The 51,329-nt window shown below is 71.5% G+C and carries 73 protein-coding genes and 1 tRNA gene (2 of these 74 cut by a window edge); 6 read left to right on the top strand and 68 right to left on the bottom strand.

Going from position 1 to position 51,329, the window contains the following annotated elements:
- The 14 genes from LMH63_RS13590 to LMH63_RS13655 form a co-directional block, all read right to left on the bottom strand.
- On the bottom strand, positions 1 to 550 hold the 5' portion of the coding sequence (locus tag LMH63_RS13590) for an N-acetylmuramoyl-L-alanine amidase (protein ID WP_109678856.1). The gene continues 716 nt to the left of window position 1, outside the view; 550 of the gene's 1,266 nt are visible here — the first part of the coding sequence; it begins with the start codon at positions 548 to 550; its stop codon lies off the left edge, out of view.
- Between the two features lie 475 nt (positions 551 to 1,025).
- On the bottom strand, positions 1,026 to 1,481 hold the full coding sequence (gene tsaE / locus LMH63_RS13595; protein WP_109678855.1) for a tRNA (adenosine(37)-N6)-threonylcarbamoyltransferase complex ATPase subunit type 1 TsaE: 456 nt from the start codon (positions 1,479 to 1,481) through the stop codon (positions 1,026 to 1,028).
- Entirely contained in the window at positions 1,478 to 2,959 is a 1,482-nt protein-coding gene (locus LMH63_RS13600; protein WP_109678854.1) for an NAD(P)H-hydrate dehydratase, read from the bottom strand. Before LMH63_RS13600 ends, tsaE begins: the two co-directional genes overlap by 4 nt.
- A gap of 84 nt (positions 2,960 to 3,043) precedes the next feature.
- The gene (locus LMH63_RS13605; protein WP_109678853.1) at positions 3,044 to 4,177 is read right to left on the bottom strand and encodes an RNA-directed DNA polymerase; all 1,134 of its coding nucleotides are present in this window, start codon (positions 4,175 to 4,177) and stop codon (positions 3,044 to 3,046) included.
- A 326-nt stretch (positions 4,178 to 4,503) separates the two neighbouring features.
- Complete coding sequence (avd, locus tag LMH63_RS13610) at positions 4,504 to 4,821, bottom strand: diversity-generating retroelement protein Avd (RefSeq protein ID WP_229332600.1); 318 nt, start codon at positions 4,819 to 4,821, stop codon at positions 4,504 to 4,506.
- A gap of 38 nt (positions 4,822 to 4,859) precedes the next feature.
- Entirely contained in the window at positions 4,860 to 5,903 is a 1,044-nt protein-coding gene (locus LMH63_RS13615) for a phage major tropism determinant (protein ID WP_109678851.1), read from the bottom strand.
- Positions 5,903 to 6,235: a hypothetical protein gene (locus tag LMH63_RS13620; protein ID WP_109678850.1), complete on the bottom strand. Its 333-nt coding sequence runs from the start codon at positions 6,233 to 6,235 to the stop codon at positions 5,903 to 5,905. Before LMH63_RS13620 ends, LMH63_RS13615 begins: the two co-directional genes overlap by 1 nt.
- On the bottom strand, positions 6,235 to 6,543 hold the full coding sequence (locus tag LMH63_RS13625) for a hypothetical protein (RefSeq protein ID WP_146205216.1): 309 nt from the start codon (positions 6,541 to 6,543) through the stop codon (positions 6,235 to 6,237). The genes LMH63_RS13620 and LMH63_RS13625 overlap by 1 nt, the downstream gene beginning before the upstream one ends.
- A gap of 18 nt (positions 6,544 to 6,561) precedes the next feature.
- Complete coding sequence (locus tag LMH63_RS13630) at positions 6,562 to 7,143, bottom strand: YmfQ family protein (RefSeq protein WP_109678849.1); 582 nt, start codon at positions 7,141 to 7,143, stop codon at positions 6,562 to 6,564.
- Positions 7,134 to 8,192, bottom strand: a complete 1,059-nt coding sequence (locus LMH63_RS13635) for a baseplate J/gp47 family protein (protein ID WP_109678848.1) — start codon at positions 8,190 to 8,192, stop codon at positions 7,134 to 7,136. The genes LMH63_RS13630 and LMH63_RS13635 overlap by 10 nt, the downstream gene beginning before the upstream one ends.
- Positions 8,192 to 8,641, bottom strand: a complete 450-nt coding sequence (locus LMH63_RS13640; protein WP_109678847.1) for a phage GP46 family protein — start codon at positions 8,639 to 8,641, stop codon at positions 8,192 to 8,194. Before LMH63_RS13640 ends, LMH63_RS13635 begins: the two co-directional genes overlap by 1 nt.
- On the bottom strand, positions 8,638 to 9,234 hold the full coding sequence (locus LMH63_RS13645) for a phage baseplate assembly protein V (protein ID WP_109678846.1): 597 nt from the start codon (positions 9,232 to 9,234) through the stop codon (positions 8,638 to 8,640). Before LMH63_RS13645 ends, LMH63_RS13640 begins: the two co-directional genes overlap by 4 nt.
- On the bottom strand, positions 9,231 to 10,271 hold the full coding sequence (locus LMH63_RS13650; protein WP_109678845.1) for a phage baseplate assembly protein: 1,041 nt from the start codon (positions 10,269 to 10,271) through the stop codon (positions 9,231 to 9,233). Before LMH63_RS13650 ends, LMH63_RS13645 begins: the two co-directional genes overlap by 4 nt.
- Positions 10,264 to 11,421: a DNA circularization protein gene (locus LMH63_RS13655; RefSeq protein ID WP_109678844.1), complete on the bottom strand. Its 1,158-nt coding sequence runs from the start codon at positions 11,419 to 11,421 to the stop codon at positions 10,264 to 10,266. Before LMH63_RS13655 ends, LMH63_RS13650 begins: the two co-directional genes overlap by 8 nt.
- A gap of 44 nt (positions 11,422 to 11,465) precedes the next feature.
- On the opposite strand from LMH63_RS13655, the gene LMH63_RS13660 reads away from it, so the two are divergent.
- Positions 11,466 to 12,005, top strand: coding sequence for a hypothetical protein (locus LMH63_RS13660; RefSeq protein ID WP_109678843.1), 540 nt, complete (start codon positions 11,466 to 11,468; stop codon positions 12,003 to 12,005).
- Between the two features lie 11 nt (positions 12,006 to 12,016).
- On the opposite strand, the gene LMH63_RS13665 is transcribed toward LMH63_RS13660, so the two are convergent.
- The 46 genes from LMH63_RS13665 to LMH63_RS13890 all read right to left on the bottom strand — a co-directional run bounded on the left by LMH63_RS13665 (position 12,017) and on the right by LMH63_RS13890 (position 39,999).
- The gene (locus tag LMH63_RS13665) at positions 12,017 to 13,570 is read right to left on the bottom strand and encodes a phage tail tape measure protein (protein WP_109678842.1); all 1,554 of its coding nucleotides are present in this window, start codon (positions 13,568 to 13,570) and stop codon (positions 12,017 to 12,019) included.
- Positions 13,563 to 13,676 (bottom strand): GpE family phage tail protein, encoded by a 114-nt coding sequence (locus LMH63_RS13670; protein WP_109678841.1) that lies wholly within the window; start codon positions 13,674 to 13,676, stop codon positions 13,563 to 13,565. Before LMH63_RS13670 ends, LMH63_RS13665 begins: the two co-directional genes overlap by 8 nt.
- Positions 13,673 to 13,978: a phage tail assembly protein gene (locus tag LMH63_RS13675; protein ID WP_158280381.1), complete on the bottom strand. Its 306-nt coding sequence runs from the start codon at positions 13,976 to 13,978 to the stop codon at positions 13,673 to 13,675. Before LMH63_RS13675 ends, LMH63_RS13670 begins: the two co-directional genes overlap by 4 nt.
- 4 nt (positions 13,979 to 13,982) lie before the next feature.
- On the bottom strand, positions 13,983 to 14,339 hold the full coding sequence (locus LMH63_RS13680) for a phage tail tube protein (RefSeq protein ID WP_109678839.1): 357 nt from the start codon (positions 14,337 to 14,339) through the stop codon (positions 13,983 to 13,985).
- A 29-nt stretch (positions 14,340 to 14,368) separates the two neighbouring features.
- On the bottom strand, positions 14,369 to 15,850 hold the full coding sequence (locus LMH63_RS13685; protein ID WP_109678838.1) for a phage tail sheath subtilisin-like domain-containing protein: 1,482 nt from the start codon (positions 15,848 to 15,850) through the stop codon (positions 14,369 to 14,371).
- 3 nt (positions 15,851 to 15,853) lie between these two features.
- Positions 15,854 to 16,036 (bottom strand): DUF2635 domain-containing protein, encoded by a 183-nt coding sequence (locus LMH63_RS13690; RefSeq protein WP_199225669.1) that lies wholly within the window; start codon positions 16,034 to 16,036, stop codon positions 15,854 to 15,856.
- A 14-nt stretch (positions 16,037 to 16,050) separates the two neighbouring features.
- The gene (locus LMH63_RS13695; protein ID WP_109678836.1) at positions 16,051 to 16,602 is read right to left on the bottom strand and encodes a phage protein Gp37; all 552 of its coding nucleotides are present in this window, start codon (positions 16,600 to 16,602) and stop codon (positions 16,051 to 16,053) included.
- Between the two features lies 1 nt (position 16,603).
- A complete protein-coding gene (locus tag LMH63_RS13700; protein WP_109678835.1) occupies positions 16,604 to 17,017 on the bottom strand; it encodes a gp436 family protein in 414 nt (137 codons plus the stop codon).
- On the bottom strand, positions 17,014 to 17,394 hold the full coding sequence (locus LMH63_RS13705) for a hypothetical protein (RefSeq protein ID WP_158280380.1): 381 nt from the start codon (positions 17,392 to 17,394) through the stop codon (positions 17,014 to 17,016). Before LMH63_RS13705 ends, LMH63_RS13700 begins: the two co-directional genes overlap by 4 nt.
- A gap of 128 nt (positions 17,395 to 17,522) precedes the next feature.
- Positions 17,523 to 18,455, bottom strand: coding sequence for a major capsid protein (locus LMH63_RS13710; protein ID WP_109678834.1), 933 nt, complete (start codon positions 18,453 to 18,455; stop codon positions 17,523 to 17,525).
- 29 nt (positions 18,456 to 18,484) lie between these two features.
- The gene (locus LMH63_RS13715; protein ID WP_109678833.1) at positions 18,485 to 18,895 is read right to left on the bottom strand and encodes a DUF2190 family protein; all 411 of its coding nucleotides are present in this window, start codon (positions 18,893 to 18,895) and stop codon (positions 18,485 to 18,487) included.
- Positions 18,896 to 18,898: 3 nt separating this feature from the next.
- On the bottom strand, positions 18,899 to 20,026 hold the full coding sequence (locus tag LMH63_RS13720; protein ID WP_109678832.1) for a peptidase: 1,128 nt from the start codon (positions 20,024 to 20,026) through the stop codon (positions 18,899 to 18,901).
- Positions 20,027 to 20,111: 85 nt separating this feature from the next.
- Positions 20,112 to 21,041, bottom strand: a complete 930-nt coding sequence (locus LMH63_RS13725) for an LAPAL motif-containing putative phage structural protein (protein WP_109678831.1) — start codon at positions 21,039 to 21,041, stop codon at positions 20,112 to 20,114.
- The gene (locus LMH63_RS13730; protein ID WP_109678830.1) at positions 21,038 to 21,232 is read right to left on the bottom strand and encodes a hypothetical protein; all 195 of its coding nucleotides are present in this window, start codon (positions 21,230 to 21,232) and stop codon (positions 21,038 to 21,040) included. The genes LMH63_RS13725 and LMH63_RS13730 overlap by 4 nt, the downstream gene beginning before the upstream one ends.
- 255 nt (positions 21,233 to 21,487) lie before the next feature.
- Complete coding sequence (locus LMH63_RS13735; RefSeq protein WP_109678829.1) at positions 21,488 to 21,931, bottom strand: phage virion morphogenesis protein; 444 nt, start codon at positions 21,929 to 21,931, stop codon at positions 21,488 to 21,490.
- Between the two features lie 104 nt (positions 21,932 to 22,035).
- Positions 22,036 to 23,286, bottom strand: a complete 1,251-nt coding sequence (locus LMH63_RS13740) for a PBECR2 nuclease fold domain-containing protein (RefSeq protein ID WP_109678828.1) — start codon at positions 23,284 to 23,286, stop codon at positions 22,036 to 22,038.
- Position 23,287: 1 nt separating this feature from the next.
- Positions 23,288 to 24,742, bottom strand: coding sequence for a DUF935 domain-containing protein (locus tag LMH63_RS13745; protein WP_109678827.1), 1,455 nt, complete (start codon positions 24,740 to 24,742; stop codon positions 23,288 to 23,290).
- Positions 24,743 to 24,745: 3 nt separating this feature from the next.
- The gene (locus tag LMH63_RS13750; protein ID WP_109678826.1) at positions 24,746 to 26,275 is read right to left on the bottom strand and encodes a terminase large subunit domain-containing protein; all 1,530 of its coding nucleotides are present in this window, start codon (positions 26,273 to 26,275) and stop codon (positions 24,746 to 24,748) included.
- Positions 26,275 to 26,853: a DUF3486 family protein gene (locus tag LMH63_RS13755; protein ID WP_109678825.1), complete on the bottom strand. Its 579-nt coding sequence runs from the start codon at positions 26,851 to 26,853 to the stop codon at positions 26,275 to 26,277. Before LMH63_RS13755 ends, LMH63_RS13750 begins: the two co-directional genes overlap by 1 nt.
- Positions 26,853 to 26,999, bottom strand: a complete 147-nt coding sequence (locus tag LMH63_RS13760) for a hypothetical protein (RefSeq protein ID WP_158280379.1) — start codon at positions 26,997 to 26,999, stop codon at positions 26,853 to 26,855. The genes LMH63_RS13755 and LMH63_RS13760 overlap by 1 nt, the downstream gene beginning before the upstream one ends.
- A 3-nt stretch (positions 27,000 to 27,002) precedes the next feature.
- On the bottom strand, positions 27,003 to 27,299 hold the full coding sequence (locus tag LMH63_RS13765) for a VpaChn25_0724 family phage protein (RefSeq protein WP_109678824.1): 297 nt from the start codon (positions 27,297 to 27,299) through the stop codon (positions 27,003 to 27,005).
- Positions 27,296 to 27,679 carry a DUF2730 family protein gene (locus tag LMH63_RS13770; protein WP_109678823.1) on the bottom strand — a complete coding sequence of 128 codons (384 nt, stop codon included), beginning with the start codon at positions 27,677 to 27,679 and terminating at the stop codon, positions 27,296 to 27,298. Before LMH63_RS13770 ends, LMH63_RS13765 begins: the two co-directional genes overlap by 4 nt.
- Entirely contained in the window at positions 27,667 to 27,912 is a 246-nt protein-coding gene (locus tag LMH63_RS13775) for a TraR/DksA C4-type zinc finger protein (protein WP_109678822.1), read from the bottom strand. The genes LMH63_RS13770 and LMH63_RS13775 overlap by 13 nt, the downstream gene beginning before the upstream one ends.
- The gene (locus LMH63_RS13780; protein WP_109678821.1) at positions 27,912 to 28,148 is read right to left on the bottom strand and encodes a hypothetical protein; all 237 of its coding nucleotides are present in this window, start codon (positions 28,146 to 28,148) and stop codon (positions 27,912 to 27,914) included. The genes LMH63_RS13775 and LMH63_RS13780 overlap by 1 nt, the downstream gene beginning before the upstream one ends.
- Positions 28,145 to 28,717 carry a 3TM-type holin gene (locus LMH63_RS13785; RefSeq protein WP_109678820.1) on the bottom strand — a complete coding sequence of 191 codons (573 nt, stop codon included), beginning with the start codon at positions 28,715 to 28,717 and terminating at the stop codon, positions 28,145 to 28,147. The genes LMH63_RS13780 and LMH63_RS13785 overlap by 4 nt, the downstream gene beginning before the upstream one ends.
- On the bottom strand, positions 28,714 to 29,022 hold the full coding sequence (locus tag LMH63_RS13790; RefSeq protein WP_109678819.1) for a hypothetical protein: 309 nt from the start codon (positions 29,020 to 29,022) through the stop codon (positions 28,714 to 28,716). The genes LMH63_RS13785 and LMH63_RS13790 overlap by 4 nt, the downstream gene beginning before the upstream one ends.
- Complete coding sequence (locus tag LMH63_RS13795; protein WP_109678818.1) at positions 29,019 to 29,525, bottom strand: glycoside hydrolase family 108 protein; 507 nt, start codon at positions 29,523 to 29,525, stop codon at positions 29,019 to 29,021. The genes LMH63_RS13790 and LMH63_RS13795 overlap by 4 nt, the downstream gene beginning before the upstream one ends.
- A 113-nt stretch (positions 29,526 to 29,638) precedes the next feature.
- Entirely contained in the window at positions 29,639 to 30,055 is a 417-nt protein-coding gene (locus tag LMH63_RS13800; protein WP_109678817.1) for a hypothetical protein, read from the bottom strand.
- Positions 30,048 to 30,437: a hypothetical protein gene (locus LMH63_RS13805; RefSeq protein WP_109678816.1), complete on the bottom strand. Its 390-nt coding sequence runs from the start codon at positions 30,435 to 30,437 to the stop codon at positions 30,048 to 30,050. Before LMH63_RS13805 ends, LMH63_RS13800 begins: the two co-directional genes overlap by 8 nt.
- Positions 30,427 to 30,894 carry an HI_1489 N-terminal domain-containing protein gene (locus tag LMH63_RS13810; protein WP_109678815.1) on the bottom strand — a complete coding sequence of 156 codons (468 nt, stop codon included), beginning with the start codon at positions 30,892 to 30,894 and terminating at the stop codon, positions 30,427 to 30,429. Before LMH63_RS13810 ends, LMH63_RS13805 begins: the two co-directional genes overlap by 11 nt.
- On the bottom strand, positions 30,894 to 31,088 hold the full coding sequence (locus LMH63_RS13815; protein WP_109678814.1) for a hypothetical protein: 195 nt from the start codon (positions 31,086 to 31,088) through the stop codon (positions 30,894 to 30,896). Before LMH63_RS13815 ends, LMH63_RS13810 begins: the two co-directional genes overlap by 1 nt.
- Positions 31,085 to 31,285: a hypothetical protein gene (locus LMH63_RS13820; RefSeq protein WP_199225667.1), complete on the bottom strand. Its 201-nt coding sequence runs from the start codon at positions 31,283 to 31,285 to the stop codon at positions 31,085 to 31,087. Before LMH63_RS13820 ends, LMH63_RS13815 begins: the two co-directional genes overlap by 4 nt.
- Positions 31,286 to 31,610: 325 nt before the next feature.
- Positions 31,611 to 32,186 (bottom strand): gp16 family protein, encoded by a 576-nt coding sequence (locus LMH63_RS13825; protein WP_109678812.1) that lies wholly within the window; start codon positions 32,184 to 32,186, stop codon positions 31,611 to 31,613.
- Positions 32,183 to 33,079 (bottom strand): recombination-associated protein RdgC, encoded by an 897-nt coding sequence (locus tag LMH63_RS13830; protein ID WP_109678811.1) that lies wholly within the window; start codon positions 33,077 to 33,079, stop codon positions 32,183 to 32,185. The genes LMH63_RS13825 and LMH63_RS13830 overlap by 4 nt, the downstream gene beginning before the upstream one ends.
- Positions 33,079 to 33,621, bottom strand: coding sequence for a host-nuclease inhibitor Gam family protein (locus LMH63_RS13835; protein WP_109678810.1), 543 nt, complete (start codon positions 33,619 to 33,621; stop codon positions 33,079 to 33,081). Before LMH63_RS13835 ends, LMH63_RS13830 begins: the two co-directional genes overlap by 1 nt.
- The gene (locus LMH63_RS13840) at positions 33,614 to 33,826 is read right to left on the bottom strand and encodes a hypothetical protein (RefSeq protein ID WP_109678809.1); all 213 of its coding nucleotides are present in this window, start codon (positions 33,824 to 33,826) and stop codon (positions 33,614 to 33,616) included. Before LMH63_RS13840 ends, LMH63_RS13835 begins: the two co-directional genes overlap by 8 nt.
- A gap of 3 nt (positions 33,827 to 33,829) precedes the next feature.
- Positions 33,830 to 34,093 carry a hypothetical protein gene (locus LMH63_RS13845; protein ID WP_109678808.1) on the bottom strand — a complete coding sequence of 88 codons (264 nt, stop codon included), beginning with the start codon at positions 34,091 to 34,093 and terminating at the stop codon, positions 33,830 to 33,832.
- Positions 34,094 to 34,104: 11 nt separating this feature from the next.
- Positions 34,105 to 34,446: a hypothetical protein gene (locus LMH63_RS13850; protein WP_109678807.1), complete on the bottom strand. Its 342-nt coding sequence runs from the start codon at positions 34,444 to 34,446 to the stop codon at positions 34,105 to 34,107.
- Positions 34,446 to 34,688, bottom strand: coding sequence for a hypothetical protein (locus LMH63_RS13855; RefSeq protein WP_199225666.1), 243 nt, complete (start codon positions 34,686 to 34,688; stop codon positions 34,446 to 34,448). Before LMH63_RS13855 ends, LMH63_RS13850 begins: the two co-directional genes overlap by 1 nt.
- Complete coding sequence (locus LMH63_RS13860) at positions 34,681 to 35,082, bottom strand: hypothetical protein (protein ID WP_109678806.1); 402 nt, start codon at positions 35,080 to 35,082, stop codon at positions 34,681 to 34,683. The genes LMH63_RS13855 and LMH63_RS13860 overlap by 8 nt, the downstream gene beginning before the upstream one ends.
- Positions 35,079 to 35,960, bottom strand: coding sequence for a hypothetical protein (locus LMH63_RS13865; RefSeq protein WP_109678805.1), 882 nt, complete (start codon positions 35,958 to 35,960; stop codon positions 35,079 to 35,081). Before LMH63_RS13865 ends, LMH63_RS13860 begins: the two co-directional genes overlap by 4 nt.
- Positions 35,957 to 36,280, bottom strand: a complete 324-nt coding sequence (locus LMH63_RS13870) for a hypothetical protein (RefSeq protein ID WP_109678804.1) — start codon at positions 36,278 to 36,280, stop codon at positions 35,957 to 35,959. Before LMH63_RS13870 ends, LMH63_RS13865 begins: the two co-directional genes overlap by 4 nt.
- Positions 36,277 to 36,606: a hypothetical protein gene (locus tag LMH63_RS13875; RefSeq protein WP_109678803.1), complete on the bottom strand. Its 330-nt coding sequence runs from the start codon at positions 36,604 to 36,606 to the stop codon at positions 36,277 to 36,279. The genes LMH63_RS13870 and LMH63_RS13875 overlap by 4 nt, the downstream gene beginning before the upstream one ends.
- A gap of 3 nt (positions 36,607 to 36,609) precedes the next feature.
- On the bottom strand, positions 36,610 to 37,533 hold the full coding sequence (locus LMH63_RS13880; protein WP_158280378.1) for an AAA family ATPase: 924 nt from the start codon (positions 37,531 to 37,533) through the stop codon (positions 36,610 to 36,612).
- A gap of 85 nt (positions 37,534 to 37,618) precedes the next feature.
- Positions 37,619 to 39,613 (bottom strand): transposase domain-containing protein, encoded by a 1,995-nt coding sequence (locus LMH63_RS13885; protein ID WP_109678801.1) that lies wholly within the window; start codon positions 39,611 to 39,613, stop codon positions 37,619 to 37,621.
- Positions 39,610 to 39,999, bottom strand: coding sequence for a hypothetical protein (locus tag LMH63_RS13890; protein ID WP_229332601.1), 390 nt, complete (start codon positions 39,997 to 39,999; stop codon positions 39,610 to 39,612). Before LMH63_RS13890 ends, LMH63_RS13885 begins: the two co-directional genes overlap by 4 nt.
- A 292-nt stretch (positions 40,000 to 40,291) precedes the next feature.
- Here LMH63_RS13890 and LMH63_RS13895 point away from each other — a divergent pair, with 292 nt between their 5' ends.
- The gene (locus LMH63_RS13895) at positions 40,292 to 40,711 is read left to right on the top strand and encodes a hypothetical protein (protein WP_109678799.1); all 420 of its coding nucleotides are present in this window, start codon (positions 40,292 to 40,294) and stop codon (positions 40,709 to 40,711) included.
- Positions 40,712 to 40,713: 2 nt separating this feature from the next.
- On the opposite strand, the gene LMH63_RS13900 is transcribed toward LMH63_RS13895, so the two are convergent.
- The gene (locus tag LMH63_RS13900; protein WP_109678798.1) at positions 40,714 to 41,007 is read right to left on the bottom strand and encodes a helix-turn-helix domain-containing protein; all 294 of its coding nucleotides are present in this window, start codon (positions 41,005 to 41,007) and stop codon (positions 40,714 to 40,716) included.
- Positions 41,008 to 41,186: 179 nt separating this feature from the next.
- On the opposite strand from LMH63_RS13900, the gene LMH63_RS13905 reads away from it, so the two are divergent.
- Positions 41,187 to 41,672, top strand: a complete 486-nt coding sequence (locus tag LMH63_RS13905) for a helix-turn-helix domain-containing protein (RefSeq protein WP_158280377.1) — start codon at positions 41,187 to 41,189, stop codon at positions 41,670 to 41,672.
- Between the two features lie 518 nt (positions 41,673 to 42,190).
- Entirely contained in the window at positions 42,191 to 43,297 is a 1,107-nt protein-coding gene (gene queG, locus LMH63_RS13910) for a tRNA epoxyqueuosine(34) reductase QueG (RefSeq protein WP_229332797.1), read from the top strand.
- 107 nt (positions 43,298 to 43,404) lie between these two features.
- Here queG and pgi read toward each other — a convergent pair whose 3' ends face one another.
- The 5 genes from pgi to pcnB form a co-directional block, all read right to left on the bottom strand.
- The gene (gene pgi, locus LMH63_RS13915; protein WP_109678795.1) at positions 43,405 to 45,051 is read right to left on the bottom strand and encodes a glucose-6-phosphate isomerase; all 1,647 of its coding nucleotides are present in this window, start codon (positions 45,049 to 45,051) and stop codon (positions 43,405 to 43,407) included.
- 63 nt (positions 45,052 to 45,114) lie between these two features.
- Entirely contained in the window at positions 45,115 to 45,975 is an 861-nt protein-coding gene (gene panC, locus LMH63_RS13920) for a pantoate--beta-alanine ligase (protein WP_109678794.1), read from the bottom strand.
- A gap of 10 nt (positions 45,976 to 45,985) precedes the next feature.
- Positions 45,986 to 46,810 (bottom strand): 3-methyl-2-oxobutanoate hydroxymethyltransferase, encoded by an 825-nt coding sequence (panB, locus tag LMH63_RS13925; protein WP_109678793.1) that lies wholly within the window; start codon positions 46,808 to 46,810, stop codon positions 45,986 to 45,988.
- A gap of 212 nt (positions 46,811 to 47,022) precedes the next feature.
- Entirely contained in the window at positions 47,023 to 47,526 is a 504-nt protein-coding gene (folK, locus tag LMH63_RS13930; RefSeq protein WP_109678792.1) for a 2-amino-4-hydroxy-6-hydroxymethyldihydropteridine diphosphokinase, read from the bottom strand.
- Positions 47,523 to 48,881: a polynucleotide adenylyltransferase PcnB gene (gene pcnB, locus LMH63_RS13935; protein ID WP_199225665.1), complete on the bottom strand. Its 1,359-nt coding sequence runs from the start codon at positions 48,879 to 48,881 to the stop codon at positions 47,523 to 47,525. The genes folK and pcnB overlap by 4 nt, the downstream gene beginning before the upstream one ends.
- A gap of 114 nt (positions 48,882 to 48,995) precedes the next feature.
- On the opposite strand from pcnB, the gene LMH63_RS13940 reads away from it, so the two are divergent.
- Both LMH63_RS13940 and LMH63_RS13945 read left to right on the top strand, forming a co-directional pair.
- Positions 48,996 to 49,071 (top strand) — tRNA-Glu (locus tag LMH63_RS13940).
- 264 nt (positions 49,072 to 49,335) lie between these two features.
- Positions 49,336 to 49,779, top strand: coding sequence for an RDD family protein (locus LMH63_RS13945; protein ID WP_229332602.1), 444 nt, complete (start codon positions 49,336 to 49,338; stop codon positions 49,777 to 49,779).
- Positions 49,780 to 49,784: 5 nt separating this feature from the next.
- On the opposite strand, the gene lptG is transcribed toward LMH63_RS13945, so the two are convergent.
- Both lptG and lptF read right to left on the bottom strand, forming a co-directional pair.
- The gene (lptG, locus tag LMH63_RS13950) at positions 49,785 to 50,843 is read right to left on the bottom strand and encodes an LPS export ABC transporter permease LptG (protein WP_109678791.1); all 1,059 of its coding nucleotides are present in this window, start codon (positions 50,841 to 50,843) and stop codon (positions 49,785 to 49,787) included.
- On the bottom strand, positions 50,840 to 51,329 hold the end of the coding sequence (lptF, locus tag LMH63_RS13955; protein WP_158280376.1) for an LPS export ABC transporter permease LptF. Its footprint extends 584 nt past the window's final position; only the last 490 of its 1,074 coding nucleotides appear in the window; the start codon falls outside the window, past its right edge — the gene reads right to left on this strand; its stop codon occupies positions 50,840 to 50,842. The genes lptG and lptF overlap by 4 nt, the downstream gene beginning before the upstream one ends.

Consider the following 51,329-nt stretch of genomic DNA (forward strand, 5'->3'; position numbering starts at 1 on the left):
CCACCAGCGCCGCGAGGCGTCGCGCCACGCTCAGCACGACGGTCTTCTCCAGCGTCCCCGCGGCACCGATGGCGCCCGGATCCTCGCCGCCGTGGCCGGCATCGATGGCGACGACGAAGGCGTCCCGGCTGTCGGCGGCGGTCTTCACCGGCGCCTCGCTGCCTCGGGGGCGCTCCAGATCCACCACCAGACGATGGCCGTAGGTCTCGTTCGGGCGTACCAGGAAGGTCTTGGGATCGCTCTCCTGGTTGAGATCGAGCACCACCCGCACGCCATCGCCGCGGCGTCCGGTGCGGATGCGCTGCAGCGGGCCCTCGTCGCGGATGCCGTCCACCAGGGCCGAATCGAGCCGCGTGTCGGCAAGGTCGAGCACCACCCGCTGTGGATCTTTCAGGGTGAACACACGGTGCTCCGGCGGCGCCGTGAGATCGAGCACGATGCGGGTGCCGTCCGGGCCGGTCCAGGTGCGGACGTCCCTCACGACGACCTCCGCAGCCGCCAGCCCGGGCAGAACGAGCAGCAACAGCAGCACGAGCCGGATTCTGTTCATGGACGTTCCCCCACGCGGCGCCTCTCCTGGGCGTGGCATAAGGCCCGCCGTTCCCCGCCCAGCCAGCCCGGATGTCTCACCGCCGGGCGGCGGCGGGCCCGTCGGGGACCAGTACACAGCCCCGGCTCTGAACCGCGGCTGAATGCGCCGGTGCCCGCCAGGCCGTCTTTCCTGACTCTCCGCGGTTGCGGGGGCGCATCGGTAAGAAAGACGGCCCGGTAGTATACCGTCAGTAAGACACACTGCGCGCGGATTTTCAACAATAATCCAAGCACAAATAGCGGGATAAGTGGATAACTTGGCAAACCGCGTGAGCCGAGGGCACAGGTGGTGGAGGCCCGCGCCGGCCAAGGGTTGCCGATCCTGTCCATCGCACTGTCCGGTCTCGGAGCCGCGGAGCAGGGACCCGCACCCATGCAGGCCCACGCCCACACGGGCCCGCTGAGACCTCACACCAGTTTCAATTCGGTTGGCGTCAGCCGGCCAGCGCCCGCCACGGGCCCGGGGCACCGCCGGCGGCGGTCAGCATGGCGCGGCGCCCGCCGGCCATCGGCTCGAGCCGCACGCTGAGCAGCGGCGCCGGCAGCACGCCCTCCCCCCGCTCCGGCCATTCCACCAGCAGCAGCCCCTCCGCGGTAAGCTCGCGGAGGCCGATGTACTCGAGCTCCTCCGGGTCGCCCAGGCGGTAGAGGTCGAGGTGGAAGACGCGCGCGCCCGAGCCGATCGCATAGGGCTCCACCAGGGTGTAGGTGGGGCTGCGTACCGGGCCGTCGTGCCCGGCCGCCCGCAGCAGCCCCCGGACCAGGGTGGTCTTGCCGGCGCCCAGATCCCCCACCAGGTGCACGCTGCCGCGCGCCGGCAGGCTCTCCGCCAGCCGCGCGCCCAGCGCCTCGGTGGCGGCCGCGTCCGCCAGCTCCACGACCCGGCTCAAGCGGGATTCACCACGGTGCGCAGCGCGGCAAACAGATCGCCGGCGAGCAGGCCGCGCTCGCCCCCCGCCGCCGCGGCGCGGTCGGCGGCGGTGGCATGCACCAGCGCGCCGGCGGCCGCCGCCTCGAACGCCGTCAGCCCCTGTGCCAGCAGCGCGGCGACAACCCCGGTGAGCACGTCACCCATGCCGCCGCTCGCCATGCCCGGGTTGCCGGCGGCGCAGACCGCACAGCGCTCGACGTCCGCCACCACGGTGCCGGCGCCCTTCAGCACCACCGCAGCGCGGTAGCGGCGGGCGATCTCCTGCGTCGCGGCGAATCGGTCCTGCTGGATGCTCGTCGTGTCCGTATCGAGCAGGCGGGCTGCCTCGCCGGGGTGCGGCGTCAGCACCCGCGGGCCGTCGGGCAGTGCCATCCCGGCCGACAGCAGACTGAGGGCGTCAGCGTCCAGAACCAGCGGCAGCCCCGCAGCCAGGGCCTCCGCGAGCAGCGCCCGCCCCCATGGGCCGGTGCCGAGCCCGGGGCCGCAGGCGAGCACCGTGGCCCGCTCCAGCAGGGGGGCGAGGGACTCGCCCTCCTCCACGCCCCGCACCATGAGCTCCGGACGCGCGGCGAGCACGGCCGGGACATGCGCCGGCCGTGTCGCGACGCTCACCAGCCCCGCCCCGGTACGGCCCGCCGCCTCGGCGGCGAGGCGCGCGGCACCGCCCATGCCGTGGTCGCCCCCCACCACCAGCACATGCCCGAACCGGCCCTTGTGCGCGGTCCGCTCCCGCGGCGGCAGCCGATCCCGCAGCCAGCCGTCACCGAGCAGCCGCGCCACGGGTGCCGGCGCATCGTAGACGCCCGGCGGCACCTGCAGGTCGTCGAACACCACCTCGCCGGTGTATGCCGGCGCGTCGCCCGTGAACAGCCCCTGCTTCAGACCGATGAAGGTCGGCGTCAGCGCGGCGCGAACGGCCACGCCCAGGACCGCGCCGGTCCGTGCGCTCAGCCCCGAAGGTACGTCCACCGCCAGCACCGGTCGGCCGGCAGCGTTGACGGCCGCAATGACCTCCCCAAGCTCTCCCGCCACAGGCCGGTCGAGGCCGGTGCCGAGCAGGGCGTCCACGACGAGGTCCGCACCGGCGAGATGTTCCGCATCGAAGGCCGTCGGCTCGAGCTGCTCACCGGCGCCACGGGCGGCCGCGGCGGCGCTGCCCTTCAGTCGCTCGATGGGCACCAGCGGGCAGAGGGTCACTTCCAGCCCGTCCTGGTGCGCGCGCCGGGCGATGACGTAGCCGTCGCCGCCATTGTTGCCGCCGCCACAGAGCACCAGCAGCCGCCGTGCGTCCGGGAAGCGCCGCCGCAGCAGGCGGTAGGCGCTGGCCCCTGCCCGCTCCATCAGCTGCTCGCCGGGCAGCCCATAGTCCTCTATGGCACGGCGGTCGAGCTCGCGCACCTGCTCGGGGGTGTAGAGGGCGTCAGGCAGCTCGCTCATGGCATTACGCACCGTCGCGTCTGCAGGGCAGCGTGGGACACTTGCCGGCGAATCACGCTGAGTTTCGAGTTTCGGGATTCAAGTTTACAGTGCCTGCATACCGATGGGCTCGGCGCACTGCCCGCTGTAACGCGCCACGTTGATTGCGACAGCGCGCCACGTTGATTGCGACACCGTAGCAGTGCCCTGTAAAGGCCGCTGAAAGACGGCTGCACCGAGGAGCTGGCGGCGGAGGTTCTCGGTGTCGGCGTGCTCGGCGTGAGCCACCCACGAGGCGATGCGCTGGCGGACCTCGGGGAGGGTGATCTCGCCACAGGCATAGCGCCACTGTAGCTCGCGCAGGCGGGCCTTCATGCGGCGGATGGAGTCGCGGCGCAGGAGGCGCTTGTGGGCCCAGATGCGGTAGCCGAGGAAGTTCACGCCGCGGGTGGCGGGCAGGACGCTCGTCTTGCTGAAGCGCAGCCCCAGGCTCGCGAGATTGGTTTCGAACGCGGCGCGCACCTGGAGCGCCTCGGTACGGCTCCTCACCAGCACCACCATGTCGTCCATGTAGCGCGCGTAGCGACGCAGGCGCAGATCCCGCTTCGCCCACTGGTCGATGCGGTTGCCGACGAGATTGGCGATCCACTGGCTGGTGAGGTTGCCCACCGGAATACCGCAAGGGTCGAGCTCGTCCGTGCCCGCGGTGCTCTGGATGATGCGGTCCAGGAGCAGGAGCGTGTCGGGGCAGCGGATCTTGTCGCGCACCACGGCCCGCGCGAGGCTGTGGCGGATCGAGGGGAAGTACTTGCTCACGTCCATCTTAAGCACCCACACCGGGCCGGTCGCCTGCATGCCGCGCAGCCACGACTGCACCCGGTTCGCGCCCGCGTGCGTGCCCTTGCCGACGCGGCAGGCGAAGCTGTCGGCGATCATCGCGCGGTCCCAGATCGGCCCGCAGACGCTGCAGATGGCGTGCTGCGCCACGCGATCGCGGTAGGGCGCGGCGAGGATCTCCCGGCGCTTCGGCTCGTACACCTCGAACGCGCGATAGCGGCCCGGCTGATAGGTGCCCCAGAGCATCTCCATTTGCAGCCGGCCGAGCTCCTCCCACAGCTGTGCTTCAAAGGCGAGTATCTCGTCGCGATTGCGCTTGCCGAGGCGCGCCTTTCGGTGGGCCGATATGAGGTTGCCCCAGTCGACGATCTGCCCAATTAGCCGCTTGTGTTTCGCACCCATTCTCGCTCCTTGAAAAGGGCGCCCGGCCAGGGTTTTCGCGCACGCTACTCGCGCTGACCGGGCTTTCGTCTTCGGCCCGGCTTGCGGCCGGGACCAGGACGGAACGGCTGACCCCTGTGGGGATCTCAGGTGACGGCGACCGCGGCGCCGCCCTCTCTGGGTAGTCGGGTCACAGACGCAGCGCAGGCCCACATTGCCATTCGCGTTCCACGGATTCGCATTCAAGTTGAGGCAGCGCGCACCGGCGTGCACGCCCTCGTCGAATTTGCCGCCGCCAATGAAGCAGCGCCAATCGGCGTCGAAACCCGCTCCGCCCTTTGCAACGATCACTTCAGGCGCTGCCGCCAGGCGCCGACCATCGCTCCGATCTCGGAGAGCTGCCCGGCGGCCTCGCCCACTCGCTTCGCGCCCAGCAGCCGGCGCTCGGCGCCGTGCCGCAGGAGCGCATGAAGATACCGGATCTGCTCGTCGGCCCGATAGACCTTGCTCTTCTGGCCGCTCGTCGCCGCCTCGATGAGGCGCCGCACGAGCTCCCAGAGGGCGGCCTCGAGCCGGACCGCGAAGCGGTAGCGCTGGTGCTTCGGGATCCGGTCGATCTGCGGGCCGAGGTCGGCGATCAGCCGCTCGGCCTTGCTCACGACCACGAGGCCCCGCTGCCGCGGGACCTCTTCAGGGCGCCAGGTCACAGGGCGTCACAGACGCAGCGCAGGCCCACACCGCCATTCGCGCCCCACGGATTCGCAGGCAAGAAGAGGCAGCGCGCACCGGCGTGCACGCCCTCGCCGAAGTTGCCGCCGCCAAGGAAGCAGCGCCAACCGGCGTGATAGACCTCGCCACGGGCAAAGGCCGAATCCTGCCCGACGTCGACGACCGTGCGATCCCAGGCAAACGTGCCGCCCAAATCGATTTGGTTATCCAGCCAGTCCCACAGGTTCCCAACGGCGTCCACGACGTTGAACATGCTCACCGCCTTGGCGACGCCGCCCGCGGTGGTCGGGCCGGTGTTGCTGGTATCCGACCAGGCGGTGTCGTTGTTGGCGTCCGCGCCCTGGGGCGCGCCCACGGCGTAGGTGAGGAACTCCTCGACGGTCGGCAGGCGCTTGCCGGCGTTGCGGGCGAGCACATGGAAGTCGACCCTGGCGTACACGTCGTCCTTGATCAGCGTCGCCCCGTACTGGCTCACCGGCACGTTCTCCGGCCAGGTGCCGCTGCCCTCGCTGTTCAGGTAGATGTCCACCCACAGCCGCCCCGGCACGACCTCCACCATGCCGCTCGGGTCGCACTTCGGGCGGTGCTGCAGGTCCCACACCGAGTTCGGCACGATCTGAGTCGCCGGCGAGTAGGCGCTGTCGTAGCGCTCCGCCACCGGGCGCACGCGGCCGTAGTGGAAGCCGCCGATCTTGCGGCTGGTGCCCGCCGTGTAGCCGGAGGGCACGGTCGAGTTCTTGCTCGCCAGCCACTGCGCGGTGCCGGAGGGGTCCGTGACGGCATAGATGTAGATGTCATCGCCGAGGGCCAGCGCGTCAAAGGTGCCATCGTTGTTGCCAGCCCCGAGCGGATCCCAGTCTGTCTGCGGCGCGAGCACGTACCCCTGGCTATTGCCGCCGATGTTGGCCATGCCCTCGGGCAGGTTCAGGGTGTCGCCCGTGCCCTTCTCGATGTGCCCCATCAGGGCGATGAACCCCGCGGCCTGCGCGGGGAGGATGATGCGGTCGCCGGATGCCATCAGCTGCTCTCCACGGTCGCGATGAGGTCATCCACCTCGGCCTCGGTGAAGCCCAGGCGGTGGATCAGTGCGTTCGGGTCGTCGGTGAGCCGGTGCTGGCGCCGGATGCCCTCCTCGTCGGTGAGCACGAGGTACTCCGGCTCCGGACCGTCCGGCTCCTCGCTCTCGGCGAGCGTGCGGTCGAAGGTGTAGGCCTTCTGGCGCTCCTTCAGCCCGCGCAGGAACGCGAGCCCCCGGCGCTTGTTGTCCTCGGTCGCCCAAGGCGTGCCGAGGAAGCTCACCAGGTACTCGACGTCGTAGCGGGTGGAGATGGTCTTGGGGTAGCCGTACATCAGACCTCCTCGAGTGCAAGCACGCCATCGACGACGATCACGCGGTAGTGCGTGCCCGCCTGCTCCTGGTCCTCGTGCTCGTGCACCGCGCGGCTGAGCTGGTCGAGGTCGGTGTGGTCGGGCGTGCGGCCCTTGTAGGTGATCACCCGGCGCAGCGCTTCGGTGACCATGTGATACCAATAGGCACCCGGTCTAGTCGCCGGGATGCCCTGCGTGGGATTGCCATCAGTGGGATACCCCACCGACGGATCCGTGAAGACGGCGGGTGCGGACGCTGCGGCGTCGCTTTCCCAGACTCTGTCGACCATGACTCTCTACAGCCTCCGTTATCCGTAGGCGAACAGCACGTCGGTGTGGGCCGGCTTGAAGCGCTCGATCACGCACTCGAGGCGCTCGTTGCCCCAGGTGGCGAGGGGCTCGTCCACGGTGCCGGCGACGGTGAGGTAGGTGACCGTCGACTCCGGCGAGCGCACGGTCCAGGCCCAGCGCCAGGTGTCACCCTTGATCGGGTGCGCCACGTCGTCGGCCACCGTATGCGGGTGGTGCTCCTCGATGGTGATCTCGTAGCCGAGCGCGGCCGCGAGCTCGACGTAGTAGTTGCGGCTCTGGCCGCCGGTGCCGATGAGCACGCGCACGAGCGCGGCGCGGCGCTCCTCGAGCGTCTGCTCGCCCGGCACGCAGGGATCGGGCAGGCCGGCGACGCGCTCCCAGTCGGCGAGCAGCTCGTAGGTGGTGCGGACGTCGGCTTCGTCGCGGAGCGTCTCGGCGCGGCCATCGGCCCGGGCGAGCTCGCCGGCGAGGGCCTCGAGCAGCTGCTGCCAGCGGCTGTCGGCGTCCGCGGGCAGCGCCTGACCCGGGGGCAGCAGTGCGTGGAGCGCCCGGCGGTAGTCATCGCGCGTCAGAGCCACGTAATCACCCCGAGCACGGCGATCTCATTGATCGTGTGGGTGACGTCCCCGGTCGGGCTCTGCAGCTCGTGGCGGCTCTCGCCGGCGGCGACGTAAATCACCCCGGAGAGCTGCTCGCGGTAGATGGTGCCGCCCGGCTCGGCGACGCGGGCGAAGAAGTCGTTCAGCGCGTCGGTGACGCGCTCGCGCACCTCGGTGCTGTCCGGCGTGAGCTTGATGGAGAGATCGAGCGGCGCCTCGGTGGGGGCCACCACGTAGAAGCCGGCCGTGACCGGGCGCTCGGCGTCGATGTAGTCCTCGATGGCGCCGGTCACCTCGGCCGGCGGGGTGATCGGGTCGAGCTCGTCGCAGACCGCGCGCACGGTGACGGTGCCGGGGTCGGTCTCCTGCGGATAGACCCAGGCGCGGGTCACGTCCGGGTGCGCCTCGAGCGCCCAGCGCTCGTAGTCGTCGCGGCTGCCGCCGTGCGGGCGGCGGCGGATGCGCTCGAGCAGCCGCTCGCGCAGGCGCGCGTCGCCCTCCTCGTCGGCGCCGCCGGTGAGCCCGCCGGCGGCCACCACCGCCTCGCTGTCGATGCCGGTGACGGCCGTGAGCAGGCGCAGCGTAGCGCCCTCGGCGAGGTTGCCATCCGCCCCAGCCTCAACGGCAGTGACGGCCACCGTGCCGGTGCCGGCCGCATCGAGGGTGAGCGTCGTGTCGGTGGTGTAGGTCTGCCCGGCGTCGGACTCGAGCTCGATGCCCGCGGGGAGCTCGGCGCCGGCGGAGCCGGTGACGTCCACATTGCCCGCTGCCGGGACCGCCGCTGCGCGGCTCAGTCCCCAGATGCCGGCCCAGCGCTCCAGGTGCTCGGCCTCGGCCGTGTCGATCATCAGCTGGCGGGCGAGCCAGTCGAGGTAGCCGTAGAGCCCCTGCACCGCGCCCGCCTCGGCGCTCGCGAGCACGCCGAGCAGCGAGCGGCGCAGCTCCGGCTGCGCGCCGGGCAGCCGCGCGCGGATGTCGGCGCGGATCCGCTCTATGAGCTGCTCGAGCGTGGGGCTCTGCCAGGGCATCAGAGGGCCTCCCAGACGTAGTCGTAGCGCTGCTCGACGGTGCCGCCGCCGCGGCGGCGGATCACCACCCGGAGGGTCAGCCACTCGGCGCGGAAGTCCTCGGCGGTGACCTCCACGCTCTCGGCGATGCCGTCATCGACGAGCCACTGCAGCGCCTCGCGTGCATAAGCCTCGGCCTGGCGGGCCACCGCGGGGAGCTCCTTCTCGCGCGCGAGCAGCCAGAGTCGCGAGCCGATGAGATCCTCCGACGGCTCGGACCAGGCGTCCGCCCACCAGCCGCGGCGGTCGCTACCGCCGTCGGGTAGCTCGTCGTCGGTATCGGCGCGGCGGTCGGTGAGCAGCGAGAGCACCACCGCGGTGCGCGGGCTCTCCTCGGCGGCGAGGTCGCCCGCCTCGAGGGCGATGTCCCGCCGGCCGTCGGCGTCCTGGATGAGGGCGATGTCGGTCACTTCGCCACCCCCGTATCCTCGGTGCCCGACTGCACGCTGCCGTGCACGTGCTGCTGCAGGCTGATCGCGCCCGCCTTCACGTCGCCGCCGGCGTCGATCGCGCCCTGCACGCTGAGGTCTCCGGTGACGGTGACGCTCGGGCTGTCGAGCGTCACCGAGGTGGTGGCCTGCACCGTCGCCGTGTCGCAGTCGGCCACCACATCGGGGGCGGTGACGTGCACCTGAGCGCCGCTGATGACCTCGATCACCCGCCCGCGCCGCATGCGGATCTCGTCACCCTCGTCGGTGTAGATCGCCACCTCGCCGGGCTGCTGGTCACGGCGGCGGTGGCGGCGGTCGTCCACGGCCACGGCCACCAGGTGCCCCCGAGCGCCGCCGACGGCGGCCGCGATCGCCTCGGCGCCCTCGAGCGGCCGGGAGCTGAAGCCGTACTCCTGGAAGCGCTCCATACGGGCCGTTTCACCGGCCAGCAGGCTCACTTGCACGACCTGGAGGCGCCGGGCGTCGTCACTGCGCCCGATCACCCCGCGGGAGACGATCAGCCGCAGCCGCCGCCAGATGGGCGCGAGCAGGCGCTCGAGCGTCTCCCTCATCCCCACGCCTCCTGCTCCGGCTGGGGCTCAGGCTCCGCCTCGATGTCCCACGCCTCCTGCGGCACCACGCGCAGCTCCGTGCGCTCCCCCTGGTCGTCCAGGCGGAATAGCACCCCCTCGATCAGCCGCCAGGCGTCGACGCCGAGCCAGGGGTCGCGCACCTGGACGAGATCGCCCGGGCGCCAGAGGCTCTCGCGATGCCGCCAGTGCGCGACCGTGTAGGTCACCCCGCGGCCGCGGGCGCGGCGCTTGCGCCCCTCCCACTCGGCACGCTGCCGGCAGCTCGCGGAGTCGACGGCGGTATCCGCCAGCACGAGCATCGGCCGGTAGCGGATGCCCGTATCCTCCGCGACGCCGTCAGGTCGCCGGGCAGAGTCGCCGCTCTGCCAGTCCTCAAGGGCGGGCTCCTGCCCCTCCACGATCACCCGCGAGAACCGATCCCGCACGCTGAACCGCCCGGCACCCGAGCGGATGTTCTCGCCGAGCACCAGCGCCTCGCGCAGCCGCGAGCGCGGCGGGCGGGTGATCACGAGCCGCCCCTGCGGGTCGGTCACCAGCAGCACCGCGCGGTAGCGCGCGAGCTGCTCGAGCGCCTCGTGGTAGGGCTGCCCCGGCTCCACAGCGGGCCGGCGCAGCGGCTCGCCGGTGTCCACCTCGACCACCACCTCGATGCCGAAGGGCTCGGCAATCTCCCGGGCCACCTGCTCGAGGCGGCGCGGCTGCTCCCAGGTCTCGCGCCGCCCGGCGCAGTCCACCAGGTCCGCCGTTAGCGAGCGCCCGGAGACGACGATGCTGTGCTGCTCGGCGTCGTAGCTCGGCAGCACGTCGTCGACGTGCCCGGTGATCACCCGCTCGCCGTCGATCTCCACCGTGCAGGCCGCGCCGGCCTGGATCGGCCGCGGCGCCTGGCCCTCGGCCCAGCGCTCGGTGAGCGATAGCTCGAAGCGGTCCGCCACCTGGTCGAGGCCGCGGCGGATCTCCACCTCGGTCCAGCCGCGGTGGCGGGTGCCGCCGATGACGAGCGCGAGCTCACTCACCGAGCACCTCCAGCTCCGTGCCCCCGGGCACCGCGCCCGGGTGGCGGATGCGGTTGCGGCGCACGATCTCGTCGGCCCTGCGGCCGTCGCCGTAGAGGCGCTGGGCGATGACCAGCGCCGGCAACGTCGCGGCCGGGGTGTAGTCGGTGAGCTCAGGCAGGGCCGCGCCGCGCTCGCGCAGGTCCTGCACGGCCGCCGCGCGGAGCTCCGCGAGCGCGCTCGCCACCACCGGCGGCGGGGGCGGGTCGGACTCGAGCTGCGTGGGCAGCCCGCCGTGCACGGTCTCGAGCGCCGAGACGGCATCCTGGCGGGTGTCGTAGCTCCAGGTGGCGCTCGCCGCCGCGCTCTCCACCGCCGCGCCCCGGCGCACCAGGCGCACGGCCGCGGTCTGTGCCTCGGCCTGCTTGCGCGCGCCCTCCGGCGCGGTGGCCGAGGCGGTGTCGGTCTCCCCGGCGGAGAAGAGGTTCTCGTAGATGAGCAGCGCCCGCTGCGGCTCCGTGATCCGGTCGCCCACCTCGGCGAGGCTCTCCAGCACCTGGGCGCCGAGCTCCGCGGGCGAGCGGATGAGCTCCGCCACCGGGCCGGCCACACCGCCCACGGACTCCTCGACGGCACTGAGCGCGTCCTGCAGCGCGCGCTCGATGGTGGCCACGCGGTCGGTGGCGAGGTCGAGGACGTCGTAGTGGGCCTCGAAGTCCGCCAGGAGCTCCTCGCGGGCCGCGGCGGCGGCGTCACCGACGCGCGCACGGGTATCCGCCACCGCCCGAGGCAGCCGGCCGGTATCCTCGGCCTCCACCACCGTGAGCGAGACGTTGGCGATGCCGCCCTCGCGGGTGGACTCGCGCACGCGGAAGGCGGTCACCACCACGCGGCGGCGGCCGTAGTACGGGTGCACAAGCTCGCCGGCGCCGGGGCGCTCGACGGCCTCGATCAGGCGGTCGCGCTGCAGGTCGTAGTCGTCGCCGATGACGAAGGCGTCGATGGTCCACTCGCGGGTGGCGCGGCCGAGGTCCTCGGCGTAGGGCTGGTCACGCAGCGGATACTCATGCACCTGCACACGCCGCCCGGCGGAGAATCCCGGCCGCTCGACGTGGAACTCGACCCCCCGGAAGGAGCCAACCGCAGTGTCGACTCGATCACGCCAGGTCACGGTGCTAGGCTCCAGACGCAGCTGGACGAACGGAGGCGACCGTCATGCGGCTCACTGCAACCCTGGCCACGGCCCTGCTGATGACTCTCTCCCTCGGGGCTATCGCAGACGAGGTCCCTATCCCCGGTAAACAGGAGCAGGTGATCCAGCTGGTCGACCTCTACGCCGAGCGCTACGCCAGCACCGATCACGACCTGCAGCGCTCCAAGCTCCGAACAGAGCGGGATCGCGCCATCGCCGAAGCGATTGGAGACGATGGCACTGTTCACGACTGGGTCGGGACGGTGATCGGCCTGCGCACCACCCGGGACGGCGCGGCCGCTGTTCTCATCGAGCTTGATGATCGTCTTGTCGTCGGTACCGCCCGTTATCGACTCGGGGACGAGCACGGCACTCTCATCGAGCAGAGCAGCCCGCTGTACGACATCCTCGCCGAGATCGAGAAGGGACAGACGGTGGTGTTCAGTGGCCGGATCGTGGGGATGCCCGACCGGCCTGAGCACGACTCGATGGAGCGAGCCGCCCTCCTGGTCAAGCTTGGATACGTGGCCGATCTGAGAGCGCATCAGGCCTTGCCCTTTTAACTCGATGCCCGTCACGGCATCACCCCCACCCCGAGATCCACGCCGATGTCCATGCCGCCCTCGCGCCGAAGCTCGCGGACGCGGGGGCGGCCCTCGCTGTCGATGGTGATGCGGAGCTCGCCGCCGACCCTCGCCTCCCCGGGCCCGACCGCTGCGGCGTCGTCACCCTCGAGCGTCGGCGCCCCCATCTGAGGGGCGCCCATGCCCTCCAGGCCGAGCCGGTCCTGCACCCAGTCCGGCATCCAGTCGACCAGGCTGCGCACGCGCTCCTGCAGCCAGTTGGTCATGGCGTTGAAGCGCTCGGTGATGCCGTTCCACAGCCCATTGATCCAGGCGCGCCCCACCTCCATGAGCGCCGCCGGGTCGAGGATGTCCTTGATCCAGTCGAGGGCGCCCTGGAATGCCGAGACCACGCGGCCCCAGAGCTCGGAGACGAAGTCGCTGATCGGGCCCCAGTGGCGGTAGATCAGGTACGCGGCACCAGCCAGCGCTGCGACGCCCGCGAGGAACCAGCCGATGGGAGTCGCGAGTAACGCCACACCAAACCCCCCGATGGCGATGCCCAGCTGGGTGATGGCGAGGATGAGCGGCCCGGACACAATGGCCGCTGCGACCAGCGCTAGGCGCCCCCAGCCGCCCATGCGCTCGGCGGCCCAGCTGAGCGCCCCGGAGACCTGCAGGACGACAGACCAGAAGCGGCGCAGCCCCTGCATGATCCGCTCGGTGATCACCTCGCGGTTCGCCTGGATGAGCTCGCGGGTGCGCTCGAGCCAATCGGTGACGGCCGGGAGCAGCTCGCGCACCACGGCGATGCGCAGCCCGAAGAGGGTGCGGCGGAAGGCGGTCATGTTGTCGGTGTAGTCGACGGCCTTGCGCGCGAAGGCCTCGTCCATGACGACGCCGGCCTCGTGTGCCTCACGGGCCATGCGGCGCAGCCCCTCGGAGCCGTCCTCGAGCATCTGCAGGACCGCCACGCCCTCGGAGTCGAAGAGCTTGAAGGCGGCGCGCACGCGCAGCGCCGGATCCTCGATCTCGGCGAGGGCGTCCGCCACCTCGGGGAAGAGCTCCGTGGTCGGCCGGATGTTGCCGTTGGTGTCCCGCAGCTGGATGTTGAGGAACCGGAGCGCCCCCTCGGCCTCGCCGGTGCCGTTCGCGGCCTCCGCCGCGCGCCGGGTGAAGCGCTGCAGCGCCATATTGAACGTGCTCTGCCGCACCCCGGAGAGCTCGGCGGCGTACTGCCACTCCTGGAGCGTCTCGACGTTGATGCCAAGGCGGTCCGCCGTCTTCACCGCGGCGTCGGCCGCGTCGGTGACGCTCGCGACGAGCCGCTCGAACCCCCACACCGCACCCGCGGCCGCGCCGCCGGCGAGCGCGAGCCGTCGCGTGAGCCGCCCGGCGCTGCTCAGCACGTTGCTGAAGCCCTCGCCGACCGCCACGGCCGAGCGGCGCAGGCGCTGCAGGCCGGCGGACTGGGCGAGCCGGCCGAAGCGGCGCTGGATGCGTTGGACCGGACGCGAGATCCGGTCCACCAGGTCGAGGATGACGCTTGCCTTGAGCTCAGCCACGGTTGTGCTTCCTCAGCCGCTTCGCCCGCTCCTGCCACCAGCGCAGCTCCTGGACGTCCATCTCCCAGAGCTCCGAGGGCGGGAAGTGGAAGACATAGGCGATCACCCCGACGACGTCGGCCCAGTCCCCGGGGACCCCGACAAAGGGCCGGCCAGGGCCTCCGTGACCGCCTCGACGTCGGCGCTGTCGAGCTCGTCCACGGCCGCCTGGGGCAGCCCCGTCATGGCCATGACGAGCGCGAGCACCTTGCCGATCTCGCCTTTCGCCTGGTCCATCGCCCGCAGGTGCTTGGCCTTGATGCGAGGGGGCAGGCGCAGCTCCTCGAGCGTGCGCTCGCCACCGCCCTCGAACTTGTCCGCGGTGTAGGTGACGGGATGCTTGAGCTGGATGACGATCTCCTCGCTCATGACGCTACACCCGCTCCAGGCCCATGCCGGAGAAGTTGAGCGCGAAGGTGCCCGCGCTCGCATCGAGCTCCGGCGGCTCGGTGACGAAGGCCTCGCGCATGAGGTAGGTCACCCCGGTGTCCGTCTCGAAGAGCACGCTCGCGGCGGTGATGCCGGCGAGCTGCACGATGTCGGTCTCGCCGGTGTGCTGGACGGTCACCTGGATGCTCGGGGCGACCGGGTTCTCCTTGTAGCCCTGGACGCCCCTCGGCCCGAGTTGCGCCTCGCGCTCGACGCCGCCGACGTTGAGCGTCGCCCCCACCTCGGAGAGCAGCTCCTCGCCGTCGACGCGGACGGTGGCCTTGCCGGTGATCTGGGTCATGTCTGCAATGCCTCCTCAAGGGGCCTTGATCAGCGCCGGAACTGCGTCTGCATGGCGTGGACGCGGTAGCCGGAGACGAGCTGCGGGCTGTCGATGACGTTGAGCCGGTTGGGGTCCTCGGGGTCGATGTTGGCGGTGAGGCTCTCCGCGTAGCCCTCGTAGTCCTGCACCCAGCCGAAGCCGATCATCGTGCGGTAGAGCCCGAGGAGCTCGGCCTTGATGATCTTGGGCGTGGCGATGGGCTGGCCGGCGCCGTAGAGGCTCGCGTCGGCGTCGCCGGCGAGCTTGTGCCTCGGATATTTGCGCAGGATCATGCTGCGCTGCTCGAAGCGGATGCGCTCGAGGGTCTCCGGCACCTGGATGTCCAGGTAGGCGTCGCTCGCGATGCCCGCGGCGTTCTCCTGGTACATGGTGATCTGGCGCTCGATGCGCACGGTGCCGTCGGTGGCCACGCGGTAGGTCGAGATCCCGTCGTAGAGCAGCAGGTTGCGCTCGCTGTCGGTGAAGCGGTCGGCCTCGGCCGGGCCCATGAGCCCCGGGAGCTCCAGGGTCTGCAGCGGGCGCGCTGGGTCGATGGCGAGCGCGCGGGCGCCGGCGGCGGCGTTGGTGGCCGCCCACAGCCACGTGGGGCTGACCGCGATGCCGGTGCCCATGCAGGTGACGTGCGGGCTATTGCGCGCGCTCCCGAAGGTGCCGGTCTCGCTGTGCGTGCCGCGGTAGGCGGTAAAGGCGCGGCCGCCGATCTGGCGCATCGGACCCCAGCGGTCGTCGAGCTCGGCCTCGAGGGCGTCGAGGTTCGCCGAGTCCGTGTAGGGGCAGGCGATCCAGTTCCACCACTCGTCGCCCATCACCGGGATGGCGGTGCCGAGATCGGGGTTGGCGCTGCCGCCGGCCATGTCCGTGATGGTGAACGTGACGCCGCTCACCCCGTCCTCGCCGCGGGCACTGAGGCGCACGTCGATGTCGTTGCCGGTCTCGCCGGCCCAGCGTGCGGTGAGGTCCACCTGCTCGGGCACGGTGCCGTTGACCGCGGCGGTGACCGGCAGGCGGGTGTCGGCGTTGATCTCGTCGACGATGGCCTGGGCGATGGTGCTCGCGGTGTCCGCGGCAGCCACACCCACGCGCACCCGGTAGCCCGCGATGTAGAGCGCGAGCGTCCCGGAGGTGTTGGCAGTGCCGGCGACGGTGATGTCGCCCGCCGCCTTGACGGCCGTGCCGTCGTCGTCCAGGGCGATCGCCCAGGTCTCAAGGTAGGGGGCGGCGCTCAACGTGGCGCGCAGCATCTCGGCGAGCATGGATCCGCGGCCGTAGAGCCGCTCGGCCTGCTCGGCGGAGGTCACGCGGTCGAGCTCGAGCGCGGCGCGCTCGCCGGCGGCGAGGCGCTGGCCGAAGACGAGCAGCTTGCCCTGGAAGGCGCTCGAGCCCGCGAGGCGGGAGTCGAACTCGATGTAGACGCCGGGGATGCGCAGCGCCGCGGGGATCGAACTGAAGGCTCCGGAGCTGATGGTCATGCCTTACTCCTTGCTCTCGGCCTTGCTGGGCTTGCGGGGCGGGCGCGCCTCGACGACGTCGCCGTCGCGCAGGCGCCGGCGCCAGTAACTGGTGAGCGCGACGCGCTCGCCCTCGGCGGCGAGCACGCGGCCGTCGGGCTTGCGCACCTGCAGGCCGTCGCGGGGTTTGAGGTAGCTCTCCTGCACGGTGTGCCTCCTGGTCATTGCGGCAGGTCGACCTGGTCGACCGCGTCGGGGTCGTCGGCGCCGCCCACCTGGTGGGTGGCGTGGTAGGTGGTGAAGGCGTCGAGCGTGTTGACGTCGAGCGGCGGGGGGAAGGTCATCGCCAGGCGGTAGGCCGCGCCGTAGACCACCACGCCCTCCTTGTCGAAGCGATCGGAGTAGAGGTTGTCGATGGACTCGAGCGCGAGCGTGCCCACGCCATCCACCGTCAGCCCGTGCACCCCGGGCACCACGCGCTCGAGGAGCTCGTAGGCGCCCACCTGGCGGCTGTTGCCCCGGCGGCGCTCACGCTCGCCGCTCGCGTGCCCCGTGACCACGTACACGACGTAGCGCGCCGAGGCCCTGGGCTGGTTGGCGTTGCCCTCGGCACGCGCGCTCGACCAGGCGACGTAGATGCCCGGCACCCGGCGCAGCGCGGCGCGCAGCGTGCGCTCGTCCCAGCGCCCGGGCAGGTCCTCGATGCTCTTGACGTACTGCCCGACCACCGTCTGGCAGCGCGCGATGATGGCGTCCTCGACTTCGGCCAGCACCTCAGAACCCCTTCAGCGCGTCGTCGTCGAACTCGCGCCGGCCCGCCTCGTACGCCGGCGAGCCGCCGGTGGTCGTGGCCGGCGCCTCGGCGCCGAGCGTGGCCTCGCCGCGGGAGACCGCGCGCAGCCAGCTCACCGCCTCCTCGTGGCGCTTGCGTACCTCCTCGGTGGCGCGGTCCTCGTAGAGGAAGTAGCGCGCGAGGTTGCAGGCCACGCGCTCCAGGACGGCCGGCACCGGATCGAGCGGCAGGCTCACCCGGCGGCCGATGTAGCTGTCGATGAGCGAGGCGGCGTCCGCCAGCGCCCCGTCAACCACCTCGGTGTCGATGACGCCGTCGTTGTCGCGATCGGCGAGGTCGAGCAGCTCGCCCTCGCCGAACCGGCGCACCAGGTCGTCCTGGGTGGCGTAGCTCACTCGCCGCTACCCCCGGCCTGCTGCTCCTGGTACTCCGCCCACGCGGCGTCGCGCTCCTTGGCGGAGACGCTCTCGATGCCGCTCACGGTGGCGAGGGCGTCGCACTCGGGCTTGCCGCCCTTGGTGAAGTGCGCCTCGTTCTCCGGGTCGAGCTCGGCGATGGCGGCGACCAGGCGCGCGTGGCGCTCAGCCTCGGCCGGCGGCTCCTCGGTGCCGCTCGCGGCCGCGGCGCCGCCCTTGGGCTCGCGCAGCGCGCCGATCTCGAGCAGCGGCCGGGCAGCTCGCTCGGTCATCTCGACCGGGTCGCCGACGCCGTAGCGCTCGCCGTCGTGGCGGAGCGGGGTGGCGACCTCAAAGGTGCGGGTGTCGTTGCTCACGCTGCCTCCTGGATGTTTCTGTCGGCCGGGCCGGGGATGGGCGGCCCCGGCCTGCCGTTGCTCCTTCCGGCCTGGCGCCGCCGCCCCAGCGCCAGGCCGTCCGACGGAGCCGCTCAGCGGTGTCCCGCTTACGCCACGGCGTTCTGGATGAGGAACCCGGACTCGATGCCCGAGAGCACGGGGGCGCGCTCGTAGGTCACCGGGTACATCCAGGACTTGGCGTTGCGCTCGTTGTAGGGCTCCTCGACCACCGGGTGGCCCCGGAGCGTGTAGGTGTAGCCGTAGCTCGGCATGCGGCGGCTGGTGATCTGCTCGGGCACGTACGCCAGCACCACGTCCTTGCCCCAGACGTCGGTCATCTGGGTGGCGCCGTCGCCGAGGTAGACGGCGTCACCCACCGCGACCCGGCGCAGGCCCCAGAGGCGGGCGATGAGCTCCACGGTCACCGAGTCCGAGCTCGTGTACTTGACCCGGTCGACGATCTTCGGGTGCTCGGCGAGCTGGGCGAACACCGCGGCGCTGATCACCGCCACGTTCGGGCGCATGCCCACGGCCTGGCGCACGGTCTCCTTGTAGTCGCGCACCTGGGCGGAGGGATCGCTCGAGCCGTCGGACCACTGGTCGGTGCCGGAGAGCGCGGTCTTGTGGCTGGTGCTGTAGTTGTTGGCGTCGCGGGCGAGGTCGGCCTGCTCGATCTCGAGCGCGAGCGAGAGGATCTCCATCGTCTCGCTGGCGGCCTCGCGCCCGAGGTCGATGCCGGGCACCTGGTTGGCGTCCTCCATGTGCTCCCAGGGCACCATGCCCTCGAGCGCGTCCTGCACGAGCGCGAAGGGCTTGCCCTCGTAGCCGAACTGCACGCGCGCGGTGCTCGCGCCCGGGGCCCGGCGGGTCTTGTAGCGCCGGAAGCTCTCCTGGCCGAACTCGATGATCTGGCCGCCGCGCTGGCGCACCGGCACCCGCGGGAAGAGCACGCTGCCCACGCGCTCCGGGTGCGAGTAGCCCTGGGCGACCTCGGTGAGGATCGGGTTGATGACCCGGGCCTGGCTGGTGTTCATGGGCATGGTGAGTCAGCTCCTTCGCTCTGGGCCGCTTAGCGCAGCAGCACTTCGATGAACTCGCCCGCGGCGCTCGCCGACTCCAGGGCGTGACCGATGACGTACTCCGGCATCTCGCCGCCGGCGAGGATTGCGCCGTTGGCCGCGGTACTGGTGACCGAGGTGGCGCCGGAGGGGATGTTGATCTCGCCGGTGGAGGGGATCGCGCGCCCGGAGGCGTCGACGATGATGGCGTCCCCGACGGCGATAGCAGCGCCGGACTCTATGACCGCGGTGCCGAGGGCCTCGACGGTGAGCGGGTCGCCGTCGGCGGCGTCGAAGCGCGCCACGCCGGCGACCTTTTGGCCCTGCACGGTGGCCTGGGCGCCGTCGAAGCCGACCGCGCGGCGTTCGGTGACCTGGCCGCTCGCGACCAGGCTCAAGGCGAGGATGGTAGTGCTCTGCACGGCTTAGGCCTCCTGTCGCTCCACGGCGCGCACGGCCGTGATGATGTCCACCTTGTGCTGCTCGGCGTAGGCGAGCGCCTTGTGGTGCAGCGCCGCGGTGCGCGGGTCGACCTCGTAGCCGTCCGCCACCTCCAGGTCCGCCGGCACCTTGCCGCTCTCGCTCTCGCGGCGGGCGCCGCGCTCGCCGTAGTCGATCGCCTGCGGCAGGCGCTCGAGGAACTCGAGGAACCACTCGCGCGCGGGCTTCTTCACGGCTTCGGCGCCCTCGCCGAACTCGACCACCGCCTCGGCGTCCTGGGCCTCCAGGAACTCCACCAGGGCGTCGCGGTCGCGCGGCAGCACCCTGCCGGCCTCGACCAGCTTGTCCACGCGCGCGGCGTGCTCGGCGCGCCGGCGCTTCGCCTCCTCCTGGGCGATCGTCTGCTCGCGCTCGGCGAAGGCCGCCTCCTGCTCCTTGATGCGCTGCTCGCGCTCGGCAATCTCGCGCTCGCGGCGCTCAACCTCTGCCTTGTCCACGTCGGACACCTCCGTTTTCTCGCTGTACATCGGCTCGGCAACGCTCTCGGGGCGCTCCCGCTCGAGGTCCTCGATGGCGTAATCGGGGATGACCCGGTCCGCCTCCTCCGTGCCGTGCCGGGCGATGATCCACTCGCGCAGCCGACGCAGCAGGCCGCGAAGGATCCCGACGTCGGCCTCGCCGAACTCGAAGGTCACGAGGTCGGCCTCGGCGTCGCCGAACTCCACCTGGCGCAGGCCCTTCAACGCCGGCGGCTGGGCGCCGAGGAAGCCGAGGTGGCGCAGGTAGTACACGCCGGGCTTCGGGTTGGTCTTCGCCTCGGGGTGGTAGAAGCTCGCGGAGACCTTCTTGAAGCGCCCGTCCCGGACGAGCTCGGCGAAGGCGGGATCCACCTGGCGGGGCTCGGCCTCGAGGCTGCCCTCGCTATAGGCCAGCCCGCCGACCCAGCCGTAGGCGGGCGCGTCATGCCGGGGGTGGCCGGCAACGATGGGCGCCTCGTGGAGCTCGGGGTCGTAGGCCGCGGCGGCGGCCTCGAGATCGGCCTCGCTGAACTGCAGCGACGCCCCGGACATGGCCGTGTGCCTGCCGGGGCGGAAGATCTGGATGCGCTTCATGCTGGCCTCCCGCGTCATGGGGGCCAGTGTGGAGAGGGCAAGCTGGGTGGGTGGCCCTGAACGGCTTCAGGGCCGGTAAGGTGGGCTAGCTCTCGGCGGGGGGATCCTCGCCGCGGGTGATGTCGAGCCGCAGCTGGCGGCCCGCGCTATGCTTCTCGAGCACCTGGAGGACCTCCGCTTCCGAGCGCATGTTACCCGAGGTGTCGATGAACTGCCTCGTGCGCATGCGCACCTTCAGCACGTCGTTCTTGCCGAAGCGCTCCTCGCCGAGGTCGATGCGGCGGAGGAAGTCCTCATCCAGGATGGCGGCGTGAAAGGTGGCGTTGCCGTCGTTGAAACGCCACTTGTTCTCCTCCTTGAACGAGAGGCTGACCAGCTGGAGGTAGCGCTCCTCGTCGCGCTCCTCGAGCTCCTCCTGTTCCGGCGGTGGCGCGCGGAAGTAGCGCCGCTCGTCCTTGCGGATGATCTCCGGCTCCGTGTCCTGGTCGGCCTGGAAGGCGACCTGTTCTATGCCCTCCTCATCGAGCGGCTTGACCACGCCCTCCAGCCCCTTGCGCACCTCGTAGTTGCGCAGCAGCTCCAGCACCTCGGCCTCGATCTCGAAGTGGCCGTCGTCGGTCTCGATCCGGAATCGGCCGTCCTTGAGCTCGATGACACGCCGCGGCGCTCGGCCGCGGAGGCGGCGGATCGCCTTTACCAGGCCGAACGCCCCCGTGCCGCCCATGCCGAGCAGGGTGACGAGGTTGATGGCGGCGCTGACGGCCTCGCTGTTCAGGAAGCTCGTGAGCTGCGCGGAGAGACTCTGCACGACCGAGAAGTCGATGCCGAAGCATCCGGTACGGAAGGAGGCCCGCACATTCACCTGCACGCGCACCTGGTCGCCATTGAGCGCGGCGTTCGCCGCCTCAAGCGTGTCGCTCACGGCGATGAGCGCCGGGGCGAGTTCGCGGGCGTCGATCTCGTGCTCCTGGAGTGCCGGGCCATCGTAGGTGAGCGTGAAGTGCGCGGTGCTCATCGCTCGGCCCACTCCAGGCGGCGGAGAGGCGCGGTCGAGTCGCTCATCCTCACCTCGGCGGTATCATCGTAGAGGCCGGCCAGGCGAAAGGGGCGCGGATCGCCAGGCGCGTACGCCGGCGTGAAGTACTGACGATAGGCGCGGGTGAGCGTCGAGCCTCCGTTGCGCTCACGATGGCGATGCTGCTTCATGCCTCTACTCCCGCCGCCTGCGCTCGCGCCCGGCCCGAGCTATCGGATCCGGGCGACGGGGGACAAGTTACCCTACCCGTACCTCGGAGCGAAAACGGGGTCGCGACCGAAGGTCGCCGTTGCAGACGACCGGGACCCCGTTGCAAACCCGTTGCAAAAGCCGCCCAGTCGTTGCAAAGGATCGACCCTAAGCCTGGGTGCCGGAAACGGGAGATCGTCGCTCACAGCGCCTCTCCGTGGCTCGCTCCACCGCGCTCAGCTGAGCGGCTCGCCGAGGTAGGCGAGCAGGGTCTCCACGGCGTGGCGCTCGTCGCCCTCCGAGAGCCCGAGCCAGGGGCGGGCGGGGATGCCCCGCTCGGGGTCGCCGAAGTGGTGGGTGGCGCCGTAGACGCGGTCGGTGCCGAACTCGAGCTCCTGCGGCCCGGCATCATAGCGCAGGGTGTCGCGCAGGTAGGTGTTGAGCACCAGGATCTCGTCCTGGCGTCGGGGCTTGCGCGCGCGGTAGTCCTCGGAGAGCGGCTTCCAGGGCTCACCCGCCGGGGAGACCTGCTGGTCGAAGCGCTCGCGGTGGGAGAGCTGCAGGTCCTCGCCGATGGCGCGCATCGCGGGTGTGGCATCACCGGCGCGCTGCTCGAGCGCCCGCAGGGCGCGGCGCACGCGCTCGTCCTCGATGCGGTGCTGGAGGGTGACGCCGGCCATGCCAATCTCCTATACTGTCCTCAGCCTATCGCGCGGGCAGTCCCCGCCCGGACCACCAATCCCACGCGCGAGGCGGCCACGGTGGGGCGGCGCCGTGGCTTTACTCATTCCGGCCCGCGCCGGTAGAGCCGCACCCCCCGCCGGAACGCCTCCACATCGGCGTCGTCCTGCTCGCCCTCCGACTGGAAGGTGGTCACGCCCGACCAGCCGTCGCGCCCCCACTCGAAGACCGCCACACCAGGCTGGTCGCGGCCGGGGACGCGGAAGCGCGCCACGTAGCGCCGGCGCACCACCGGGCGCGCGGCCGCCCCGTGCCACTCGGCGGCGACCCAGATCTCGTCGGGGTCACGGATCGCCTGGGCGAGCATCGGCAGGTAGCGCTCGCGACCGCGCTTCAGCACCTTCCAGCGCCCGCGGGCGTTGCGAAACAGCGCCTCGGAGAGCATCAGCGGCTCGCCGAGCGCGTCGCGGTACACCGCCGGGCGCTCCAGGTCCGCCCCGAAGCTGGAGAGGAAGCTGCGCACGTAGGCCTCGGGGTCGAGCCCCTCCTCGAGGAGCTCGCCCTGGTAGGCGCGCGGCGCCGGGAGCTCGTCGCGCGCCCGGCGCGGCGGGAACAGCCGCTCGGGCTCGCTGCGCAGCGGCTCATCGAGCTGCGGCGGGGTCACGCCGCGGATCCGGCTCGCCCCCGGGCGGTGCTCGAAGCCCGGGTCGATGCCCTTCGGCACGCGCACCGTACGCGGGCTCGGCCCGTTCTGGCCGACGGTCTTCTCCTCCCAGTCGATCTCCGGGCCCTGCTCGGAGACCTCGAGCCCCCGCCGGCGCGCCTCCTCCGCGGAGATCGCGTACTTCTTGCACTTGCACCCCCAGCCGTTCTTCGGCGACCACGTTTCCCACCAGGGATCGTCCAGCGGCACGACGCGGCCGTCGTGCGCCAGGTGCTCGGGGCGCGGATCCTCGCTGCCGCCGTGGCGGTAGAGCCCGTAGGGGCGCTGGCGCCGGAGCTCTGGGTCGGCCATCTGCGCCTCGCGCCCGGCGTGGTAGCTCTGCAGGAGGTTGGTCTCGTAGATCACCCGCGATCGCCAGCCGCGCTTGCCCTTGTAGGCCCAGCCGTGGCGCTCGACGATGGCGTCGAAGTCCTTGCGGAAGTCGGCGAGGGTCCTGCCCTCCTCGACCATGCGCTGGATCGAGCGCTGGAAGTCCTCGACGATCGCCATGCGGTTGGCGCCGGCGACGACGAAGGCGTGGTCGTGCTCGCGGCCGTAGACGTCCGTCCAGGCGCGGGTGGGCAGCGCGACCTTCTCGCGAAGGAACTCGATCTGCTCGCGGAAGGGCAGAGAGCCGTACTGGACCGCCATCTCAGCCTGCCTCCTCGAGGAGATCGTAACGGCCGGCCAGCTGGGCGGCGGCGAGTGCATCGCCCATCACCTCGGCCCAGTCGTCGACGGGCAGCTCGCTCATCCGCTCGACGAGCCGCGCCTGCAGATCCTCGAGGTTCTCGGCCTGGTCGACGATCTCCCGGATCGCCTCGATGACGGCCTCCTCGCGCGGCTGCGCGTCCTCCTCCAGGCGCTCGAGCTGCGCGGCCTGCTCCTCGCCGTCGGCGGTCGGCTCGTCCTCGGCAAAGGCCGCGCCCCCGCCGGCGCCGAGCGCAGGCCGCGGCGCGGGCTCCCACTCGTCGCCGTAGTGCTCTCGGATGTAGCGCAGCGTCGGGCGGTAGCCGAGGCGGGCCACGCGCTCGTCGCGCTCGGCGAGGCGGTTGAGATCCTCGGGCTCCTCGGTGATGCGCCACACCCGCGGCGGCCGGGCGCTCGGGTAGTTCCACTCGGTGAGCCAGCGCGCGATCTGGCGGTTGAAGCTCTCGCAGACGACGTCGGCGTCAGCCTTGATGATGTCCGCGCGCACGTCCTGCTGGGCGTCGTCGGCGCCGAGCCGCCCCGGGGTGCCCTCGACGGTCGCCACCTGGCCGAGGATCACCTTGGCGATAGCCGCGTTCATGCGGTCATAAAGGGCCGTGTAATCGGCCGTGCCGGAGCGCGCCGCCTCGATGAGCTCGATCTCCATGTCCTCGGGGGTTACCACGCCGGTGTCGGTGTGGATCGCCCGCAGGGCGTCGAGGAGCTTCTGCTTCTCCGCCTCGGTGGCGCCCTTGCCGAACTTGCCGTGCGCGGTGGGCTGGCCGAACTTGTCGAGGAACTTCAGCCACAGCCGGATCCCTGAGCGCTTGAAGAACACCGGCCAGTAGAGCCAGTGGCCGAGGCCGAGGCCGTAGGGCTCGTCGTCGTGATCGGCGCCGGTGCGGAAGGTCCAGAACTTGCGATCGGGCAGGAGCTCGCCGAGGGGCTGGCTCATGGTCCGCAGCCGCAGCCGGCCCTCGCCGTCGAAGCCGAAGCGCCGCCGGTCGCGCACCAGAATCTGGTCCAGCGCCACCTGGGTGCCGTCGCGCACCCACATCGGCTCGGCGACGGCGAAGCCGTAGAAGATGCCGAAGAGCATCTGCTCGGTGACCCGGTCCCAGCCGATGTGGCGCAGCTGCTCGCGGAGCATCTCGGCGGCGGCCTTGTCCTGGCGGCGGCTGCCGCCGGCCTCGACCTCCCACTCGGCGGAGACCACCGCGCGCTGGCGCTGGCCCCAGGCGGTCTTCACCTGGTCGTCGCGGTAGAGCTCGCGGTAGAGGGTGAGATCCCCGCCGCCGCGGGTGAGCAGGACGGTGTCCTGCGGCTGCATGAGCTCGAGCGGGCCGACGTAGCCGCGGGTGATGTCGCGGCCGTCCTGGGTGCTCGCAATCTCGCGCGTCTCGGGTGCCTTGGCCATCGCCTAGAATCCTCCGGTGTCCACGCCGCCGCCGACCGCGCCCCAGCCGGTGGCGTGCGCGCGGTAGTCGGGCGCCTCCTCGGCGTCGATCCCCGCGCGGGTGATGCCGGTGGCGCGGTAGTCGATCGGTGCACTCTCGCTGCGGCTCGCCGCGTAGGCGAGCGCACAGGCGACCGCGGCGTCGCCGTGGCGCTCGCCGGCGCCGCCGCCGGTGTTGCTCCTGGGCAGGCGCGGCACGCCGTTGACGAGCCGCAGCGCGCGGTGGTCCTCGAGCACGTCGTCGTGCTGGGGGATGGTGATCGTGCCGTCCTCGAAGGCCGCCTTGTAGGGCGGCATGTTCTCGCGGTACCAGGACTCGCTGAACATCACCTGCTCCACCAGGCTGCCCCAGTGGTCGTGGGCGGACTCGGCGATGTAGCTGCCGTTGCCGGTGGCGTCGATCTTCACCCCGGAGAGGCGCGGCAGCCGGTCGCCGAGCGCGAAGAGCACCTGCTCCTGCTGCTTGTGCGGGACGTTGCGCAGCTCCACCAGGAGCGGGACCGTGCGATGCAGCGTCGCCCCGATCTCCATCGGCGCGAGCACGGAGAGGTGCCCGGAGCGGGCGAAGTCCATGCCGAGCACGTGGCGGCGGCTGCGGTCGAGGCCGGCGAGCAGGGGCAGGAGCTCGTCGCGGATCCAGTCCTCCATCTGCACCGCGCGGCTTGGCTCGGGCGCGGTGTTGAAGGCGCGGTCGCCCTCGAAGCGGATCACCGGCGCCTCGGCCATGCGCGGCTCCACCAGCGAGCGCGGCAGGTAGGCGCCGCCGCCCATCGCCGGCACGCAGAAGAGCTCCTCGGCCTCGTTCGGGCGGTAGCGCCGGATGAGAGCCTCCCGCCAATCGCGCTCCGCCTCGGCACTCCAGGGGCGCCCGGTCACCTGGCAGATGCGCTGGTAGAGCCCGTCGGCGAGGGCATCGTCAAGCGTCACCCGGTGCAGGGCGTAGTCCTGTCGCCCGGCGCGGATGTCGGTGACTAGCTGGTTGAACGGGTTCTCCTCGCCGTTGTGCGTGGAGATGATGTGCACCGCACCGCCCCACATGGTCATGGCGAGCGCGGCCTTGAGCAGCTCCTCGAGGTCGTCGACGAAGGCCGCCTCGTCGATCACCAGTCGCTCGCCCGGGCGGCCCTTGGAGCGCAGGTTGCGCGGGTTGCTCGAGAAGGTCTGGATCTGGTGGCCGCTGTCGAACTTGATGACGAAGGTGAGGATCTGGCGGTCGCCCTGCTCGAGCACCGACTCCTGGATCTCGCCCGCCGCGGCCTGGAAGGCGCGCGCCCACTGCGCGCAGTCCTGGATGAAGCCCGCGGTCATCTCCTTGTCGTAGGAGATGTAGTAGACGTTGGCGCCGCCGGCGGCCGCGGCGTGCAGCACGGCATCCGCCGCCTCGGCGTAGGAGAGGCCGATCCGGCGGCTCTTCTCGATGACCTTGACCGCCGAGCGGTCCTCCACCCAGCGGCTCTGGTAGGGCAGCAGGATCGCCGCGTCGCCGGCGGCCATCAGAGCCCCTTGAGGATGGCGTCACGCATGGCGGCCACGCCCTCGTCGGAGAGCCCGGCGCGGCGGCCGGCCTGCTCGGCGGCCTCGGCGGCCTGCTCCGCGGCCTCCTCGCGGGCCTGGCGGCGGATCTCCGCCTCGCGCTTGACGTTCTCGCTGGAGGCCTTCTCCAGGCGCGCGGCGGTGAGTGCGAGGTCCTTCAGCATGTCGATGGTGCCGGGCAGGGTCTCGGCGTCGAGCTCGCCCTCCTGGAGCTTCAGGGAGACGTCGAAGGTGAGCGAGCGCACGAGCTGGTTGATGAGGTTGCCCATCTCCCCCTCGGGGCGGGCGCCGAGTTTGCCGATCCACATGTCGGCGACCTCGCGGGCCTCGCGCATCTTCTGCCCGACCGCCTCCATGCGCACGGCGTAGCGGTTGAGGCTCGACTTCGAGAGCCGCTCCTCGTGCCCCTCGCGCTCGAGGATCTCGTTGATCTGGCGGGTCGCTTCCAGCTGTGTCACGCGCGGATCCCTCAGCAGCTCGTGGAGCTTCTCGCGGACATCGTCCGGCAGGCGGTCGATGGTCGAGGGGCGGCGGGCCATCAGTGCAGCCTCCAGAGCACGTAAAGCACCGCGGCCGCGAGCACGGGCGGCCGGGTGGCGAGCCAGTAGGCACCCCACACCAGCGCCCCGGGGGAGAGCACGAGGGCGCAGCCGGTGAGCAGCAGCAGGTCGCGCAGCGTCTTCATGGCTCAGCCTCCCGGGCGCGGGCGGGCGACGCCGGGGACACGCGCGGCGCCGGTGGCCACGTCCTCGCCGCGGGGGGTGAGGCTCGCCACCTGGACGCCGGAGCTCTCCTCGAGCTCGATCAAGCCCTGCTCCGCGAGCCAGGCGAGCTGGCTGCGCAGGGCGTCGCGCGAGACGGCGTGGCCGAAGGCGCGCAGGACGCTGCGCAGGACGTGCTCGTTGTGGCTGTAGCCGGCGTCCTCCTCGAGGGCCTGCAGGATTACCAGCCGCTGGTCCCGCGCGGCATGCTCGCTGAAGCTCATTTGCTGTCACCCCCGGAGCGCTGGAGCAGGTATTCGCTGATCATGGAGAGCTGATGGGCGATGGATCTCACTTCGCCCGTCATCTGGCGCATGTCCTGGCTGACGGTGTTGAGCCGCTCGTAGACCCGGCCGAGGTCGTGGTGCGTCGGCACGCTGGCGAGCTGCGACTCCGCGACGTCCACCCGGCGCTCGACGCTGATCACCCGGTCCCGCACACGGTCGATGCCGTCGCTCGCGCGGGTATCGACGTCGGCGATGGCGGCGGTGTTGGCCTTGCTCTTCTGGACCAGGTGGGTGTAGAGGCCGAGCATCCCGAGGCCGGCGAGCTGCAGCGCATCCATCCAGAAGCGCATGGCGCCGTAGTCGATCACGCCTTCCACTGTCGCCTCCGTCGCTCGTGATCGGTCGCGCACTCCAGGCAGCGCACCGCGCGCGGCTGCGCGTCGATGCGCCGCGGGTCGATGACCTCGGCGCAGTCCAGGCAGTAGCGCACGCCGCGGTACTCGCGGGGGCGCTCGCTGCGGTCGGCGCGGATCGCCTCGAGTGCGGCCTCCCGCTCGGCCTGGGCCAGCGCCTCCGCGCGCTCGTAGTCGCGCTCGGTGAAGTCCGCCACTAGCCCCTCCGGTTCGCCCGGCGCGCCTGGCGGGCGGCCTTGGCCTTCGCGCGCGCCCGGCGCTTGCGGTAGGTGGGTTTCGTCGGCTTGGACCAGGTCGCAGGCCGCGGCGCCTGCCGGCGGCGGCGCGGCTCCGCGGCCGGGAAGAGCATCGGCCGGAGCACCCGCGCCGGGCCGGACTCCGCGCCCTGGAGCGCTTCCAGGGCCTCGTGCGAGAGGTTGTGCTGCGCCATCATCCCTTCGCTCCGGTGAATCGGTCGGCGATCCGCTCCAGCGCCCCGCGGCCGTCCTGGCCTGCGCGCACGCGCTTGTCGCGGGAGCGGGCGGAGACGTTGATGCCGAGCACCGCAAGCGCGATGCCCCACATGGGCGTGAGCGCGGTGATGGCCTCGATGAGATCCGCAGCGTTGCCGGGGCTCGCCACCATCGCGTAGACGATGCCGCCGGTCTGCAGCGTCCAGGTGAGCGAGGCGACGTAGCCGAACATCGGCCGCCAGCGGCGCACGAAGGCGTCGTCCGCCTGCGCCTCGGCGCGCATGGTCTGGTTGACCTGGGCGAGCCGCGCGGTCTCGGCCTCGAGCGTCATGCGCCGGAGCGAGCGCTGGTGCTCCTGCTCGAGCTGGCGCAGCTTGGCGACTGCGGCCGGATCCGTCTCGATGGCGCGGGCCACCTGGTCGGGATCCTCCTCCACGCCGAGCGCGCCGGCGATGAGGCTGCCGACGGCACCGCCGGCGGGGCCGCCGAGCGCCCCGCCGAGCAGCGGCGCGGCCTTGGCCACCGCGCCCTTGATGCTCTCCCAGTTCATGCGTCGATCCTCCGGCCGACCTTGAAGCCCCATAGGGGCGGCTCGTCCTCGCCGTGGACGGAGACCCAGGCGAGGAACCAGATCCAGTCGAGCACGCAGTCGAGCAGCGTCAGCGGCCGCCACTTCGTGCAAACGGCCGCGCCCTCCGGCTCCTCGAACGCGAACCAGCACGGGACGAGGCCGTAGATGCGTGCGTGATGGGTGTAGCCCGAGCGCAGCGCCCGGCTCGCCGGCACGATGCCGAGCCAGCCGAGGACGCGCTCGCGCCGGCCTTGGGGCGCGGTGAGCGTGACCGGGGCGCTCACGCCGGCACCTCGCCGGTGTAGAGGAAGGCCTGCAGGCGCAGCAGCCGGTTGAACCACCCGCGCAGGAAGCGCTCCTGCGAGCTGTCGGCGACGACGATGCCGTGGTACTTGAGCGCGCGGCGGCCGAGGAGCTCTACGACGAGCACGCGCTCCGGCCAGGCCTCGACCGCAGCGAGGGTGCGCGGACCGATGATGCCGTCCACCGTGGCGCCCGCGGCACGCTGCAGCTGCCGGCACGCGGAGCCGACGCCGTGATTGACGGCGGCATCGAAGTGGGCGACACCGACCCCCGCGGGGAGCTCGTGGCAGCGGGCGGCGCGCCAGTAGTCGCGCTCGTAGAGGGCGCGGGCGTCGGCCTCGGTGAGGGTGTCGAGGTCGAGATCCGGGTAGGCGCGCTGGGAGATGCCGTACACGGTGTGCCCGCCGCGGTCGGCGGGGTCGTCGACCTCGCCGCCCTCGGCGGTGCGGATCCATTCCCAGGGGGTGTCGGGGAGCCTGCTCATGGCGTGCAGGCTATGGGGGCCAGCGCGGGTGGCTGACCCTGAAGCGGTTCAGGCCGCCCGAGTATGGGCGGCCTGATGGCAGGGAGGTTACGCCCGGCGCCGGGGCGCGGCAACTAGCCCTCGGCGAAGAGATCCGCCTGGCTGTCGTCCTCGCTCCCGGCGCGTGCCCGGGCGCGGGCGAGCGCTAGCCAAACGGTGCGCTCGGTGACGCCGTGGCGGATGGCGAGCTGCCGGGCGCTGGCGCCGGCGTGCTTCTCCTCGAGCAGCCGCGCATCCCAGGCGCGGTGCAGGGCCGGCTTGCAGTTCGGCACGTCGATCTTCTCCCGCTCGTAGGTCGTGGCGAGCGCGCGGGCGCGCTGCAGGCCGAGCCGGCGGGCGAGCGGGTGGGCACCGGTGATGTGATCCGGCTCGGGAATGTAGAGCCGCAGCCCGCCCCAGTGGTCGACCAGGCGCATGGCCCCGTCGAGCCCGATCACCTCGGCGATCTCGAGGATGCGCTCGGGGAGATCCTGGCGCTCGGCGTCACTCACCGGCCTGCGATCCTCCCTGGCTGAGTGCCTTGCGCAGCGCCGCGCGCAGGCGGCGGCTGTTGCGCTCGCGCTGCTGGCGGCTCATCTGCGGCGCGGGCAGCGCCCGGGGCTGCGGGCGCGAGGGCATCATCTCGAGCACCTGGCGGGGCGTGGGCCAGCGCTCGCAGGTCCTTCCAGCGCGCTTGAACGCCGCCTGCAGCCGGGCGGAATCGGCCTTTTCATCCCACTGCACGGGCGCCTCCCAGAGCGCCTCACCCCAGGCCTGGGCGGTGAGCTTGATGGAGTCCCAGCCCGGGCCGCCGGGCAGGCCGATGGCGACCAGGCGCTGGATCCCCTCGCCGACGACGGCGCGGAACCAGGGCGGCATCGGCTCATCCGCCACGGCGCCAGTCCTCCAGATCCTGCAGGGCCTGCGCGGTGCGGCTCGCCTGGCCCTGCGGCTTGCGGCCCCCGCCGCTCTCCCGGGGCGCGATCGCCTGGCCGCCGCCGCGGGCGGCGAGGGACTCGATGACGCGCTTCAGGTACCCGTGGGAGGTGAGCGGCTTCCAGTCGCCCTCGGCGCTCTGCTTGCCACGCATGGCCTCGACGGTCTCGGAGAGCGCGGCGCCGACCAGGGCAGCGTCCTCGTGCAGCGAGAGGGCCTCGCGAGCGACGCGCAGGGCTCGCTCCCAGGCGAGCGCGCGAGTGCGGGCGCGCCAGAGGCCGAGGTAGGCGGCGAGCGGCCGGGAGACCTCGCGGGGCAGATCCGAGAGCACGCCCATCAGCTCCCGGGCCGCCTCGTCCTCGACGGCCTGCTCGATCGAGTACTCGGCGTGGCAGGCGGGGCAACGGATGCGCATCAACCCGCTCCTCTCAGCGTTACGCGGTCGAGCAGCACGCCGCCGCTGAGGCCGGTGACGAGCACCACCCAGGTGCCGTCGGCGAGCTTCCAGGGCTCGCGGCGCAGGCGGCAGCGGTGGAGCCTGCCGATGTCGTCCAGGTACCAGACTCGGCGGCGCTCCGAGAGCGCCTGGCGGGCGGCCTGCGGGCTCATCGCTCCACCGACTCGCAGCCGCCGAAAAGATCGGCCAGCGCCGCGCCAGCACGACGCGTGTGGTAGGCGTGCCGCTGTCTCAGCGGTGCGTCGTGGCGGTTGTGGCAGCGCTGGCAGAGCGCGGCCAGGTTCTCGGGGTGGCAATTGGCCGGGTCCGGGTCGTGCACGTGGGCGATCGTCAGCACGATGTAGGCCACCTTGTAGCCATCGTTCAGCCTCCAGCTATCTGCGACCCACTTGCTATCCGTCCACTGATCAAACTCATTCCGCCACCAGTGATTCGGCACACCGCACCACTCGCAGCGGTGTCTGGCCCGATCCAGAATCCGCGCACGGATCTCCGACCAGTCGGCTGGGTATCGGTCCCGGTTGGCTCGCAAAATTGGCATCAGCGCCGCACCTCAAGATGGATCACGTTGCCCTCACGGGTGACCTTGGCCCGGCGCCTCGGGCGGCGGGCCGGCCGTACGGCCGGGGCGAGCGGCACCCACACGAGGACCGGCCAGGGCCACAGCCACCAGATCACTGCGACCTCCCGCGGCGCCGGGCGTCGTAGGTGAGCGCGGCGACCAGTCGCCGGAGCTGGTCGGGCGTGCACCACTCGAAGCGCTCGACGCCGAACATCCGCCGGGCCATGCCGTCCGCGTAGGCGTCCGGGCGGTCGGCGGCGGCGAGCTGGGCGCGGACCTTGGCGACCAGGTCCTCCCGTGAGGCGGCCGGGCGGCTGCGCCCCTTGCGGCGCGGTCGGAAGCCGCGCTGCTTCATGTGATCCAGCACGGCGCGGCGGCCGGCCTCGTCGAGGTCCGCCGCCGAGCGCACGCGCCACACGGACCAGAGCATCGCCCGGTAGGTCTCCTCGTCGAGCCCGAGCTGCTTCTTCGCCAAATGGATCTGCGCGAGCTCGCGCCGCCGGCGATTCTCGGTGGCCCGCGCGTCCGCCTCGAGGCGCGCGGCCTGCGCCTCGAGCTCGCCGGCGCGGCGGAGCTCCTCGTGATACCCGGGCCCGTCCGCGTACTGCGCCGACTGGCGCAGCTGCCGGGCGCTCTCCCGGAGCGCGGCGGCCCGCTCGGCCGGGGGCTGCTTGGTCTGTGCGCTCATGGCGTGAACCATCCCCGCATCGCCTCGACGAACCGCGCCAGTTCCAGCGTCATGATCGAAAAGTCCGCATCGAAGCGCTCCGCGGCGCTCTCCGGCTCGCGGTCGTCGGCGTCGTCCTGGACCACGTCCAGGAAGCGGAGCTGCTTCACCGAGAGGTCGGCATCCAGCACGCAATCGATGCGCTGATCCCATGTCAGAGCCAGCCGCCGCACGCGGTGCCCCGGCTCGATCAGCCCGCGGATCTCCGCAGTCCGCAGGTCGTGGCGCTTGACGCGGACCTCGGAACCCGCGGCGCGCGGATCCTCGAACACGGCGGTCTCGCCAGGTTCCACGCCGGCCGGCCACTGGTCCCGGGCGATCCAGGCGGTCATCGCCTGCTGCGGGCTTGCCTCGGTCTGCAACGGCCGGATCGGTAGGGTGCCGAGCGCCGCACGGAGGTCCTCTGTGAGCCCCTCCCCCTCGCGCCAGCTCGCGGCATCGACGACCAGAATCCGCTCCTCGGGGTCGATGTAGGCGTGCGTGCGTGTCGTCCGCGTGAAAGCGCGCGGGAGCAGCTCCAGGTAGAGCTCCTCACGCATGCGCGCCCGCTCTCGCTTGCCAAGGCGACGCTCCTGAATCTCTTCGCGGTCGGCGACGGGCTCCTCGAGCTCGTCGCGCACAACCGCAGGCGGCAGGATCCGCGCCTCCTCCTGGAGGCAGACCATGATGCGTCCATTGGCTACATGGACCAGCGGCCGGTCGCCGCGGCCGAGCGGCGAAACCCAGCCCCGGCTCGAGCGCTCGGTACCGCCGACCGGCTGGAACTCGAAGGCGCGCAACCGGGTGTTGAGGTGGTCGGTGTGCAGCGTCCAGGTCTCAGCGAGCTCGTAGATGCAGAGGTTGCGGAACCACATCACGCCACCTCCTGCCGCTCGATGCGCTCGGCGTCCTGCAGCAACTGCTGCACGAGCTTGTCCACCTGGCTGTCGGTGGGCTTGATGACCACCTGGTCGTCGGTGTCTTCGACCTCGCAGCCGATGCGGCGGAGCTCGGCGACGGTGAGGTTGCCGAGGGCCTTGCGAATGGGCTCCTCCTTGACGCGGATGAGGCTGTCCGCCTGCTCGGGGAAGTGGCGGCGGATGAGGCGGACTACCTGCGCGGGATCCTCCCAGGCGATCTTGCCCTTGCCCTTGGCCATGCCGACGCGCACGCCGGCGATGACGACGGTGCGGCGCTTGCCCTGCCAGAGCTCCGGGCGCGCCTCGACCTCGGCGCGCAGGCGGTCGTGGGCCTCGGCGACGCGGCGCACGCGGTCCTTGATGGCCGGCGTGGCGCGGCGGGTGATGCGGTCGATCTCGTCCTGGATCTCCTGGACGAGGCCGGCGAGCTGGTCGCGCTCGCTGGCGTAGGCCTGGGTGAGCGCCTCGATGCGCTCCATCGGGGTCTCTTCACTCATGCTCGGGCTCCTTCGCCTCGGCGCGGAGGCGGTCGGGGATGCGTTCGGCGAGCCAGGCGAGCTCGCTGTAGATGTGCTCGGCGCACTGCTCGGCGTGGGTGCGCTCGGGCTCAGGCAGGGCGCGGTAGTCCCGATCACCCTCGAGCTCGATGCGCACGCGCCCGGCGGAGGGCTCGTCGGTGACGGTGAGGGTGACGCTCGCCATGTCTCAGGCCCTCCGGGTGAGGTCGCGCAGGGTGAAGCCGTAGGGGTTGGCGGCCCGGGCCTCGCGGTCGAGCCGGCGAAGGCGCGCGTCGATGGCCTTCAGCACGCTGAGCTGCAGGCCGGGCACCTGGCGGGCCTGGCGGAGCTGCTCGGGCGTCATCCGGGCCACGCGCTCCTTGCGGTCCTCGGCGGAGACGGCACCCATCCAGCGGCCCTGGTACTGCCGATCGAGGAAGGGATTGGTTTCGGGGGTGTCGAAGCCTTTCATGCGGTTCTCCTTCAGGTGGGCAGTCGCAGCTGCCCCTTGAGGTCGGGAAGGCTCACCTTCTTCATCGCCGCCACCTGGCGCAGCGAGCACATGGCGCGCTCGGTGAGGTAGAGGCAGGTGCGGTTGAGCTCCTCGTCGGTGGCGGCGAGGTGATAGCCCGTGCTCGGGTGGGCGCAGACGTGGTGGCCACGCTCACGCAGTTCCTGGATGGCGTGGCGCACCGCGCGCTCGTCGCCGCCCTCGCCCGGCGCACCCAGAACCTCGCGGGTGAGCTGTCGGATGCCGACACCGCGATCGGCACCGATATGCCGGGAGAGCGCTGCGAGCACCTGGTCCGGAGTGATGGAGCTCATCAGGCCACCTCCCTGCGGGCGCTATAGCGCTCCGCGTAACACGCCTTGCACATGCTCTGGAGACCGTCGGCTGCGCTCGGGACGGCAAACCAGAACTCGGTGTCCGCGGGCCAGTACTCCTCGCAGCCGCAGCAGCGCTTCTCGAGACCGTCCGGCCCGAAGATGTACTTGCCGTTGGCCAGCCGCCGCGCGAGCAGCTGGCGGCTCGGCAGCGGGCAGTAGGGCTGAATGGTCTTAGGCACTTCGCTCCTCCTCCTTCCGCCGCTGCTCGGCGTCGCGGACGATGCGGTGGGCGACGCTCACGCGGTCGCGGCACTGCGGGCATTCGCCGGCCACCAGGTGGTGGTCGTAGATGCCGCACCAGTCGCAGTGCCCGGCGTCGACGGAGCGCCACATCAGCCGCCGGTGGGAGCCGAGGCTGTCCACGACGGCACGCCCGTCGGCGGCCAGGGCGTGGCAGGCGCGCTCGATGCCCTCTGCGCTCGGCAGCTCCAGGGCCTCGGCGATGTCCCGCGCGGAGAGCGGCTTGCGGTGCTCTTGCAGGCAGGCGAGGACGCGACCCTGGAGGGACCCCTGGCAGAGCCGGGCGAGCTCGGCGAGGCGGGTGTCGATGTCGATGTCGCGTTCCGTGCTCATGCGTCACCTCCAAGCGCCGCCTGGACGCCGTCGTGGATGCCGGTGAGGTAGCGGTAAAGGCGCTCCGCGGCCTCGCGGTCGAGCTCCAGCGGATCCCGCCCCGGCTTCTCGATGAGCAGCGTGCCGTCGGAGCGGTAGGCGTAGCGGGTGGGGCCGGTGTGCGAGGGCTTGGGCTGCTCGCGCCCGCCCTCGGTCTCCAGGACGCGCATGGAGCCCCGGGGCTCTGGTGTGACGTTGCTTCGGTGGCGCTCCGCGAACATCGAGGACACCGCCGGCGCTTCCGGTTTTGCCTCCTCGGATGAGGGCTCGGAGGCATCGTCGTAAGACTTCCAGCTGCCGGGCACGGGCGCGTCCTCGGTACGCTCCGGCTTCTGCAGCGCCGACGGGGCCTGGTCTGGCAGCCACCACCGCCCAGGCCGGCCGCGGCGGGTGTCCGTGACGACCTCGCCTGCACGCCGCATCACCCCGAGAGCCTTGGTGGCGGACTCGGCGGGGATGGCGCTGATCTGCTCGATCTGCTTGGTGGTGAGCCCCTCGGGATTCTCGGCGAGCAGGGCCTTGAGGCGGCGCTGCAGGCTACCGCGGCCGGTATCCGCCGGCGGGGCGGAGGCGCCATTGGACGTGCCGCCGGCGGCGCGCATAGTGGCCCGCGCCTCCCCGTCGTCCGAGATCCGGTAGGAGCGCGGCCCGTCGCAGTCCTGCTCGGCGACGACCACCTCACCCGCTTCGCGCAGGCGCTTGAGCGGCACCGCGAGGGATGCGATGCCGTCCGCCAGGTCGCAGCGGGCGGCGATCTCTCGGATGTTGAGCGGGCGGCCCGCCGCGGCGAGGACGTCTCGGACCTCGTCGGTGACCGCCTCGTAGCTCGGCGTGCTCATGACTGCGCCCTCCGTGCGGTGAAGTCGCTGCCGCCACGGCGGTGGCGGCGGTGGTGGTGGAGCGGCTCGACGATCACCCCGCCGCGGCGCGGGCAGTCCTCGAGGCCGCGCTCGAGGCGCTGCTCGGCGGCGGTGATCTCCTGGGGCAGGATCTGCGCCGGGCACGGGCCGCCGCGGGCGGCCCACACCTGGGCCACCCGCTCGCAGGCCTGGGGCGAGCGCAGGTACTGCTCGAGCCGGATGCCGCAGCGCGCGAGCCCGAGCTCGACGTAGCGATCGGCGTAGTGGTCGAGGTAGGCGTCGGCATAGGTGGTGCTCACTGCCGGACCTCCCGGCGTGCGATCCACGCCTGCAGCTGCTTGTCGCTCGGATCAGCGTCGAGGGCCTCGACGTCCTCGACGTCGAAGTCGTCCTCGTCCTGGGCCGCCTCATCCTCGGCCTGCTCGAGCGCCAGGCGCGAGGCCTCCTCCTCGCTCGTGGCCGCCACGTCGAGCCGGACGGATTCACGCGAGGTGACGATGAACCCCACCTCCACGCGGTAGAGGCGTGGCGCCTCCTGTAGCGGGACCATCAGGGGCGTCTCGCCGTCGAACAGATCCGGGTGCAGCGGCCCCGGCACGTAGAGCTCTGCGGTCTGCGTGCTCATGGCTCACTCCCCTCCCAGGTCGGCCCAGGCCGCGCGGATGTGCTTCACGCCCGGCGTGCCGCCGGCGAACATCGCCGCCATCGACAAGGTCTGCGTGAGCCCGCGGAGCGCGCCGGGGCGGCGGGCGATGTGGTGGGCGAGCTGGCGCGCCTCGCGCTCGTCGATGCCCCAGGCGTCCAGCAGGGCATCCACGTCGCCGTCCTTCGGGCGCCCGAGCCGCACCCGCTTGCTGATGCGGCTGAACAGCTGGGCGAAGCCCATCGAGCGGTTGCCGCCCGTGAGCTGGGAGTAGACGATCTCGTTGCCCGCGAGCACGACACCGATGCCGGCCGCGTCGTGGATCGAGCGCACGGCGTCGAGCGCCCGGTGGCAGAGGTGCTGCGCCTCGTCGATCACGAGCAGCCCCCGGGTGTCCCGCACCCGCTCGACGATGTTGTGCTCCACCTGGTGCAGCGCGCCGCTCGTGCGGATGCCGAGTGCGGCGGCGATGCGGTAGAGGATCGGGCCCGGGCGGGCCGTCGTCGGGGTGGCGGTCACCACCCACACGTTCGGGGACGCGCGCTGGTGGCGGCGGATGGCGGAGGTCTTGCCCACACCCGCGCCGCCGTAGATGCAGCTGATCGCCGAGGCCATCTGCGCATAGCTGAGCGCGGCCTGGATGGTCGTGGCGGTGGGCGTCTCCACCCAGTCCGGCGCTTCGGGGAGCTGCGTGGTGAGCTCCTGCTTGGCGCGGCGGGCGTCTAGCCAGCGGCGGAGCTTCGACTCCAGCGCCTGGACGTTGCCCTCGTAACGGCCCTTGAACCACCGCGAAATGGCGCTTGCGGACAGCCCCGCCTCGCGCGCCACGGAGCCCTGGGTGAGCTCCTCGGCCTCCATGATCCGGGCGATCTCCTCCTGGAGAGCCCCCTGCAGATGAATCACGCTCATGGCATACTCCTGCTTCGTGCTGATGCGGCCCCAGCGGGGCCGCGCTTCCCAAGGCCCGGCGGGGCTGCCACCTCGCCGGGCTTTCTTAGTCCTCATCCCCTCCCTGCGGCCCGATGGGTAGCTGCTGCGAGAGCAGGCGATCCGCCCTCGCGCGTACGTCGTCCTGCCAGCGCTGCCGGAACTCCTCGAGCTCGTCGTCCGGCTGTACGTCGCTGCCCACCGCGCGCTTGCGGTCCTCCCAGGCGCCGCGCACGACGTTGGTCTGCACCGGTTCCTCGGGCTCCGGGTCGGGGAGGTAGTCGGCGGCCTCGACGGCGCTCATGCGCACCTCGGCCTCCGCCCGCTCCTTCTCCGCGCGCAGGCGGCGCTTCTGGTTGCGCGCCCACTCGCGGCCGGCGGAGGTGTCGCCGAAGCCGGCGGCGAGGATGCATTCGGCGGCGCCGATGTAGCGCCCGTCCGGCTGGTAGGCGTGGACCTCCTCGTGGAGGTGGTCCGGGTCGAAGCGCACGACGACCTTGCGCCCGGCGTACTCGATGAGCGCGTCACAGCTGTAGCGGTTGCGGCCGTGCGGGCCCTTGCTGATGCGCAGCGCCACGGTCGCGTCCTTCTGGACGGTCACCGACTCCGCCGCGAGCAGCCACATGCGCCGCTGCGCCTCGGTCGCCCGGCGGATCTTCTCGGCGTTGCGCTGGTAGGAGTCACGGAAGGCGGCGTCGAAGGAGAGCTGCCCCGCGCAGATCTCGGTCTCGCGGCCCTCGCGGGCGTTCCAGGCGCGGATCGCCTGGCGCAGCACGGCGACGAAGGTCTCCCACTCGATCGCCCGCTCGCCGTAATTCTCCGGCTTGGCGGTGACGTCCGGGCCGGTGTAGGCACCGGAGAGGAGCTTCGGGTGCTTGTCCACGTACTCGCCGAGGCCGCCGACGCCGAAGGCGCGCTCCACCGGCTTCGCCTGGCCGTGGCCCTTGCCCTTGTGGACGCTGGTCCAGTGCACTTCGATGCCGAGCTGCGGCATCAGCCCCAGCGGGTCCTCCTCGCGCACCTTGAAGCGGTAGCGGGTGGGCACGCCGGCGGTGAGCCACTTGTTCGCCGCCGCCCGGGTGTTGTCGATCGTCGCGTGCTCGGGGATGCCGTAGTGCTCGAGCACGTCGCCGAGCGCGAGGCGGATCATGTCGCTGTGCTCGGTGCGGTCGGTCCGCCAGGCGAGGATCTTGCGGCTGTAGATGTCCTGCCAGAACCAGGTCTTCGGGCGCCCGACGGTGCCGTCGGGGAAGCGCACGAACACGTTGTGCTGGTAGCCGTCGCCGTTGATCCAGTAGAGCGCGTGGAGGTCGCGCACCGTGCGCTGCAGCGAGGGGTAGAGTCGGAGCATGGCGTGCTCGCCCTCGCGCTTGAGCACCCGCAGCGTGCGCGGGATCTTCTGCACCCAGCGCGCGACGGTGCGCTCGCACGGCCAGGCCCAGCCGTGCGCCTTGGCGGCCTCCGCGGTCCAGTGATGGCAGCTCGCGATCGAGGGTGCCTCCTCGCGCAGGTACTGCGCCTTGAAGAACTCCCAGGCCTCGGGGCTGCACTCCGCGGTGGCGGTGCGCCCGCTGTAGCCCGGCGCGAGCGCGGCAAGCCAGTCCGCCGGGTCGTAACCCTTCACGGCCTTGAGCCAGCGGTAGAGCGTCGCGCGGTGCTCGCCGTACTCCCGGGCCACCTCCTGCACCGCGCGCGAGCGGCCGATCTCCTGGCCCACTAGGCGCTCGACGAGCTGCAGCGCCTTCAGCCGCCGTGCGGCCTCGTCCTTCACGCTTTGCGGCTTGCGGTCGAAGGCGTCCCACAGCGCCTCGCGGTCCACCGGGACCCGGCTCGCCGCAGGGCGCGTGCGCACCGGCGTCTTTGACTCCTCGAGGAAGCGCCTGAGCACCGCCACCTGGACCTCGTCGGGGAGGCTCTCCAGGGGGTAGAGCCGGCGGCGGCCGCCGCGGCCGGTGGTCTCCTCGTAGGGCCAGCCCTCGCGGGATGCTCTCCGCTTGGCGGTAGACGCATTGATCCCGAGGGAGTCGGCGATCTGCCGGACCGTGAAGGCGTGCTCCGTCATTCCTCGCCCTCCCCGAAGAGATCGAGCTCCGGGGCGAGGGAGCGCGCGACGTTCTCCCGGTGGCCGGCGATGGCGCCGAGGACGCTGGTCAGCGCGCTGACGGTCTCCTCCGCGTCGGCCTGCCCGCGGTAATAGCGGGCAAGCTGGTTCACCGCCTCGTTGCAGGCGGACTGGAGCTCCAGCACCTCCTCGTCGGCCGCGGGCTTGCCGCTCGGCATGTCGACCACGAGCTTGTGCGCGCTCGCCGCCAGGTACTGCGTCACGAATGTGGCGCCCGTGGCGTGCTCGAAGGGCCGGATCAGCACCGCCGGCAAGCGGCCGCTCTCCATCCACTTATAGAGCGCCCACTTGCTCGGCAGCCCCATCAGATCGGCTACGCGATCCACCGAGAGATTCCGCCGCTCCCGCCCGTATTCCAGGCACAGCTCAATAGCGTGCCGAAGCGAGCGCGGGCTCACCCTTTTCCAATTGCGTTTACGCATTGGCGGCCCCCGGAAATTGCCCATCCAAAAAACGCGGCGCCTTGCGCTGGTGACGCGGGCGCTCGCCTTCTACGCTCGAAGTCGTGCGTCGCTCCTGCGCTCGAGCGGCGCATGCATCCGCCGGATTTCGGCGATCTGATGCGCCGGGCTGAGCGTTGAGAACCAGCACAGATAACGACGCAAGGGGGCTGATCGAATGGATTCCCTGGGCTTTGGCGACCCGGACGTGCGTGCCGATCTCAAGGACATGTGCTGCCCTCCGATGCAGTTCATGTGGGACAACCACCTCCTCGCGCCCCGCGTGGAGTGGGAGGTGGCGAGCGGTCCGCGGCAGGCCCTTCACATGTGCTTCCTGAAGGGCTTCCGGGTGGTGCGGGCGTTCTTCTTCTTTGCGCGCGACCAGGCGCTCTACGAGTGCCCGTTCTGCCGCGCCCAGTTCGTGCGGCCGCTGGGATATCGGGACGTGGAGGCACGCCGGGGCGAGGCGGTGAGCATCCAGGCGCTGCCCCGCGGTCCGCTGGGCTACGACCCGGTGCTCAACATCCCGCGCCGGGTGCTCCAGGAGGCGCTCCTCGAGACCAAGCGCCGGGCGAAGACCTGGCCGCCGAGGGACTGAGGTCATGCCGCGCCTCGGTTTTTCTGTCGCACCCCATGAGACGCGCCGCCGCCCTCCGCGCTATCCTCGGCGTAGCGGCTCGGCCAGATCGTCGCCGGCTCCAGGCCGAGGGCCGCCGCGATGATCCGCTCACCCTTCGGCCAGCGGTGGTCGAGGGCGTGCACCAGGGTGGTCGGGCTGGCATAGCCGTGATGGCGGGATAGCTTTCGGATCGACCATCCCGCCTTCCACAAGGCGGCGACGATGTCCGCGCGGTGCCAGTCGGTGGGGGCGTTTGTGTGTGCTGACTTGTTCATGGCCCATGACGATACGCAGGATCGCGTGCATCGTCAACGCCGTTTTGCGTGCACCGCTTCGGGTGTCAGGCCATCCGGCTTACGGAATTCCGAATCCGCTGTTAGAACAAATACATATAGGAAGTGGTGCAGGCACCGGGAAGCGGTGCACTACTGCACCGCTTGGATAAGGTGAAGTGGTGCAGGACGAGCTCGGCGAGAGGCTAAAAGGAGCACGGATGCTGCTCGGATACACGCAATCCGGCATAGCCCGTGAGTGCGGTAGCAAGCTGCGCTCCTGGCAGGATTACGAGGCAGGCGTCCGCACGCCAGGTGCGCAGGTGATAGCGGGGCTAGCGCGGCTCGGCATTAATGCCAACTGGCTACTTACGGGAGAGGGCGAGCCGACGCTGGGCCCGATTCCTCAGTCACAAACTCAGTCCCAGGGATCGGGCTCGGGAACCCATCACACCGAAACTGCGCAGGGCATCTCAACCCAGGACCTAGCGCTCTTGGAAAATGTGATCCTGGAGATACGGCGTCAGCTGGAGCGGCGCGGCACAGAGCTCCCGCCGGAGATCGAGGCGAGGATCGCTCGGATGGCGTTCGAGCTCTGCGCAATCCGCCGCCAGCAGCCTGTTGAGAGCACGGTCGCGAATGTCATCGAGCTCGCGGCCTATCGGTGACGGAATGGGGGATCCATGCGAGACGAGGACCTGTCCAGGGAGATCGGCGAGCTCCTCGAGGAACACGAGCGGCCACGCGAGCGCCAGGCCCCGCTCGTCAACATCGTCGGCGACGGCAACACGGTGATAATCGGCCCGAGGAATCGCGACCAGGAGGACGACAGCGCGCGCGACCAACAAGCCTGCAACTTAGACGGCCCCGAGCTCGAGGCCTTGAAACGCCGCATCGATGCGCTGGAAGAGTGTTTGCAAGATCCCCGCAACGCCTCCGCGCCGTCGCGCCCTCGGTCGCACCGCTACTGTCGCACACGCCCCGCCGCGCCATGTCGCCCGCGCCGTGTCGCAAACCACCCCCGCGCCCCGCGCCCGGCCGGCACGCTCGCTAAGTCCCTGATCCGATTCCCACGAAGGCCCGCGCCATCCCGCCTAATCCCGCCCACCCGTTCTGTCGTACCCTATGTGTCCCCAAGCACCCGCGCCTGCCCGCCGCAACCGCCTGGGACAGGCACCTCCGCCGGATCATGCCGAACCTTAAACCCGAAACCTTAAACCCGAAACCGGGCGCAGCCCTTGACCCCGCCGTGCTTGCTGCCGACATCCGGCGCTGGGGCGCGGAGCTCGGCTTCGACGCCGTCGGCATTGCCGAGCCGGAGCTGGCCGTGGACGAGGGGCACCTGCTGCGCTGGCTGCGGGACGGGCGCCACGGCGAGATGAGCTGGATGGGCCGCCACGGCGTCAAGCGGGCGCGGCCCGCGCAGCTCGTGCCCGGTACCCGGCGCGTGATCTGCGTGCGCAAGGACTACCGGCCACCGGACGCGGCCGCCGACGATGCCGTGCTCGCCGACCCGCGCCGCGCCTTCATCGCGCGCTACGCCGTGGGCCGGGACTATCACAAGCTGCTGCGCCGGCGGCTGCAGCGGCTCGCCGAGCGCATCCAGGCGCGCATCGGCCCCTTCGGCTACCGGGCCTTCGTGGACAGCGCGCCGGTGCTGGAAAAGGCGCTGGCCCGCAATGCCGGGCTCGGCTGGATCGGCAAGAACACGTTGCTCCTGAATCGGGAGGGCGGCTCGTATTTTTTCCTTGGGGAGCTATTCACCGATCTGGCACTGCCCGCCGACGCGCCCCCCACGGAGCACTGCGGCAGCTGCCGCGCCTGCATCGACGTCTGCCCCACTGGTGCCATCACCGGCCCCTACCAGCTCGACGCCCGGCGCTGCATCTCCTACCTCACCATCGAGCATCACGGCCCGATCCCCGAGCACCTGCGTCCGGCTATCGGCAACCGCGTGTTCGGCTGCGACGACTGCCAGGCCGTGTGCCCCTGGAACCGCTACGCCCGGCCCACCGACGAGGCCGACTTCCAGCCCCGCCACGGCCTCGACAGCCCGCAGCTGGTGAGCCTGTTCCGCTGGGACGAGGCCACCTTCCTCGAGCGCACCGCCGGCTCGCCCATCCGCCGCCTCGGCCACGAGCGCTGGCTACGCAACCTCGCCGTCGCCCTCGGCAACGGCCCGGCCGACCCCGACGCGATCGCGGCGCTGCGGGAGCGGGAATCGCATCCTTCGGAGCTCGTCCGGGAGCATGTCGTCTGGGCGTTGGGGAGGCTCGGTGCGAACCCCGGGTAACGAGTTGCAAGTTGCAAGTTACAAGTTACAAGTTGAAGAGAGTCGCTGTGCCATGCCCCGGCACGACGGCTCTCGCTTGCAACTTGTTACTTGCAACTTGCAACTGGTCACTCACGCCAGCGCCGGTATGCCGCCACCAACCCCCGTGTCGATGCGTCCGCGTTCGCCGGCGGTTCCGCCTCGCCGCGGACGGCGGGCAGCAGGCCTTCGGCGAGCTGCTTGCCGAGCTCCACGCCCCATTGATCGAAGGAGTTGATACCCCAGAGGGTGCCCTCGACGAAGGCGCGATGCTCGTAGAGGGCGATCAGCGCACCCAGCCGCTCGGGCGCCAGGTCTTGCAGCAGCAGCGTGTTGCTCGGGCGGTTGCCGGGGCAGACCCGGGCGGCGACGGCGGCGTCCAGTGACTCATCGTCCGCCGCGCCGGCGGCCGTGAGCTCGGCCCGGATCTCGTCCGCGCTGCGGCCCCGCATCAGCGCCTGGCTCTGGGCGAGGAGATTGGCGGTAAGCGCCTCGGCGTCCCCGCACTCGCCGGCCACAGGGGCGGCGACGCCGATGAAGTCCACGGGCACGGTGTCGGTACCCTGGTGCAGGGCCTGGAAGAAGGCATGCTGGGAGGGGGTGCCCGTCTGACCCCAGATCACCGGCACGGTCTCCGCGGTCACCGCCTCGCCGGTGACGGTGACGGACTTGCCGTTGCTCTCCATGAGCAGCTGCTGCAGGTGTCCGGGCAGCCGCGCCAGGCGCTCGCTGTACGGCACCACGGCCTGGCTGCGCAGCCCGCAGGCGGTGGCGTTCCAGACCGAGAGCAGGCCGAGGATCACCGGCAGATTGCGCGCCAACGGTGCCTCGCGGAAGTGGCGATCCATGGCATGGGCGCCGTCCAGCAGGCTGCGGAACCGCTCCGCGCCGACGCCCAGCATCACCGACAGCCCCACCGCCGACCACAGCGAGTAGCGCCCGCCGACCCAGTCCCACATGGGCAGCGCGAGCTCCGGGTCAAGGCCGAGGGCGCGCACCCGCTCGAGGTTGGCGGTAATCGGAATCACCTGCTGCGCCACCGCCTCCGCGGAGGCAACGCCCCGGCGCAGCCAGTCCATGGCCTGGGCGGCGTTGCGCATGGTCTCGCTGGTGCCGAAGCTCTTGGAGACCACCAGCACCAGAGTGGTCTCCGGGTCGCAGCCGGCGAGCGCCCGCTCGAGCTCGACGCCGTCCACGTTGGCGACGAAGTGCACGCGTGGGCCGTCGGCCAGCGGGGCCAGCGCCTCCAGGGCGAGTCGGGGGCCGAGGTCGGAGCCGCCGATGCCAATATTGATGACATCCCGCACCGGCTTGCCGGTGGCGCCCGTGCGCTCGCCGGCGCGTACGGCGTCGGCGAGCGCGGCCATGCGCTCGACCGTTGCGTGCACGGTGGCGGCGACATCCTCGCCGGCCACCCGCAGCGGCGGACTGGCCGGCCCGCGCAGCGCCGTGTGCAGCGCCGGGCGGCCCTCGCTCGCATTCACGATTTCGCCCGTGAACAGGGCCTCCCGCCGGCTCTCCAGTCCGCGCTCAGCGGCCAGCGCGAGCAGCAGGTCCAGCGTCTCGTGGGTGATGCGGTTCTTGGAGAAATCGAGCAGGCAGCCGGGGCCGTTCGCCGAGAAGCGCTCGAAGCGCCCGGGATCGCGCTCGAAGAGCTCGCGCAGGGAGACGTCCTGCAGCGCGCGACGGTGGCGCAGCAGGGCGGTCCAGGATGGCAGGTCCTTCAGCTGTTGCATGCTTCCCCCTCGGCGCGGCGAGGCGCGCGTGATCGCTTGTTCGCAAGCGGTCTGCTGGCAGTCTCACCGGCCCTCGGCGAGGCTGACCGGGACGTTGTCCAGAATGCGCGCCTTGCCCAGACGGCCGGCACCGAGCACCACCAGCTCCCGGTCGCCAGGCCCGGGGTGCCCCAGGTCATCGGCGCGGCGGATGCTGACATAGTCCGGCGTCATGCCCGCTGCGCGCAGGGCCTCGATGCCCTCGGCCTCGAGCACGGCCGGGTCGGCGCGCTCCGTGTGCAGGCGCTCGGCGAGATCCGAGAGTACGCGGAAGAGCACCGGCGCGCGCGAGCGCTCCGCCGCGGTGAGGTACTGATTGCGGCTGCTCATGGCGAGTCCGTCGGCCTCGCGCATGATCTCGCCGCCGACGATCTGCACCGGCAGGCTCAGGTCACGCACCAGCGTGCGGATGACCATGAGCTGCTGGTAGTCCTTGCGCCCGAAGACGGCCAGATCCGGCTGCACGATGTTCAGCAGCTTGGTGACCACCGTGGCGACCCCGGTGAAGTGTCCCGGGCGAAAGGCCCCGCAGAGGATGTCATTGAGCTCCGGCACCTCCACCCGGGTGCGCAGCCGCGGCCCGTCCGGGTAGACCTCCTCCAGCGGCGGGGCGAAGACGACGTCGGTCTCGAGCTGGGCGAGCGCCTGGCAGTCGGCATCGAAGGTGCGCGGGTAGGCTTCGAAGTCCTCGCCGGGGCTGAACTGCGTCGGATTGACGAAGATGCTGACCACCACCCGGTCGCAGCGCTTGCGCGCCTCGTCCACCAGGGCCAGATGGCCGCCGTGCAGGTTGCCCATGGTGGGCACGAAGCCGACCAGCTCGCGGCGTTCGCGCCAGCTGCGCACCTGCGCGCGCAGCTCCTGGGCGTGGCGGATGATATGCATGGGCGATCCGTCAGAAGCTGTGCTCGGGTGTGGGGAACCGGCGCTCGCGCACGGCCTCGACGTAGGCGCCGATGGCGGCCTGAATGCTGCCGCCGTCGGCGAGGAAGTCGCGGGCGAAGCGCGGCGAGCGGCCCGGGGTGATGCCGAGAACGTCCTGCACCACGAGGATCTGGCCATCGCAGGCGGCGCCGGCGCCGATTCCGATCACCGGGATGGCCAGCTCCCCGGCGAGCCGCTCTCCGAGCACGGCGGGGATGCACTCCACCAGCAGCACGTCGGCCCCCGCCGCCTCCAGCTGCCGGGCTTCCGCCAGCAGGGCATCGGCGCCGGCCTCGTCACGCCCCTGCACCCGGTAGCCGCCCATCTTGTGCACCAGCTGGGGCTGCAGCCCGAGGTGGGCGCATACGGGCACGCCGGCGCGGGCCAGGGCGGCGACGATGCCGGTCTGATCGCCGGCGCCCTCGAGCTTGACCATCTGCGCCCCGCCCTCCTTCATCAGCCGGGCGGCACAGTCCAGTGCGGCACGCTCGTCGGTGTAGCTCAGGAAGGGCATGTCCGCCACCACCAGCGCCCGCTCGCAGGCGGGCACGACGCAGCGGGTGTGGTAGACGATGTCGTCCACGGTCACGGGCAGCGTGGTGGGCCGGCCCTGGACGACATTGCCAAGGGAGTCCCCCACCAGCACGAAGTCCACACCCGCGGCGTCCTCGACCCGGGCGAGGCTGTAATCGTAGGCGGTCAGACAGGCGATGGGCTTGCCTTCGCTCTTCATGCGCCGCAGCCGGGACACCGTCACCGGGGCCGCCGGCCGTCGGTCCGGATTGCCGCTGTACATGGCACGCCTCGCTCCGCCCGTGGAGGCGCTACTCTACAGCGCACCCGTGCCGGGATTGAAGTCGCGCGGGCCGGTAAGGCCCGGGCCGAGACGGAGGCGCCAAAGAGTTCAGCCGTGGGAAGGCTCTCGCTATGCCATCGGTGCAGCGCTGGTTGTCCGCGAGGCCGTGGCCGGCGAACACGCCGTGCCATGCGCGGGGAGGGGTGGGGGCGTCACTGCCCCTCGGCAAGCGGCTCCAGACCGTCCGCCGGCACGGCGGCCAGGCGCTCACGCAGCGGGCCAATGCCGGGCAGGTGCAGATCGGGGTCGATGTCGGCCAGCGGGTAGAGGACGAAGGCGCGGGTGGCGATGCCCGGATGGGGCACGGTGAGGCGCTCGGTGCGCAGCTGCCGGTCACCGTAGAGCAGCAGGTCCAGATCCAGGGGCCGCGGCCCCCAGCGCGCGCCGGCCCGCCGCCGCCCGGCGCGGGCCTCGATCGCCTGGAGCGCGTCGAGCAGCGGCTCGGGTCCCAGGGTCGTCGCCAGCTCGGCGACGGCATTGACGTAATGCGGCTGCCCGGGCGGGCCCATCGGCGGGTTGCGGTAGCGGCGCGAGGCCGCCACCCGGCGCGTGCCAGGCAGATCGGCCAGCGCCTCCAGGGCGCGCGTCACCTGTGCCGGCGGGTCATCGAGGTTACTGCCGATGCCGACGAAGGCGCGCACCGTGGCCGCGCTCATGTGCTGCCTCCGTCGCTCCCGCCGGTGCTGTCGTTGCTGCCCTCGCCACCACTGCTGCGGCGGCGGCGCCCGCCGCGTCGCTTGCGGCGCGGGGTGCTCGGCGGCGGGGCCTCGGCGTTGCCCTGCTGGAAGTCGGTCCACCAGCGCGCCACCTCGGCGTCGGCGAGGCCCGATTCGGCGCGCAGCAGCAGGAAGTCGTAGGCGGCGCGGAAGCGCGGATGCCCGAGCAGGCGCTGAGCGCGCTTCGGCGTGCGCCGCTCGAAGCGCGGCTGCAGGTGCCATATCTCGCGCATCGGGACGCCGAAGCGCTTGGGGATGGTGACGGTGCGCAGCTGCCGCTCCGCCGCCTCGGTGGCCGCCTGGTGCAGCAGCTGCGGCTCGCAGTCGGGTGCGAGTCGCGCTCCCGGCAGCTGGGCGAGCACCGCCGGCCAGATCAGCGCGCCGAACAGGAAGGCCGGGGTCACCGGCCGGTCCTCGTTGATGCGCTGGTCGGTATTGGCGAGGGCACGGGCGACGAAGCCGAGCAGCTCGCCGTGCTCGTCGTCATCCAGTGCCGTGTCCGTCGCCGGGAAAAGGTGCCGGAACAGGCCATGCTGGCGCAGCAGCTCGAAGGTCTGCGCACCCTGGCCGCCGAGGAAGAGCTTGAGCACCTCCTCGAACAGGCGGGCGGCGGGGATGTCGGCGAGCAGCCCCGCCAGGCGCGGGATCGGCTCGGCGGACTCGGGGTGGATCCGGAAGCCGAGCTTGGCCGCGAAGCGCACCGCCCGCAGCATGCGCACCGGGTCCTCCCGGTAGCGCACCTCCGGGTCCCCGATCAGCCGCAGCGTGCCCTGCTCCAGGTCGGCCATGCCGCCGACGTAGTCCACCACCGAGAAGTCGGCGATGTTGTAGTACAGGGCGTTGACCGTGAAGTCCCGCCGCAGCGCGTCCTCTTCGATGGTGCCGTAGGCGTTGTCACGCAGGATGCGCCCGTCCTCCATCAGGCGGGCGTCGTCGTCGTCCGGCTCCTCGTCCGGGTCCGGCGGCCCCTGCAGCGCCCGGAAGGTAGCCACCTCGATGATCTCGCGGCCGAAATGCACGTGGGCGAGGCGGAAGCGGCGGCCGATGAGACGGCAGTTGCGGAAGAGGTCGTTAACCTCCTCCGGCGTGGCATCGGTGGCGACGTCGAAGTCCTTGGGCTCGCGCCCCAGGGAGAGATCACGCACGCCGCCGCCCACCAGGTAGGCGCCGTACCCCGCATTCTTCAGTCGGTACAGTACCTTGAGGGCATTGTCGCTGATGCTGGCCCGGGAGATGCGATGCTCCGAGCGCGGGATGATGACGGGTTCCCGATGGCTGGTCTGGGGATGGCTCACGGACTGGGGGTCGCCTCTTGTGCGTGAAAGCGGAGCGCGTATACTATCAGCCCTCGCCGACGGGGTGCAGGCAGGCAGCCGTTGGCGACACAAATCGGATCCCTCCGAAATACCGCTCCCATCGTCTAGTGGTTGAGGACGCCGCCCTCTCAAGGCGGAAACCGGGGTTCAAATCCCCGTGGGAGCGCCAGGCAGATCAAGGGGTTGGGCTCAAAAGGCTCAGCCCCTTTCTCTTTTCGGCCCGGACTTGGCCAATATCCGACTCGCGACACTGCGTGCATTCCCAGCTGGCCCTGGGCACCGCCTATGAGCCGCCTCCAGTGCGGCGGATTGAGATAGAGACGATGCCTGCCCCGATCGGCTCCTGCGTCGTACACGAAACATGGCGCCCAGCCCCGGAGACGGGCACCATCCCGCCTCGTCCTTCGCCTATCCGCAACCGCGAGGTCCCGCCATGGCCAGCGCCGAAGCCGGCACCATGCAGCCCAGCCTGATCCGGCGCCTCGCCGCCGTGCTCTACGACGGATTGCTGCTGATCGCCCTGTGGATGGGGGCGAGCGCCGTATGGCTCGGGGTCACCGGCGGCGCGGCGGTGGCCGCCGGTGACGCCGCCTACCGCCTGTACCTGCTCGCCATCGCCTGGGGATTCCTGGTCGGCTTCTGGCTGCGCGCGGGGCGCACCCTCGGCATGCAGGCATGGCGGCTGCGCCTGCGCGCCGCCGATGGCGGGCCGGTGACGCTGCGCCAGGCGAACGCGCGCTTCTTCGCCGCCCTGCTCTCGTGGCTTCCCGCCGGCGCCGGCTTTCTCTGGGCGCTGGTGGACCGTGAGGGCCTGACCTGGCACGACCGGCTTTCCGGAACGCGGCTCGTGCTCGAGCCCAAGCCGCGCAAGCGCTGACGCGCTCAGCGCACCCGGCGCAGGCCCCACAGGCCGAGCGCAAGGAATATCAGCACCGGCGCCAGCGCGCTCACCACCGGCGGCAGCCCGTACACTACCCCCGCGTTGTTCAGGAAGCGATTGAGCAGGAAGAAGGCGAGCCCCACCAGAACCCCGATGAAGATCTGCTGACCCGCGCCGCCGCCGCGCTGGGAGGCGAACACCAGCGGCACGGTGAGCACGAGCATGGTCACCGTCGCGAGCGGGGTAGCGACCTTGATCCAGAGCGCGAGCCGGTAGCGGTCGCTGCTCAGACCGTTGTTCTCCAGATAGCGCACGTAGCGCAGCAGCTCGCCGGCGGCGAGGGTCGCCGGCTCCAGCACCACCACCTCCAGCGTCTGTGGCGCGAGGTCCGCGGCCAGCCGCCGCGTCGTCGGCGGCTCCACGGTAACGCCGGCAGCCGAGAACCGGGTGACCTCCGCGGCCTGCAGCTGCCAGCCGCCATCGAGATACTCCGCCCGCGGCGCGCGGGTGATGCTCACGAGCCGGTTGTCCGCCAGCCGGTAGACGGTCACGCCCTCCAGCACGGTGCGGGCCGGCGCCCGCTCCGCCTGCAGGTAGCGCTCGCCGTCGCGTACCCAGAAGCCCTCTGCGGCAGCCGCCACCTCGCCGCCCTGGGCCTGGCTGCGCAGCTGCTGCGCGAGCCGGGTGGCCGGTGGCGCCAGCCACTCGCCCAGGGCCGAGGCAATCAGCGCCAGCAGCAGTCCGGCGATAACCACCGGCCGGGCCACCCCGGCCACTGAGACCCCGGCGGCACGTATCGCCACCAGCTCATGCCGCGCGGCCAGGGTGCCCAGGCTCACCAGCGCGCCGATCAGGGTCGCCATTGGAAAGGCCTCGTAGGCCCGCTGCAGCATCTCCAGCAGCACCGTGGCGACGGCAGTGCCGAGGCCGTAGCCGCCGGTGCCGATATCCTCCGCCTCCTCGATGAACTCCACCACGAAGTTCAGCGCCAGCAGTATCACCAGCGCGGCGAGGGCGCCGCCGAGCACGGTGCCGGCGATGTAGCGGTCCAGGCGACTCATGCGCTGCGCTCCCGCCAGCGCAGCGGGCCGAGGCGCCAGCGCATGACACCGAGTGCCAGCACCAGCGCCACGGCATGCACCCACCAGACGCCGACGACCGGCGGCGTGAAGCCGTCACTCATCCAGTCCTCGGCGGCATAGAGCAGATTGAAGTAGAGCAGGTAGATGAGCACCGCCCCCACCAGGCGGCCATAGCGACCGGAACGAGGGGCGCTGCGGGCGAGCGGCAGAGCCGCCAGGGCGAGCACCAGCACCATGACCGGCGGCGACAGCCGCCACTGCAGCTCGGCCTGCGCACTGAGACCGCCGCCCAGCAGCGCCGTCGGCGGCAGCGCGTCCCGACTGGCCGCGAGGCTGACCGGCTCCGGCTCGGCGATGCGCAAGCCGTGGCGGGCGAAGCGCATCAGCCGCCAGGCGCCCTGGCCCGGTGTGCCGTCGTAGCGATGACCATCCTCGAGCACGAGGAAATCGTCCCCGGCCTCCGGA

Source organism: Spiribacter halobius (assembly GCF_020883455.1).
Lineage (GTDB): Bacteria > Pseudomonadota > Gammaproteobacteria > Nitrococcales > Nitrococcaceae > Sediminicurvatus > Sediminicurvatus halobius.

Excerpts from the sequence above, each read along its gene's own strand:
- LMH63_RS13625 (WP_146205216.1), bottom strand. The coding sequence starts at position 6,543 with ATGGTCGACAGAGTCTGGGAAAGCGACGCCGCAGCGTCCGCACCCGCC.
- pgi (WP_109678795.1), bottom strand. The coding sequence starts at position 45,051 with ATGCAACAGCTGAAGGACCTGCCATCCTGGACCGCCCTGCTGCGCCAC.
- LMH63_RS13865 (WP_109678805.1), bottom strand. The coding sequence starts at position 35,960 with ATGAGCACGCCGAGCTACGAGGCGGTCACCGACGAGGTCCGAGACGTC.
- LMH63_RS13740 (WP_109678828.1), bottom strand. The coding sequence starts at position 23,286 with ATGGCGGTCCAGTACGGCTCTCTGCCCTTCCGCGAGCAGATCGAGTTC.
- lptG (WP_109678791.1), bottom strand. The coding sequence starts at position 50,843 with ATGAGTCGCCTGGACCGCTACATCGCCGGCACCGTGCTCGGCGGCGCC.
- LMH63_RS13780 (WP_109678821.1), bottom strand. The coding sequence starts at position 28,148 with ATGATGGCGCAGCACAACCTCTCGCACGAGGCCCTGGAAGCGCTCCAG.
- LMH63_RS13745 (WP_109678827.1), bottom strand. The coding sequence starts at position 24,742 with ATGGCCAAGGCACCCGAGACGCGCGAGATTGCGAGCACCCAGGACGGC.
- LMH63_RS13785 (WP_109678820.1), bottom strand. The coding sequence starts at position 28,717 with ATGAACTGGGAGAGCATCAAGGGCGCGGTGGCCAAGGCCGCGCCGCTG.
- LMH63_RS13725 (WP_109678831.1), bottom strand. The coding sequence starts at position 21,041 with ATGAGCACCGCGCACTTCACGCTCACCTACGATGGCCCGGCACTCCAG.
- panC (WP_109678794.1), bottom strand. The coding sequence starts at position 45,975 with ATGCATATCATCCGCCACGCCCAGGAGCTGCGCGCGCAGGTGCGCAGC.
- LMH63_RS13635 (WP_109678848.1), bottom strand. The coding sequence starts at position 8,192 with ATGCCCTGGCAGAGCCCCACGCTCGAGCAGCTCATAGAGCGGATCCGC.
- LMH63_RS13895 (WP_109678799.1), top strand. The coding sequence starts at position 40,292 with ATGGATTCCCTGGGCTTTGGCGACCCGGACGTGCGTGCCGATCTCAAG.
- LMH63_RS13645 (WP_109678846.1), bottom strand. The coding sequence starts at position 9,234 with ATGAGGGAGACGCTCGAGCGCCTGCTCGCGCCCATCTGGCGGCGGCTG.
- LMH63_RS13830 (WP_109678811.1), bottom strand. The coding sequence starts at position 33,079 with ATGTGGTTCCGCAACCTCTGCATCTACGAGCTCGCTGAGACCTGGACG.
- LMH63_RS13835 (WP_109678810.1), bottom strand. The coding sequence starts at position 33,621 with ATGAGTGAAGAGACCCCGATGGAGCGCATCGAGGCGCTCACCCAGGCC.
- LMH63_RS13860 (WP_109678806.1), bottom strand. The coding sequence starts at position 35,082 with ATGAGCACGGAACGCGACATCGACATCGACACCCGCCTCGCCGAGCTC.
- LMH63_RS13730 (WP_109678830.1), bottom strand. The coding sequence starts at position 21,232 with ATGAAGCAGCATCGCCATCGTGAGCGCAACGGAGGCTCGACGCTCACC.
- LMH63_RS13735 (WP_109678829.1), bottom strand. The coding sequence starts at position 21,931 with ATGGCCGGCGTCACCCTCCAGCACCGCATCGAGGACGAGCGCGTGCGC.
- LMH63_RS13840 (WP_109678809.1), bottom strand. The coding sequence starts at position 33,826 with ATGGCGAGCGTCACCCTCACCGTCACCGACGAGCCCTCCGCCGGGCGC.
- LMH63_RS13760 (WP_158280379.1), bottom strand. The coding sequence starts at position 26,999 with ATGAAGACGCTGCGCGACCTGCTGCTGCTCACCGGCTGCGCCCTCGTG.
- LMH63_RS13850 (WP_109678807.1), bottom strand. The coding sequence starts at position 34,446 with ATGAGCTCCATCACTCCGGACCAGGTGCTCGCAGCGCTCTCCCGGCAT.
- panB (WP_109678793.1), bottom strand. The coding sequence starts at position 46,810 with ATGTACAGCGGCAATCCGGACCGACGGCCGGCGGCCCCGGTGACGGTG.
- LMH63_RS13875 (WP_109678803.1), bottom strand. The coding sequence starts at position 36,606 with ATGAGCACGCAGACCGCAGAGCTCTACGTGCCGGGGCCGCTGCACCCG.
- LMH63_RS13795 (WP_109678818.1), bottom strand. The coding sequence starts at position 29,525 with ATGAGCAGGCTCCCCGACACCCCCTGGGAATGGATCCGCACCGCCGAG.
- LMH63_RS13600 (WP_109678854.1), bottom strand. The coding sequence starts at position 2,959 with ATGAGCGAGCTGCCTGACGCCCTCTACACCCCCGAGCAGGTGCGCGAG.
- LMH63_RS13825 (WP_109678812.1), bottom strand. The coding sequence starts at position 32,186 with ATGAGCGCACAGACCAAGCAGCCCCCGGCCGAGCGGGCCGCCGCGCTC.
- LMH63_RS13880 (WP_158280378.1), bottom strand. The coding sequence starts at position 37,533 with ATGAGCGTGATTCATCTGCAGGGGGCTCTCCAGGAGGAGATCGCCCGG.
- LMH63_RS13945 (WP_229332602.1), top strand. The coding sequence starts at position 49,336 with ATGGCCAGCGCCGAAGCCGGCACCATGCAGCCCAGCCTGATCCGGCGC.
- LMH63_RS13845 (WP_109678808.1), bottom strand. The coding sequence starts at position 34,093 with ATGAAAGGCTTCGACACCCCCGAAACCAATCCCTTCCTCGATCGGCAG.
- LMH63_RS13750 (WP_109678826.1), bottom strand. The coding sequence starts at position 26,275 with ATGGCCGCCGGCGACGCGGCGATCCTGCTGCCCTACCAGAGCCGCTGG.
- LMH63_RS13710 (WP_109678834.1), bottom strand. The coding sequence starts at position 18,455 with ATGCCCATGAACACCAGCCAGGCCCGGGTCATCAACCCGATCCTCACC.
- LMH63_RS13900 (WP_109678798.1), bottom strand. The coding sequence starts at position 41,007 with ATGAACAAGTCAGCACACACAAACGCCCCCACCGACTGGCACCGCGCG.
- LMH63_RS13620 (WP_109678850.1), bottom strand. The coding sequence starts at position 6,235 with ATGTACGGCTACCCCAAGACCATCTCCACCCGCTACGACGTCGAGTAC.
- LMH63_RS13755 (WP_109678825.1), bottom strand. The coding sequence starts at position 26,853 with ATGGCCCGCCGCCCCTCGACCATCGACCGCCTGCCGGACGATGTCCGC.
- LMH63_RS13680 (WP_109678839.1), bottom strand. The coding sequence starts at position 14,339 with ATGACCCAGATCACCGGCAAGGCCACCGTCCGCGTCGACGGCGAGGAG.
- LMH63_RS13675 (WP_158280381.1), bottom strand. The coding sequence starts at position 13,978 with ATGAGCGAGGAGATCGTCATCCAGCTCAAGCATCCCGTCACCTACACC.
- LMH63_RS13810 (WP_109678815.1), bottom strand. The coding sequence starts at position 30,894 with ATGCGCATCCGTTGCCCCGCCTGCCACGCCGAGTACTCGATCGAGCAG.
- LMH63_RS13815 (WP_109678814.1), bottom strand. The coding sequence starts at position 31,088 with ATGAGCCCGCAGGCCGCCCGCCAGGCGCTCTCGGAGCGCCGCCGAGTC.
- LMH63_RS13660 (WP_109678843.1), top strand. The coding sequence starts at position 11,466 with ATGCGGCTCACTGCAACCCTGGCCACGGCCCTGCTGATGACTCTCTCC.
- LMH63_RS13605 (WP_109678853.1), bottom strand. The coding sequence starts at position 4,177 with ATGGGTGCGAAACACAAGCGGCTAATTGGGCAGATCGTCGACTGGGGC.
- LMH63_RS13615 (WP_109678851.1), bottom strand. The coding sequence starts at position 5,903 with ATGGCATCCGGCGACCGCATCATCCTCCCCGCGCAGGCCGCGGGGTTC.
- LMH63_RS13720 (WP_109678832.1), bottom strand. The coding sequence starts at position 20,026 with ATGAAGCGCATCCAGATCTTCCGCCCCGGCAGGCACACGGCCATGTCC.
- LMH63_RS13685 (WP_109678838.1), bottom strand. The coding sequence starts at position 15,850 with ATGACCATCAGCTCCGGAGCCTTCAGTTCGATCCCCGCGGCGCTGCGC.
- folK (WP_109678792.1), bottom strand. The coding sequence starts at position 47,526 with ATGAGCGCGGCCACGGTGCGCGCCTTCGTCGGCATCGGCAGTAACCTC.
- LMH63_RS13765 (WP_109678824.1), bottom strand. The coding sequence starts at position 27,299 with ATGAGCTTCAGCGAGCATGCCGCGCGGGACCAGCGGCTGGTAATCCTG.
- LMH63_RS13885 (WP_109678801.1), bottom strand. The coding sequence starts at position 39,613 with ATGACGGAGCACGCCTTCACGGTCCGGCAGATCGCCGACTCCCTCGGG.